This is a genomic window from Prosthecobacter sp., assembly GCF_046154365.1.
GTDB lineage: Bacteria > Verrucomicrobiota > Verrucomicrobiia > Verrucomicrobiales > Verrucomicrobiaceae > Prosthecobacter.
The window spans coordinates 1-46,944 of the sequence record NZ_JBJXFV010000188.1; the positions used below are offsets into that span (position 1 = coordinate 1).

Annotated in this window: 42 protein-coding genes; 21 read left to right on the top strand and 21 right to left on the bottom strand. The window is 61.7% G+C overall.

Annotated elements, in window-relative coordinates; genetic code table 11:
- The coding region (locus ACKVY0_RS24350) for an IS1634 family transposase (protein ID WP_409217461.1) at positions 1 to 879 on the top strand (879 nt) is incomplete at its 5' end.
- An 80-nt stretch (positions 880 to 959) separates the two neighbouring features.
- Here ACKVY0_RS24350 and ACKVY0_RS24355 read toward each other — a convergent pair.
- From ACKVY0_RS24355 to ACKVY0_RS24370, 4 genes are all read right to left on the bottom strand, one after another.
- The gene (locus tag ACKVY0_RS24355) at positions 960 to 1,247 is read right to left on the bottom strand and encodes a hypothetical protein (RefSeq protein WP_409217462.1); all 288 of its coding nucleotides are present in this window, start codon (positions 1,245 to 1,247) and stop codon (positions 960 to 962) included.
- Between the two features lie 155 nt (positions 1,248 to 1,402).
- Positions 1,403 to 2,623 carry a PQQ-binding-like beta-propeller repeat protein gene (locus tag ACKVY0_RS24360; RefSeq protein ID WP_409217463.1) on the bottom strand — a complete coding sequence of 407 codons (1,221 nt, stop codon included), beginning with the start codon at positions 2,621 to 2,623 and terminating at the stop codon, positions 1,403 to 1,405.
- Positions 2,624 to 2,652: 29 nt separating this feature from the next.
- The gene (locus ACKVY0_RS24365; protein ID WP_409217464.1) at positions 2,653 to 3,054 is read right to left on the bottom strand and encodes an HNH endonuclease; all 402 of its coding nucleotides are present in this window, start codon (positions 3,052 to 3,054) and stop codon (positions 2,653 to 2,655) included.
- 11 nt (positions 3,055 to 3,065) lie between these two features.
- A complete protein-coding gene (locus tag ACKVY0_RS24370; protein ID WP_409217465.1) occupies positions 3,066 to 3,293 on the bottom strand; it encodes a hypothetical protein in 228 nt (75 codons plus the stop codon).
- A gap of 167 nt (positions 3,294 to 3,460) precedes the next feature.
- Here ACKVY0_RS24370 and ACKVY0_RS24375 point away from each other — a divergent pair, with 167 nt between their 5' ends.
- Positions 3,461 to 5,830 (top strand): Tex family protein, encoded by a 2,370-nt coding sequence (locus tag ACKVY0_RS24375; RefSeq protein ID WP_409217466.1) that lies wholly within the window; start codon positions 3,461 to 3,463, stop codon positions 5,828 to 5,830.
- 40 nt (positions 5,831 to 5,870) lie between these two features.
- Here ACKVY0_RS24375 and ACKVY0_RS24380 read toward each other — a convergent pair whose 3' ends face one another.
- Positions 5,871 to 7,031, bottom strand: coding sequence for a KamA family radical SAM protein (locus tag ACKVY0_RS24380; RefSeq protein WP_409217467.1), 1,161 nt, complete (start codon positions 7,029 to 7,031; stop codon positions 5,871 to 5,873).
- A gap of 109 nt (positions 7,032 to 7,140) precedes the next feature.
- Positions 7,141 to 8,223 carry a hypothetical protein gene (locus ACKVY0_RS24385; protein ID WP_409217468.1) on the bottom strand — a complete coding sequence of 361 codons (1,083 nt, stop codon included), beginning with the start codon at positions 8,221 to 8,223 and terminating at the stop codon, positions 7,141 to 7,143.
- Positions 8,224 to 8,664: 441 nt separating this feature from the next.
- On the opposite strand from ACKVY0_RS24385, the gene ACKVY0_RS24390 reads away from it, so the two are divergent.
- Positions 8,665 to 9,198 carry a hypothetical protein gene (locus ACKVY0_RS24390; RefSeq protein ID WP_409217469.1) on the top strand — a complete coding sequence of 178 codons (534 nt, stop codon included), beginning with the start codon at positions 8,665 to 8,667 and terminating at the stop codon, positions 9,196 to 9,198.
- Positions 9,199 to 9,510: 312 nt separating this feature from the next.
- Positions 9,511 to 10,107, top strand: coding sequence for a PEP-CTERM sorting domain-containing protein (locus ACKVY0_RS24395; RefSeq protein WP_409217470.1), 597 nt, complete (start codon positions 9,511 to 9,513; stop codon positions 10,105 to 10,107).
- A 139-nt stretch (positions 10,108 to 10,246) separates the two neighbouring features.
- On the opposite strand, the gene ACKVY0_RS24400 is transcribed toward ACKVY0_RS24395, so the two are convergent.
- Both ACKVY0_RS24400 and ACKVY0_RS24405 read right to left on the bottom strand, forming a co-directional pair.
- Positions 10,247 to 10,672, bottom strand: a complete 426-nt coding sequence (locus tag ACKVY0_RS24400) for a putative toxin-antitoxin system toxin component, PIN family (RefSeq protein WP_409217471.1) — start codon at positions 10,670 to 10,672, stop codon at positions 10,247 to 10,249.
- Positions 10,669 to 10,908: a hypothetical protein gene (locus tag ACKVY0_RS24405; RefSeq protein ID WP_409217472.1), complete on the bottom strand. Its 240-nt coding sequence runs from the start codon at positions 10,906 to 10,908 to the stop codon at positions 10,669 to 10,671. Before ACKVY0_RS24405 ends, ACKVY0_RS24400 begins: the two co-directional genes overlap by 4 nt.
- A gap of 47 nt (positions 10,909 to 10,955) precedes the next feature.
- Here ACKVY0_RS24405 and ACKVY0_RS24410 point away from each other — a divergent pair, with 47 nt between their 5' ends.
- From ACKVY0_RS24410 to ACKVY0_RS24430, 5 genes are all read left to right on the top strand, one after another.
- Complete coding sequence (locus ACKVY0_RS24410; RefSeq protein ID WP_409217473.1) at positions 10,956 to 13,667, top strand: alkaline phosphatase family protein; 2,712 nt, start codon at positions 10,956 to 10,958, stop codon at positions 13,665 to 13,667.
- On the top strand, positions 13,664 to 14,182 hold the full coding sequence (gene cysC, locus ACKVY0_RS24415) for an adenylyl-sulfate kinase (protein ID WP_409217474.1): 519 nt from the start codon (positions 13,664 to 13,666) through the stop codon (positions 14,180 to 14,182). Before ACKVY0_RS24410 ends, cysC begins: the two co-directional genes overlap by 4 nt.
- A gap of 4 nt (positions 14,183 to 14,186) precedes the next feature.
- Positions 14,187 to 14,834: a helix-turn-helix transcriptional regulator gene (locus ACKVY0_RS24420; RefSeq protein ID WP_409217475.1), complete on the top strand. Its 648-nt coding sequence runs from the start codon at positions 14,187 to 14,189 to the stop codon at positions 14,832 to 14,834.
- A gap of 38 nt (positions 14,835 to 14,872) precedes the next feature.
- Positions 14,873 to 15,571: a hypothetical protein gene (locus tag ACKVY0_RS24425; RefSeq protein ID WP_409217476.1), complete on the top strand. Its 699-nt coding sequence runs from the start codon at positions 14,873 to 14,875 to the stop codon at positions 15,569 to 15,571.
- Positions 15,572 to 15,719: 148 nt separating this feature from the next.
- Positions 15,720 to 18,419, top strand: coding sequence for a hypothetical protein (locus tag ACKVY0_RS24430; RefSeq protein WP_409217477.1), 2,700 nt, complete (start codon positions 15,720 to 15,722; stop codon positions 18,417 to 18,419).
- Positions 18,420 to 18,566: 147 nt separating this feature from the next.
- Here ACKVY0_RS24430 and ACKVY0_RS24435 read toward each other — a convergent pair whose 3' ends face one another.
- Both ACKVY0_RS24435 and ACKVY0_RS24440 read right to left on the bottom strand, forming a co-directional pair.
- The gene (locus tag ACKVY0_RS24435) at positions 18,567 to 18,809 is read right to left on the bottom strand and encodes a hypothetical protein (protein ID WP_409217478.1); all 243 of its coding nucleotides are present in this window, start codon (positions 18,807 to 18,809) and stop codon (positions 18,567 to 18,569) included.
- Positions 18,810 to 18,888: 79 nt separating this feature from the next.
- Positions 18,889 to 19,845: a D-2-hydroxyacid dehydrogenase gene (locus ACKVY0_RS24440; protein WP_409217479.1), complete on the bottom strand. Its 957-nt coding sequence runs from the start codon at positions 19,843 to 19,845 to the stop codon at positions 18,889 to 18,891.
- A 75-nt stretch (positions 19,846 to 19,920) separates the two neighbouring features.
- Between ACKVY0_RS24440 and ACKVY0_RS24445 the strand changes: the two genes are divergently transcribed.
- A complete protein-coding gene (locus ACKVY0_RS24445) occupies positions 19,921 to 20,718 on the top strand; it encodes a ThuA domain-containing protein (protein WP_409217480.1) in 798 nt (265 codons plus the stop codon).
- Positions 20,719 to 20,720: 2 nt separating this feature from the next.
- On the opposite strand, the gene ACKVY0_RS24450 is transcribed toward ACKVY0_RS24445, so the two are convergent.
- The 6 genes from ACKVY0_RS24450 to araD form a co-directional block, all read right to left on the bottom strand.
- The gene (locus tag ACKVY0_RS24450; protein ID WP_409217481.1) at positions 20,721 to 22,295 is read right to left on the bottom strand and encodes a flavin monoamine oxidase family protein; all 1,575 of its coding nucleotides are present in this window, start codon (positions 22,293 to 22,295) and stop codon (positions 20,721 to 20,723) included.
- Positions 22,296 to 22,618: 323 nt separating this feature from the next.
- Positions 22,619 to 22,870, bottom strand: a complete 252-nt coding sequence (locus ACKVY0_RS24455; RefSeq protein WP_409217482.1) for a hypothetical protein — start codon at positions 22,868 to 22,870, stop codon at positions 22,619 to 22,621.
- A gap of 214 nt (positions 22,871 to 23,084) precedes the next feature.
- The gene (locus tag ACKVY0_RS24460) at positions 23,085 to 25,784 is read right to left on the bottom strand and encodes a response regulator (RefSeq protein WP_409217483.1); all 2,700 of its coding nucleotides are present in this window, start codon (positions 25,782 to 25,784) and stop codon (positions 23,085 to 23,087) included.
- 77 nt (positions 25,785 to 25,861) lie between these two features.
- Positions 25,862 to 26,491: a response regulator gene (locus ACKVY0_RS24465; protein ID WP_409217484.1), complete on the bottom strand. Its 630-nt coding sequence runs from the start codon at positions 26,489 to 26,491 to the stop codon at positions 25,862 to 25,864.
- A complete protein-coding gene (locus tag ACKVY0_RS24470; RefSeq protein WP_409217485.1) occupies positions 26,488 to 29,316 on the bottom strand; it encodes a PAS domain S-box protein in 2,829 nt (942 codons plus the stop codon). Before ACKVY0_RS24470 ends, ACKVY0_RS24465 begins: the two co-directional genes overlap by 4 nt.
- Positions 29,317 to 29,476: 160 nt before the next feature.
- A complete protein-coding gene (gene araD / locus ACKVY0_RS24475; protein WP_409217486.1) occupies positions 29,477 to 30,178 on the bottom strand; it encodes an L-ribulose-5-phosphate 4-epimerase AraD in 702 nt (233 codons plus the stop codon).
- Positions 30,179 to 30,302: 124 nt separating this feature from the next.
- Between araD and ACKVY0_RS24480 the strand changes: the two genes are divergently transcribed.
- The 7 genes from ACKVY0_RS24480 to ACKVY0_RS24510 are packed head-to-tail and all read left to right on the top strand — an operon-like array spanning position 30,303 to position 38,773.
- Positions 30,303 to 31,304 carry an AAA family ATPase gene (locus tag ACKVY0_RS24480; RefSeq protein ID WP_409217487.1) on the top strand — a complete coding sequence of 334 codons (1,002 nt, stop codon included), beginning with the start codon at positions 30,303 to 30,305 and terminating at the stop codon, positions 31,302 to 31,304.
- Between the two features lie 20 nt (positions 31,305 to 31,324).
- Positions 31,325 to 31,567 carry a hypothetical protein gene (locus ACKVY0_RS24485; RefSeq protein WP_409217488.1) on the top strand — a complete coding sequence of 81 codons (243 nt, stop codon included), beginning with the start codon at positions 31,325 to 31,327 and terminating at the stop codon, positions 31,565 to 31,567.
- Between the two features lie 16 nt (positions 31,568 to 31,583).
- Entirely contained in the window at positions 31,584 to 32,501 is a 918-nt protein-coding gene (locus ACKVY0_RS24490) for a DUF58 domain-containing protein (protein WP_409217489.1), read from the top strand.
- Positions 32,502 to 32,506: 5 nt separating this feature from the next.
- Positions 32,507 to 33,040: a hypothetical protein gene (locus ACKVY0_RS24495; RefSeq protein WP_409217490.1), complete on the top strand. Its 534-nt coding sequence runs from the start codon at positions 32,507 to 32,509 to the stop codon at positions 33,038 to 33,040.
- Complete coding sequence (locus ACKVY0_RS24500) at positions 33,037 to 34,065, top strand: VWA domain-containing protein (protein WP_409217491.1); 1,029 nt, start codon at positions 33,037 to 33,039, stop codon at positions 34,063 to 34,065. The genes ACKVY0_RS24495 and ACKVY0_RS24500 overlap by 4 nt, the downstream gene beginning before the upstream one ends.
- A gap of 5 nt (positions 34,066 to 34,070) precedes the next feature.
- Complete coding sequence (locus tag ACKVY0_RS24505; RefSeq protein WP_409217492.1) at positions 34,071 to 36,083, top strand: VWA domain-containing protein; 2,013 nt, start codon at positions 34,071 to 34,073, stop codon at positions 36,081 to 36,083.
- A gap of 44 nt (positions 36,084 to 36,127) precedes the next feature.
- A complete protein-coding gene (locus ACKVY0_RS24510; RefSeq protein ID WP_409217493.1) occupies positions 36,128 to 38,773 on the top strand; it encodes a hypothetical protein in 2,646 nt (881 codons plus the stop codon).
- Here the strand turns inward: ACKVY0_RS24510 and ACKVY0_RS24515 are convergent.
- From ACKVY0_RS24515 to ACKVY0_RS24525, 3 genes are read right to left on the bottom strand one after another with little or no spacing between them, the layout of a single operon-like run.
- Entirely contained in the window at positions 38,731 to 39,336 is a 606-nt protein-coding gene (locus tag ACKVY0_RS24515) for a DUF6036 family nucleotidyltransferase (protein ID WP_409217494.1), read from the bottom strand. The two genes, ACKVY0_RS24510 and ACKVY0_RS24515, sit on opposite strands and share 43 nt — an antisense overlap.
- A complete protein-coding gene (locus ACKVY0_RS24520; protein ID WP_409217495.1) occupies positions 39,333 to 39,905 on the bottom strand; it encodes a hypothetical protein in 573 nt (190 codons plus the stop codon). The genes ACKVY0_RS24515 and ACKVY0_RS24520 overlap by 4 nt, the downstream gene beginning before the upstream one ends.
- A gap of 45 nt (positions 39,906 to 39,950) precedes the next feature.
- Positions 39,951 to 40,493 carry a ferritin gene (locus ACKVY0_RS24525; RefSeq protein ID WP_409217496.1) on the bottom strand — a complete coding sequence of 181 codons (543 nt, stop codon included), beginning with the start codon at positions 40,491 to 40,493 and terminating at the stop codon, positions 39,951 to 39,953.
- 162 nt (positions 40,494 to 40,655) lie between these two features.
- Between ACKVY0_RS24525 and ACKVY0_RS24530 the strand changes: the two genes are divergently transcribed.
- Positions 40,656 to 41,924, top strand: a complete 1,269-nt coding sequence (locus ACKVY0_RS24530) for an MFS transporter (protein ID WP_409217497.1) — start codon at positions 40,656 to 40,658, stop codon at positions 41,922 to 41,924.
- Between the two features lie 102 nt (positions 41,925 to 42,026).
- On the opposite strand, the gene ACKVY0_RS24535 is transcribed toward ACKVY0_RS24530, so the two are convergent.
- The gene (locus tag ACKVY0_RS24535; RefSeq protein WP_409217498.1) at positions 42,027 to 42,398 is read right to left on the bottom strand and encodes an ATP-dependent Clp protease adaptor ClpS; all 372 of its coding nucleotides are present in this window, start codon (positions 42,396 to 42,398) and stop codon (positions 42,027 to 42,029) included.
- 139 nt (positions 42,399 to 42,537) lie between these two features.
- On the opposite strand from ACKVY0_RS24535, the gene ACKVY0_RS24540 reads away from it, so the two are divergent.
- Positions 42,538 to 42,804, top strand: coding sequence for a hypothetical protein (locus ACKVY0_RS24540; protein ID WP_409217499.1), 267 nt, complete (start codon positions 42,538 to 42,540; stop codon positions 42,802 to 42,804).
- Between the two features lie 3 nt (positions 42,805 to 42,807).
- Here ACKVY0_RS24540 and ACKVY0_RS24545 read toward each other — a convergent pair whose 3' ends face one another.
- The gene (locus ACKVY0_RS24545) at positions 42,808 to 43,353 is read right to left on the bottom strand and encodes a hypothetical protein (RefSeq protein ID WP_409217500.1); all 546 of its coding nucleotides are present in this window, start codon (positions 43,351 to 43,353) and stop codon (positions 42,808 to 42,810) included.
- Positions 43,354 to 43,481: 128 nt separating this feature from the next.
- Between ACKVY0_RS24545 and ACKVY0_RS24550 the strand changes: the two genes are divergently transcribed.
- Positions 43,482 to 45,041: a PA14 domain-containing protein gene (locus ACKVY0_RS24550; protein WP_409217501.1), complete on the top strand. Its 1,560-nt coding sequence runs from the start codon at positions 43,482 to 43,484 to the stop codon at positions 45,039 to 45,041.
- Between the two features lie 64 nt (positions 45,042 to 45,105).
- Complete coding sequence (locus tag ACKVY0_RS24555; protein WP_409217502.1) at positions 45,106 to 46,599, top strand: hypothetical protein; 1,494 nt, start codon at positions 45,106 to 45,108, stop codon at positions 46,597 to 46,599.
- Positions 46,600 to 46,944 lie beyond the last annotated feature (345 nt).

Consider the following 46,944-nt stretch of genomic DNA (forward strand, 5'->3'; position numbering starts at 1 on the left):
ATCGATCCAGGGGCGGAATGGCGGCTGCATCGGCATTGGTTTGATCACACGGCCATCGCTGATTTGCTCGGTGGTGATTTTTCGTTGGCTGAGATCCACCGGCTTTACTCATGCCACGACAAGCTCCTCGCGCACAAGCGGGCGCTCTTTGATCATCTCACCGAGCGTTGGCGCGATCTCTTCGCGGCGAAGTATGAGGTGCTGCTTTATGATCTGACGAGCACCTACTTTGAAAGTGATCCTCCGGATGATCCCAAGGACAAACGCCGCTTCGGTTACAGCCGCGATAAGCGCGGTGATTGCGTGCAGGTGGTCATCGCGCTGATCGTCACGCCGGAGGGTTTTCCTTTGGCTTACGAAGTGCTCGCCGGGAACACGACGGATAAGACCACGCTCAAAGACTTCCTCGCTAAAATCGAAGCGCAGTATGGCAAAGCACAGCGCACCTGGGTGATGGATCGCGGCATTCCCACCGAGGAAACACTCGAACTCATGCGCAAGAGCAATCCACCTGTGAACTACCTCGTGGGCACGCCCAAAGGCAAACTCAGCAGCCTGGAGAGTGCCTTGGCGAAGCGCGAGTGGAAGCAGGCACGGCCCAACGTACGCGTGAAGCTGCTGGTGCAAGATTGCGAGACCTACATCCTCGCGCAGAGTCAGGACCGCATCGCCAAAGAACGCTCCAAGCGGCGGCGGCGACTGCGTGCTTACATCGACCGACTCGCCGATCTGAAGACCCGCAAACGCCCGCTCAAACGTGACGCCATGCACCAGTCCATCGGTGCCGCGAAGAGCCGCCGAAAATCACCGCACCACCAAGTAGTGGCCCGAGCCAACCGAGTGCGTGAATTTGCAAGCCATGTAGTGCAGACCTTTTGACCTCGATGTCGCAAAATCAAGGCTTCCAGCTTCGGCGGCTTGTCGAGTTCGCTAAGTCGGGTTAGTGAGGTGTGGTGAAATCACTCCACCACTTTCCGCAACGCCATCACGGTGCCTACTATGTGCTCCTCGGTCTTGTCGCTCCAGCGGGTCGGATGCGTGCCGTAGATCATCGCGCCGCCGCCTTCGTAGCCGCCTTCCTGCCAGATGCGCAGGCTGGGGATGTAGGCCATGACGTCGTTGGTGTAACCGCTGACCCACACAATGGGGTCTTTGACGTCCTGTTTGAGGCGGAGTGAATAATCCACGACGACTTCACCACCGAGCGTGACCCAGGTCAGGTCGTTGCCGATGCGCAGCACCTGCACGGGATACGGATAAGTCGCAGGCTCGAAAAACTGCGTGTGGCGAAGTGAGTGGCGAGCTGCTGATTGGTCTTCGCTGTAGCCACGCTCGCCAGAGCGTGGGCTGAGTTCGTTCGCGTCTCCCGCTCCGCGTTCTGGCGAACGCGGCTACACACCAATCACCACAGCCGCCACGCGACGAGTTCTTTGTCATTCCGCGCAAATACCCGGCTTCCAGCAAAGGCGGGATGTGCCCAGGTTTTGCCGATGATCTGCCAGCGGGCCAGCTCTTCGCGCTTTTCGGGGTTGAGCGTCACATAGACCAGTTCACCGCTCGCGTTGAGCAGCGCGGCGAGGTTTTTCGCTTCATCCATCCACACGAGACTCATCTGTGGGTTGCTGTCCTTCGGCGTGAGCGTGTTGTCATCGCTCCAGAGGATTTTGCCGGTATTCAACTCGAAGGCTTGCAGACCACGCTTCTTGTCGAGCATATAAACGATGCCGTCTTTGAACAGCGGCGCCGACATGAGGCCGCAAATCTCGGTTTCATTTTCCCAAAGAAGTTCAACGCCCGTTCCAAGCCGAAACGCCTTCGCCCCATGCCAATAACCGGAGACGAGCAGCACGCCGCCATGGTAAAGCGGCTGCGCGATGCTGACGCCATACGTGATCTTGTACGGATAGGTCCAGTTCACCGCCCCGCTGTCAGAATTGAGGCTCTGCACATGTTCCGGCCCCCAGGCGATGAGCTGACGTGTCCCAGAATGCGTGAGGATCTCCGGCGTGCAGTAGCCCGCCGGATCAGGGCCGCCGCGCCACAGTTCCTTGCCGCTGTTTTTGTCCAACGCAATGACGGAGCCGTCCTTCGCGCCGACGTGCAGCAAAACGCGCTCTCCGTCGATCACCGGAGACGCCGCAAAGCCCCAGGTCGGAATCTTTGCGCCGCAGGTTTCGACTGTATCGACCTGCCAGAGTACCTTGCCCGTCTTCGCGTCCAGACACGATGCCACGCCCGTCGCGCCCAGCGCATACGCCTTGTGATCCGTGATGTTCACCGAAGCACGCGGCCCGGTTCCGTAATCCATGCCACCATAACTCACGTCCCAGTTCTGCTGCCACACCTCCTTGCCACTCTCTGCATCGAAACACAGCACGCGCTCGATCTCCTTCGGAGTTTTGAGCCGGTCCATGACATAAACCAGCCCGCCACTGACAGTCACCCCACCGAATCCGGCACCAATCTCCTGTTTCCAAAGGCGTTCAGGCTCCTTCTTCGCGAAATCCGCCGGAATGCCTGTGGGATTCCATCGCCCATCGGCATTCACGCCACGCCAGCGCGGCCAGTCTTGGCCGTGGGCGAGGCCATTGAGCAGCAGGATGAACAAACAGAGGTGCTTCATGTGCATAGATCGCGGGTTAACGCGGTTTTTCAATCGAGTGGCGGCGGATGCCTGCCGAGCATGGATTCTTCCGCGCGAATGGCCTGGAGAACCAGACGGTTCATCTTGAGAACATTCAGCGTGGCCCTGCCAACGGGCGTCAAGCCGACGGCACGAACGCCGTCGTATTTGAAATGGTCCTGCCATATTTGCAGGCGCGGGTGAAACAGCCGTACCAGTGTGCCGGTGACAGGATCGTTCGCCACTTGTCTGGCTCCTTTTCGAAGTGAGCAGGACACGCAGGCAAGAGCGAGGTTGTCTAGCGTGGTCGCTCCGCCATCCATTTCTGGGATGATGTGATCGATGTGGAAGATGGCTTCCTGGCCGGCTTGGGACAGCTTGCAGTATTCGCAACGGCTCTTGGCTCGCTGCGTCACTTGTCTGCGAAGCATCGCCGAGACACTCATGCCGCCGCAGCATGCTGCAGCCGCCGCGCTCGTAGTTTGAGCAGCGAGAGCCACTCGGCCATTTCGACGAGACCCTCGGCTTCGCGACGTTCTTTGGCGGTGAGCTTGATGCCCTGGTCCTGTCGATCCAGCAGTTCGTCCAAGCGTCCTTGAACTGCTGCTGGCAGCTTAAGCTGGCCGAGTTCGCCAGTGGAGGGCATCGGCAGATGGATGGTTTTTGGCATGAGGACATTTTGACTTCACCCCAGTTGAAAGTCGAGGGCGAATTCCCCTGTCAAGCCATGCCTCGGACAAAAGTTTTTCACTTCGTGTGCTCATCAGTTGCCGCATGGAGTGGACTCGCTAACTCCACCATTCCCAACCGAGTTTAACTCTTTCCAATTTCCCAACCATGTCTGCTGCCAACGAACTCAACATCAATGTCGCTCACGTCGAGCGTGTCGCCAAGGAACTGGGCCTGCGGGCCATTCAGGTCGGCGCGACGGCGAAACTCTTTGCCGACGGTGCCACGGTGCCGTTCATCGCCCGATATCGAAAGGAAGCGACGGGATCGATGGATGAGGTGCAGATTCTGAATGTGAAGGAGCGCATGGAGCAGCTTGTGGCGCTGGATGACCGGCGTGGAGCCATCGTGAAGTCGCTCGAAGAGCGCAAGCTGATGACGGACATCCTGCGTGCGAAGATCGACAAAGCGGAGACGGTCAATGCGCTGGAGGACATCTTTGCGCCGTTCCGGCCAAAACGCCGCACACGGGCCACCATCGCCAAGGAAAAGGGCCTGGAGCCGCTGGCGGACTTCATTGAGGCCAATTTGCTGACGCAGAGCGTCGATCTGAGCGCTGAGGCGGCGAAGTTTGTGAACACGACTCACGAAACAGAAGAGCTGCGTGTCAAAGATGCGGCGGATGCACTTAGCGGTGCGCGCGACATCATCGCGGAACGCATCAGCGATCATGCGGAAGCGCGTGCGACGCTGAGAAAATTCTTCGCGGAGCAGTCCACGGTGATTTCCAAGGTCATGTTTGGCAAGGAGACTGACGAGGAGGCGCAGAAGTTTCGCGATTACTTCGACTGGAGCGAACCGCTGAAGTCGATCCCGTCTCACCGCATGCTGGCGATCCGCCGTGGCGAAAAAGAAGGCTTTCTGCTCATGCGCATCACGCCAGCGGAGGACACGGCGGTCAAGATGCTCGAAACCATCTTCGTCAAAGGCGGCAATGCGTGCTCCGATCAGGTGAAGCTGGCCTGCGCGGACAGTTACAAGCGCCTGATGAGTTCCAGCATGGAAACCGAGACTCGCCTGGAATCCAAGAAGAAGGCTGACACTGAATCCGTGCGCGTGTTTGCCGACAATCTGCGTGAATTGCTGCTGGCGGCTCCGCTGGGCCAGAAGCGCGTGCTGGGCATCGATCCGGGCTTCCGCACGGGCTGCAAAGTCGTGGTGCTCGATGCGCAGGGGCAGCTTTTGTTCAACGATGTCATTTACCTGCTCGGCGAAGGCAACGGTCTGATGCATGCGAAGACGTTGCTGACGAATTTGGTCGAGCGCTTCAAGATTCAAGCCATTGCTATCGGCAATGGCACCGCCAGCCGTGAAACGGAGATGTTCGTGAACAAGATCGGCCTGCCGAAGGCGATTCCGGTGATCATGGTGAATGAAAGCGGTGCTTCAATTTACAGCGCCAGTGAAGTGGCGCGCGAGGAGTTCCCAACGCAGGACATCACCGTGCGCGGCTCGGTTTCCATCGCCCGGCGTCTCATGGACCCGCTGGCGGAGCTGGTGAAGCTTGATCCAAAGTCGATCGGCGTGGGGCAGTATCAGCATGATGTCGATCAGAACCTGCTCAAGAGCAGTCTCGACAACGTGGTGATCAGCGCGGTGAACGGCGTCGGTGTGGAGCTGAACACGGCCAGCAAGCAGCTCCTCAGCTATGTCTCCGGCCTGAACTCCAGCCATGCGGCCAACATCGTGGCCTTCCGCAACGAGAACGGTCCGTTCAAGACGCGCAAAGACCTGCTCAAGGTGCCACGGCTTGGCGACAAGGCCTTTGAGCAAGCCGCAGGCTTCCTGCGCATCCGCGATGCGGCGCATCCACTGGACTCAAGTGCCGTGCATCCTGAGCGCTACCCGCTCGTCGAAAAAATGGCCGCTGAAATCGGCTGCACGGTATCGGATCTGATGCAGCGCGCGGATTTGCGCCAGAAGATCGATTTGAAGAAGTATGTCAGCGCGGATGTCGGCCTGCCGACGCTGCAAGACATCATGAACGAGCTGGCGAAGCCCGGCCGCGATCCGCGCAAGCAGTTCGAGGTCTTCAACTTTGCCGAAGGCGTCAGCGAGATGAAACATCTCACCGTTGGCATGAAACTGCCGGGCATTGTGACGAACGTGACGGCCTTCGGCGCCTTCGTGGACATCGGCGTGCATCAGGACGGGCTCGTGCATGTGAGTCAGCTCAGTGACACGTTTGTGCGCGATGCGGCGGAAGTCGTGAAAGTGGCCCAGCGTGTGCAGGTGACGGTGACGGAGGTGGATATTCCGCGGAAGCGCATCGCGCTGAGCATGAAGTCGAAGCCGGACTTTGAGAAGAAAGTCGGCAGCGGTGGTCCACGGCCTGCGGGTGCCGCTCCAGGCGGTCAGCGCAGCTTTTCGAGCAGTGGTGGCGGTAATCGCAGCTCTGGCGGCGGCATGGGCAATCCCTTTGGTGGCGGTGGCGGCGGTGACTGGTTCACGGCGGCGGCGCAGAAGGGGAAGAAGTGACTTCCACGCGCCGCGCTGGCTGAACGAGGAGACGTCGAGATCACCGCTGCACCAGCGCCGGTTCGGGATACTCGAAGGTTTTGCCCTCGTAGTTACGGATGACGACGCGTTGCTCGTCACGCACGAGCACGTAGTCGGGATTCAGCGGCACTTTGCCGCCGCCACCCGGAGCGTCGATGACGAACTGCGGCACGGCGTAGCCGGTGGTGTGGCCGCGCAGTTGCTCGATAATGTCGATGCCGTCGGCCACGCTGGTGCGCAGATGCGAGGAGCCCTGGATCAAATCGCACTGGTAGAGATAGTACGGTCGCACGCGGCACATGAGCAGCTTGTGGACGAGGCTTTTCATCACATCGGCGTTGTCGTTCACGCCACGCAGCAGCACGCTTTGATTGCCGAGCGGCACGCCGTGATTGGCGAGGAGGGCGAGGCCATCGCGCACCTCGGTGGTGAGTTCGCGCGGATGATTAGTGTGAATGCTGAGCCAGAGCGGATGATGCTTCTGCAGCATGCGGCACAGCTCGGGCGTGATGCGCTGCGGCAGGAAGATCGGTACGCGACTGCCGATGCGGATGAACTCGATGTGCTTGATCGCCCGCAGGCGCGTGAGCAGTGCGTCGAGTTTGGCATCGGAAAAGAGCAGCGGATCACCGCCGGAGAGCAGCACATCGCGGATTTCCGTGTGGCGTTCGAGGTAGCGGAACGCGGCTTCGAACTCGATGTGCAGTTCCTGCTCGCCCACACCGGAAACAACGCGACTGCGGGTGCAGTAGCGGCAGTAGCTGGCGCAGCGGTCCGTCACCAGGAACAGGACGCGATCTGGATAGCGATGTACGAGCCCCGGCACCGGCATATGGCTGTCTTCGCCGCAGGGATCGCTCATTTCATCGGGATCTTCCCAGGTCTCCTCAATGCGCGGGATGACCTGGCGGCGAATGGGGCAGCCGGGATCTTCGGCATCCATCAGGTTGAAATAGTGCGGCGTGATTGCCATCGCCAGCTTGTTGCCGGAGAGCAAAACGCCAGCGCGTTCTTCTTCAGAGAGCGTGAGATGCTCCTCAAGCTGCTTGAGCGTGGTGATCCGGTTCTTGAGCTGCCAGGTGGAGCTGTTCCAGTCGGCGGGGGAGATGTGTTTGTCTGACCAAAAGCCAGGAGCGTGGGAGCGGAACTCCTTCTCAGGCAGCGTGGGGGTGTCGTGCATGTGCTGCGGGTCGGTGGGGGCGAAGGTTAGGCGCGGGGAAGTTCCCCTGTCAATGAAGGGGGAGCAGTTCCGGCACAAAATTACGCCACCCGGTCCTGCACAGACGCCTTCACTTCCCTTCCCCCGGAAACAGCAGCCAGCGGTCCGCGAGGATCTCTGTGATGTTCACGCAGTGGTCCGACTGCGCCTTGGCGGGAAACGCCAGCCGTACGGTCACCAATGCCTTCGATCCTGGCAGCTTCAGCGCAGGCATCGGCGTCCCATCCGGCAGTTTGTGTGGCAGGGGCACGCCGATGAGGTTGGCCAGGGCGATGCCGAGCACGGTGTTGCGCTCGATGTAGCCGGTCACGTTGTGCAGGCCATCGGGGCTGCGCAGTTTCACCGCCAGCCAGCGCCAGCCCTCGCTGAACTCGTAGTTGTAGTAGCTGCTCTCGCTGGCGACGGCACGCATGACGACGGACAGCTGCGAATGCTCCTGTTTGAATTCGGGCCACGTCTTCTCGGTCCAGGCCACCCACGATTCCCAGTCGAGCATCAGCTTGCCGTTGCGGTTGCGGTGGAAATTGGCGCGCATCCCGGCATCGGGCCGGGTGGCACAGGCGAACTGGAGATTGAGCACCGTGGAAGTGCCCGCCGTGATGATGCCCGCAGCGAGCAGACCACCATGTTCGGGATCTTTTTGACCACGCTTCTCGTACTGCTCCTGCATCAGCGCTTCGATGCGTTCCGGCGCGAAGACGAAGGGCAGCCGCTCACGCCAGGTCGCGGCTTGCGCATACTTCGTCAGCACCGCCTGCGCCTCGGCCACTTGCGGGGACTCCAGCGGGAGGGATTCATACGCCAGCGCCGCATTGCTGCTGCGCGGATCGTACAGCGGCCCGGCGGGCTTGTTTTGCTTAGCGGCTTCGACTTGGCCGATGCGGCTGAGCGTGGTCTGCGGCTGGGCGGGTGCTTTGGACGCAGGTGTCGCTAAAATGGTGCTCCCGGTGGGTGATTTCGACTGCTGGGGCCGGGAATCGGCTGTTGGCACTGGCTTCACCACTGGGCCACTCAGCAGCCGCAAGGCGTAGTAACCCGTGGCGGCTAGTGCGGCGGCAAAGGCCAGCGAAACGGCGACCAGCTTGAGCTGTGATGTGCGCTGCCGGGCGTTGCCAGTTCGCGGTGTTGGTCTTTGGAGACGAGGCGTGCTCATGCAGAAAATTCGCTTGTTTGTACCCGTCTGCATTCAGGCGCAAGTGCTTGGCCGCAGTGCCCGCACCTTTTTTGTGGAGCGCTCGGGATGGCTTGCTCATAAGTGCAGAAATGGAAGAACTGAGAATGGCGGAACTGAAAATGAAGGAATGGACAGAGCCAAGCCCGCAGCGTCATGCTCATGCCATTTTCAGTTCCTCCATTCCACCCTTCTCAGTTCTTCCATTCAGATTTGCCCGACGTTACCCAGCACATCTCCATGCCCACAGTGTCTTCCGCTCACTCTAAAATTCCTAGGCGCAAAAGAAAACTTGAACTTCCAGCCCATTCCAACGACCCTCACCAGCATGGCAACGCGCCGCTACAAAATCAACCCGGAGACCAAGACGCTGGCAGAGATCGCTCCGCCGACGCCGCAAGAATCCGCCAGGCTGTCGAAGGCGTGCTCCGCCGCGTTCTCCCCGGATTATACGTCGAGAGCGCTCGTGAAGGCTCTGCAACGGCAACAGGCATCGAAAGCCAGATCACGGCGGCAAGTCTCGGCCAAAAGCCGCTCTACTTCGACCCGTGGGGCGCGGAAGCGCAAGCCGCTGCAAGTGGCCTGAAGCCGCATCTGCCCGCTGGCACGAGTGTCCGCGCGAAAAACGGCATTCTCTATGTTTGGCGCGGGGAAGCCGTGAAGCCCATACTGGACGCCGATCGTGCTTTCTACCGGCCCAATAACGAGACGGATTTCGAAGCCATCGTCCGGGTCTCCGAGACGGGCATAAATGGTGAGTTGCTCGGCTACGGTGCCAGACACATCCTCCACCGCCCCGGCGTGCGGGTCATCATTTTCGCGCCTGACCATGTGCCCGTCGTTGGCTTTGTCACCACGCCTGAAGACATGATGAGCAAAGTCACAGCGCGGCTGGCTGATCTGGTGCAGGCCACAGGTCGTGAAGACTGGGAAATCGAAATCGAAGACCTGCCCTGAATGCATGTGCAATCAAACTTCTCATTACCATCTTCCCCATGCCTGACTTCACACACCCCAAACCCATGATCCTCCGCGTCGGCTGGGACAACGCGGACGGGAAGATCAGCCAGCCGCTGGCTGTTGCGGGAGTGTGGTGACTGGGTTCGGCGCGGCAGGTTCTGCGGCAGAAATTGAGGAAATTGTCGCTTGCCCCCCCCCCCCCCGCAAGTGCCAAAGGGGTCGAGTTAATCATCCGTCCAACACATGAAAACACGCGCACACACCACACGTTGTCCGGCTCGTCCGGGATTCACCTTTCATCGGCCTCAGATGGCCGCTTACCTCGCCGGAGCCGCTGGCACCGCCGCCCTGCTGGGCGCGCCGCAGGCGGAGGCTGCGGTCACCGCGGTCAGCTTTGGGTTCGGGACCGAACTCTCTAACCCGCCTGATGTCTTTAATATTGGTAACACAGTCGGACCCGGTTTCGGAACTCTGTTCAGCAATGCAAATCCGACGGTAGTTCAACTTGGAGCCAAAACTTCCTATGGCTGGGGTTCTGTCTACAGTGCGGGGACTGTAAACGGCTATCAAGGGCTTCCCACATTCTTCGCTAGCGGCACGACCATCGGCAATAATTCCAACGGGGTGTTAGGCTCGGCCTTTTTTCAGCATGTAGCCCCCGCTGATTTCACCAGCGACCAGCTCAACAAGAACATCGCATTCAAGACAAGCACCAACAATTGGGGTTGGGCCAATGTGAGCTGGACGGAAGCCAACAAAACGCTCACCATTAACTCTGCCTTTGTGGAGACCGTGGCGAACACGCCCATCACCATCACCGCTGTACCCGAGCCCAGCCGTGCGCTTCTGGCCCTGGCCGGTCTAGGCGGTCTGGCCCTGCGCCGCAGGCGGAAACAGGCGGCGTGAGCCTCCGCTCCGCAGCATCACCTCAACCATCACAAGGGTGCGGGCAGCATTGCCCGCATTTTTTGATCCCATGAGCCAGAAGAAACGTCTCCTACTCGTCGGCTGGGACAGCGCGGACTGGAAGATCATCCAGCCAGCGTCACGGCTGCTTCAAAAGCAACCGCTCTATGAACGCCTCCGGCGTGATCGGCTGGGGGCGGTAGCCGCTGCCGATGAGGGGGCGGAAGTGTGCGTCACTCGTCACGATGAAGTCGGCGTTCACCGTGATGGCGCAGTCGACGAATTTGTCGTCATCACGGTCGGCGGAGATGGTGCGGAAGAAAAAGGACGGCGAAACCTGACGCACATTCTCCGCGTAGGTGGCGGCGAGATCGAGCAGGCGCTCCAACATCTGCCAGCGTGCCAGGCCGGACTCACGGATGATGACTTCTTGATACTCCAGCAGGATGTCGGTGGAGACGGCCCAGGTGAACTGGCCCGCGTGCCAGGAGTTCAGGATCACCGCGAACGGATGCCGCTGGTTGAGCGCCTGCAGCACCACATTTGTATCCAGCACCACGATCATGCCGCGCGCTGCTTCAGGTCAGCACGCACTTCGCGGATGACTTCGTCTAGGCGTGCATATTTGCCCGCCGCCCAGTCTGCGGTGAATCCTTCGCGGACATCCTTCCACAGACGGTCCATCTCCAAACGCGCCAGCACACGCTCGACGAGATCGAGTTCTTCAACGGGCAGTTCGTCGATCAGCTTGTGCAGCACAGGACGCTTCTGCTCTGGAGGTGCGGCGATTGGGGCGTTCATGGCTTGAAGCTATCATTACGCGCCGCAGCTTCCAATCTCAATTTCCCATGACATCACCCGCCGCTCCCAACCCCAAACTCCTCCTCGTCGGCTGGGACAGCGCGGATTGGAAAATCATCCAACCGCTGGTCGATGCCGGGCAGATGCCCGCAATGCAACGCCTGCTGGAACAAGGCACCTCGGGCAATCTGACCACGCTAGACCCACAGCTCTCGCCGATGCTGTGGACGAGCATCGCCACGGGGAAGCATGCCTATCACCATGGCGTGCCGGGATTCACCGAAGTGAATGAAGCAGGACAGGTTGTGCCGGTTTCCGCCGCCACGCGGCGCTGCAAGACGGTGTGGGAGATGCTGGGGGAGCGCGGGCTCAAATCCCATGTGGTGAGCTGGTTCGCCACGCAGGGGGAGCAGCATCCGCAGGGCTGCATCGTCTCGAACCTCTACAACAGCTTCAAGCACCGCGAGGAAGACGCGCCGGAAGACTGGCCGAAGCCCGCGCCGGGCACCTACTGGCCGGAAGACCTCGCCGCGCATCTCAACGAGCGCCGTGTGAGCCCCTGGGACATCGACCCGGATGAAGTGCTGCGGTTGTTCGTGCCCGATGCGCCGACGATTGATCAAACGAAGGACAAACGGTTGTGGTCACTGGCACAACGACTCGCTGAAGCATCGAGTGTACACTCCGCCGCGTGCTGGCTGATGGAAAACCGGCCCGACTGGGACTTCACGGCCATCTACTACCGCGCCATCGACGAGATCTGCCACGAGTTCATGCCCTACCACCCACCGCAGATGCAAGGCGCGCCGGAGGCCGACTTCGCGCTCTACAAAGACGTGGTGAACAGCACCTACCGCTTCCACGACCTGCTGCTGGCCCGCCTGATGCAGATCGCCGGTCCCGACACCGCGATCATGCTGGTGAGCGACCACGGCTTCCACAGCGATCACCTGCGCCCCACCTTCACACCGCGTGTTCCCGCAGGCATCACCGTGTGGCATCGCCCCCAGGGCATCTTTGCCGCCGCCGGTCCCGGCTTCAAACAGGACGCGCTGATCTACGGTGCGCGTCTGCTCGATGTGACGCCGACGATCCTGACCTACTTCGATCTCCCCGTCGGCCAGGACATGGAGGGCCGCGTGCTGCGTGAGGCTTTTGAAGATGCCCCGGACGTGAAGACCATCCCGACTTGGGAAAGTGAATCGAAGCCCCGTCCTTCCCAAACTTCTCAGCTCACTGAGGCCGACAACAAGGCGCTGCTGCAGCAGTTCGTCGATCTCGGTTACATCAACGAGATCTCCGACGATCCCGGCGAGGCCGCCGAGGAGACGAACCGCGAGAACACCTGGAACATGGCCCGCGCCTGCATGGACACCGGCCGCCACGAGCAGGCTCTGCCGATGCTGGAGGACATTTATCATCGTTACCCGGAGCGCCTCGACTACGCCCAGGTGCTGGCCCGTTGCTACCTGCGCCTCGGCCTGCTCAATGAGGCGGAGAAGACCGTCGCGACCATTCTCGAAGGCTTTGGCGACAAAACCGGCGCGCACATGATCCAGGCAAACATCGCCATCGAGCGCAAGCAGCCCGCGAAGGCGCTGGAGCACCTCGCCATCGTCGCCGAGCAGCGTCCGCGAGATCTCGCCTACCTGAGCCTGCGCATTGAGGCGCTGCTCAAACTGCACCGCTGGGAAGACTGCCAGCAGACCTGCCACACCACGCTGGAGGTCGATCCACACAACGCGCTCGCGCACATCGGTCTCGCGCGTTCCGCGCTGCATCTCGATCAGCCGGAAGACGCGGTCGATTACGCGCTCGCCGCCACCGGCTTCCAATACGGCAATCCACGCGGCCATTTCCTCCTCGGTGTCGCCCTGGTCACGCTCAAGCAGTGGGACGCCGCCGCGCAGGCCCTCAGCCTCGCCACGCAGCTCGCACCGCATTTTTATCCCGCATGGCATTATCTCGCCGCCGCGTTACGCGGACAGGGCAACACCGAAGCCGCCGACGGTGCGCTCTTGAAGCTCAAACTGCTCCGCAGCGAACATCGCAAGGCCGAGATGGAGCGCACCGAGCGCGTTCGCCAGGAAAGCGCCGCCCGCGTCCCTGCCCTGGCCGCCGAAGGCCAGCGCCGACTCGAAGAAAAGCGCGAACGTGAAGCCGCCAGCAAAAGCGACATGCCTGCGGATCAGGAATTCGTGCTCGTCAGCGGCCTGCCCCGCAGCGGCACCAGCCTCATGATGCAGATGCTGCGTGCCGGTGGCATGGAACTCATGCACGATGGCAAACGCGCGGCCGACATCGACAATCCCGAAGGCTATTGGGAGTGGGAAGACATCAAGAACCTGCCCAAGCGCCCGCTGCTCATCGAGCAGGCCCATGGCAAGGCCACCAAGGTCATCAGCGCCTTGCTGCCAGCCCTGCCGCCGAAGCACAAGTTCAAGATCATCTTCATGACCCGGCCCGTGCAGGAGGTCGTGGCCAGCCAGTGGCAGATGCTGGAACACAAGGGCACGAACCCGAAGACCGAACGCAAGCATCTTGAAACGGCACAGCAAAAACACGCGCTCGAAATCCTCACCGTGCTGCGCCAGCACCAGCGCGTAAGCTTGCTGGAGGTCGATTACCCCGGACTCGTCCGCGATCCGCAGGCCGGAGCCAGCCGCATCGCTGATTTCCTCGGTGATGAACGTGTCCCGCAACGGCAGTCGATGCACACGGTCGTCAAACCCCAGCTTCACCGCCAGCGCAGCGCATGAAACCGGTGCTCTGGCTTTTCGGCCTGCCATCCTCCGGCAAGACGACGCTCTCGCGGGCCTTGCGTGATCATCTGCAAGCCGCAGGCACGCCGGTCGTGCTCCTCGACGGTGATGACCTCCGCTCCGGCCTCTGCGCCGATCTTGGCTTCAGCGATGCCGACCGCAGCGAAAACCTGCGCCGTGCCGCGCACCTCGCCCAATTGCTCGCCGCCCAAGGAAACACGGTCATCTGCGCGTTCGTGACACCCAAAGAGCACCATCGCGCTCTCGTACGGCAGATTCTTGGCGAGCATGTGCGCCTCATTCACATCGACTGCCCGCTGGAAGTCTGCATTGCGCGCGATGTGAAAGGTCTCTACGCCAAAGCCGCCGCCCAGCAGATGACGGGCATGACGGGCACGCAGGATGGCTTTGAACCACCCGCCCGGACCGATGCGGTGATCCAGACCCATGCCGTGTCGGTGGCGGATGCGCTCAGCGCCACGTTGCACGCGGCACTCAGCGCGCTAGCCTGAGGGCATGCTTCCTCTGCTCCGAGAAATGCTGCACTCGCCGGTGCTGGACATCGTCCAGCGGCTGAAGGGTTCGCTGGGCATGTCGGTCAATGAACTGAGTGCAGCGATGAAGATGAGCTACATGGGCGTGAAACAGCATTGTGTGGAATTGGAGAAGGCAGGCTTTCTTGATACGTGGCGCAGGCCGAAAGGGGCGGGACGTCCTGAAAAACTGTACCGCCTCACGTCGAAGGCGGATGCGCTGTTTCTCTGCTCCGGCCCGGCGCTGACGCTGGATCTGCTGACGACGGCCGAGCGCGTGTATGGCGAAACCGCACCGCCGAAGCTGCTGTACACCTATTTTCAGGCCAAGGCCGAGGCCTGGACGCCCAAACTGGCCAAGGCGTCCACGGTGGAGGAGCGGGCGAAGCTGCTGGCGAAGCTCCGCTCGGCCGAAGGCTGCCTGAGCGCCTGTGAAACGGATGCGCACGGCCATCTTGTCTTGGTGGAGCACCACCGCCCGCTGCGGGCGCTGGCGGCACGGTATGACATGGTCGATGAACTCGAATGCGAGATGATCGAGCGCCTGCTCGGCTGCGAGGTGCGGCGTTCGGTGGAAGAAGTGTCCGGCCTGGTGCGTGTTACCTTTCAAATCAAGACAACCGCGCAGTGAGAATGACAACCGGGAACGCAGGCAGGACATACGCATGGATGAGAGCAGCGGTGGCGGCGGGCATGGGCCTGCTGGCCGCATGCAGTGTGAGCAGGCTCAAACCGGCCTGGCAGCAGGATCCGAACCTCTACCAGCACGGCGTGCCTGCGCGGCCATCGCAAACCGCCACGACACCGCATCTTGTCGCGCGTGTCATTTATGCCGCGCCGGATCAAATCGTCCGTCTGGTAGAACGCCAAGGCGATGTGCCGGACACGCAGCGTGGCTTTGCCCGCATGGGCGATGGCACCCTGGAGCTGGCCTTGCAGGATGTGGCGACGGGGAAATGGCTCGAATCCCATCTCTGCGGCGGCATTCTGTTTGTCGCCGGCCTGCCGCATCAAGCCTACCGCATCGTGCTGAAAAACCGCACGCCGATGCCGCTGGAGCTTGGCCTGAGTGTGGATGGCAAAGATGCTCAAACCGGTGCCGCAGCTTCCCTGCGACGTGGTGGTCTGCGGTTGGAGCCGCATGGCACGCTCATGTTGGAGCAAGCCTCATACGGGCCGCTGCTGTTCAAGGCCGTGAGTGGTGATGCCGCGCTGTTTGACACCCGTCCGCGGGGTCGCACCGGCGTGATTCAGATCGCGGTGTTTCTCGCCGCTGATGCGCCGAGCATTGGTCCTGAGAAGTTGAAAGCCAATCAGATCGCGCCGCTGGGCTTCTTCCCGCTCGGTGCGCCGGAGCGCTATCGCTGAAGCGTTGATGGTCTGGCGTTGATGGTCTGGCGTTGATGGAAGGATTAGCTGCTGTCGAAACTCAGCTTCTGGCTATCAACCATCCACCTTCAACGATCAACTTGATTGCTTGTGGGAGCGGATGCGGCGGTTAAACTTGGCCGCGTTCATGTTTCGTTTCCTGCGCCGACTCCTGCTGTTTGTGATTGCCAGCTCCGTGCTGGCGGTCGGCGTGTACCTAAACACGACCGCGTTTCGCGAGCGCTGGCATGGCTTCGTCACGGGCGAACTGGCGAGACACGGCGTGTATCTCGAATTCGAGCAACTGACGGTGAATCCCTTCGGCGGGCTGGTGGCGCGCGGCGTGCAGGTGTTCAATGATGCCAGCAAACAGCATCTCATCGCGGCGGTGGACCGGCTGGACCTGGACGTGAATTTCGGCAGCCTGATCGAAGGCAGGGTCAAGATTGACGGGCTGGAGCTGCTGCACGCGAGCGTGGCGCTGCCGGTGGATCCGGAGCGGCCGGAACTGACCGTCATTGAGCTAAAGGATCTCAACGCACGCGCCTTCCTGGAGGAAAACCAGCTCGACATCCGGCATGCGGAGGGTCTGCTCTCAGGCGGGCTGCACATCTCGATCAGTGGCGTGCTGGAACTGCCAAAACCGGACCTGGCACTGCCGCCACGGCCCAGTCGTAGTGCCATGGAACGGCTGAGCGCGATGCGGGAGCACCGCGCGCAGATTCAGCACGGGCTGGACTGGCTGGCGCGGTTTCGCGCACCGCATGCGCCGAGTCTGCGCGTGAAGGTGTCCGGTGCGCTGGACCGGCCGCAGGAGCTGCGGGCGGAGCTGCTGTTCCAGGCGGAGGGGCTGACTTTTGAAGACTACGTCTGGCAGGAACTCGTCGCGGAAGCGGAGTATGACGGCGGGTTCATTGATTTGAAGCGGCTACATCTGCGCGACCACCTTGGCACTCTCGATGCCACGGCCACCTGGCGCATGGGCGCGGAGAAACTGCGCTTCCGGCTGACCTCGAGCGCCGATCTGCCGGGCTTGGCGCGGGCCTTCTTTAGCAGCGAGCACCTGCGCGAGGTCGTGTTCTATGAAGCGCCGCAACTGGCGCTGGAAGGCAGCCTGTTCCTGGGCAAAGCACAGCCGGAGGATTTTGTGCCCGCCGAAGTCACCGGCCGGCTCGACTGCGGCCGCTTCGGCAGCCGGGGGGAAATTTTCAACGCGCTCAGCCTCAACCTTGGTGCCACGCGGGAGGGCATGATCGTGCGTGATGCACTGCTCAAGCACAAGACCGGCTCCCTGGCCCTCAACGTGATGAAGCATCGTGAGCAGGGCTTCAAATACGACCTCGTGCTGCGCATGGACCCCAATGTGTTTCTGCCCTTTGTGCTGCTGCCCAAGACGCGCGAAATCATCCAGCGCTTCGGCTTCGACGACACCTCCCACATCGACGTCCATATGGCCTGCGCCGGACCGACGACGAATCTGCGTGAATGCCCTACCTCAGGCCACGGCGTGCTGCGCAACTTCCGTTACAAGGAGGTGCCGTTTGAATCCGTCGAGCTGGATCTGGCGCTGCTCGGTGACATCCAGAACTACAGTAACATCCGTGCCCGGCGCACCGACGGCCCGGCGGCGGCGGAGTTCGTCTTCGTGAACGATCATGATGACGCCAAGTGGCTGCGGCTGGTCAATGTGCAGACCGAGGCCGACGCCGCAGGCATCGTGCGCGCCTTCGCGCCCAAGGCGGCGGACCAGATCGACCGCTACCGCTTCTCCGCCGGCACGGAGGTGACGTTCAACGGCACGATCGGCTACAAGAGCAATCCGCAGTTCAACAACTACCACGTCACCTTTAAAAATCCGGTGGGCGGCGCGCATTACGTGCTGTGGAACGAGGACTATCCCATCACCGCTCCCTATGGTGACGTGAACATCCTCGGCGACGTGCTGAGCTTCGACATCAAAGGGCGGCTGTTTGGCGACACCCTGCATGCCAAGGGTGCCGTGAACCTGGCCGCGAACGTGAAAAGCTATGATGTGGACGTGAAAGCAGGCCGGTTCCCGTACGAGGTGTTTGGCAAAAAACTGCCGTTCCAGAATGTGAACGCGGAGGTTCACAACCGCGACGGCAGCATCCGTTTCGATGTTGCCGCGGACGTGCTCGGCGGCGGCATGACCTTGAAGGGCACCTTGAACGAAAACCGCGAGCCCAACCCCTACGACGGCGAACTGCGCATGAACGCCATCAGCTACCAGCGCTTCGCGCAGGTGTACTCCCCCGGCAACGAAAGCGTGGGCGACATCACCGGTCATTTCAAATTCACCGGTCGCATGAACGACTGGAAGGCGCTCAAGGGCGGCGGCGCGCTCAGCATTCTTAATGGCAACCTCATGGCGCTGCCCGTGCTCGGGCCATTGACGCCCGTCATCGGCGCCATGCTGCCCCCGCTGATCAAGGGCTACAACGTCGCCAAGAGGGCCGACTGTACCTTCGAGGTGTCAGACGGCTTCATCGTCACCCAGAACATCGAGGCCGAGTCCAGTTCCTACCGCATCTTCAGCCGTGGCAACATCGACTTCATCCGTGACGACATCGACTTCAACGCCGAGGTGCGCCTGCGCGGCCTCGGCGTACTGCTGTTTCCCGTCACGCAACTGATGGCCTACAAAGGCTCCGGCACCGTCGGCGACGCGAAATGGCACCCGCGCATCTTCGGCGGCGGCAACAAGGACGAGCGCAAGCCCCCCACCGACGCCGAACTCAAGGCCGCGCAAAAAATCGGCGGCAATCCTTCCAAACCGGCCAGCGAAACCGCCGCCCCGCCGAAACGGAAGCCGCTGTTCGGAAATTGAGGCCGGACATGGCTTTGATCTGCTGAGACACCTCCCTCAAACCGACGCCCAGCACCACGCACGGCGGTGATGATCTTCGGCTCTGCGACCGTCCAGCCGCTGCGGTTCAATCCAACTTAACCGCAGAGGCTAGACGGTCGCAGAGGCTCATTGACATTCCTTGTCACGATGAAGAATCACGACTCCTGCTGCGGGGGCTTTGCCTTCACCATCCATCTGCCGGGAAATCAGGTGGTTCGTGCCACAAGGCCACACTTGCCCAACTGCTCCACCACCCAGCATTGATCCGCCTCCGGCAGCGCAGGCTCCAGCGGTTCCTGGTAATTGAGCTTCCAGTAGCGCCCGTTCCATGAACGGATTCATGCCTGGAAATGGATTCAGGTGTTCCATGGTGCGGATCATGCACCGTGCCCTGCATCCGCGCAACTCCGCCGCAGATGCGAAGCCAGTCTCGTTCCGGCATTACTCCTCAAGGATTCACCACATTCACCGGCGTCCCCGCCAGGAACGCACGCACGTTCGCGGCAGTGATGTCGATCAAACGTGCGCGTGATTCACGGCTCGCCCAGGCGATGTGCGGGGTGATGAGGCAGTTCTTCGCTCCGAGCAACGGATTGTCGGCTTTTGCTGGCTCCATCGACAGCACGTCGAGTCCGGCACCCGCAATGCGGCCTTCATTCAGTGCTTTCGCCAAAGCGGCTTCATCGACGAGCGGTCCGCGACCCGTGTTGATCACAACGGCCTCACGCTTCATCAAACCGAGCGTGCGTTCGCCGATGAGATGCTTCGTGGCATCGGTCAGCGGGCAGTGCAGGCTGATCACATCGCAGCGGCGGAAAATGTCGTCGATTTCGGCGGCGGCGACGCCTGCGGGCGGCGGTTCCTTCCAGGTGCGCTTGGAAGCGAGCACCTGCATGCCGAAGGCGACACCGATCCGCGCCACGGCGCTGCCGATTTCGCCATAACCGATGATGCCGAGCGTGCGGCCAGCCAGTTCGATGATCGGATGATCCCAGTAGCAGAAATCCGGGCATTTCACCCATCCGCCTTGCTCCACGCTCTTCGCTGCATGGCCGACATGGTTCGTCAGCTCCAGCATCAGCGCGATCACATGCTGCGCTACCGCAGGCGTGCTGTAACCCGGCACGTTCGTCACCACGATGCCGCGCTCCTTCGCTGCCACGACATCGACGACATTGAAGCCCGTGGCCGTGACACCGATGTATTTCAAATCCGGCAGCGCGGCGATGATTTCACGCGTCAGCGGTGACTTGTTGGTGATCACCATCTCCGCCCCGGCACAGCGGGCCACGGTTTGATCCAACGGCGTGCGCGAATGCACTTCGCAGGGAGCGATGGCTGCGAGCGGCTGCCAGGACAAGTCGCCAGGGTTCGCGGTATGGGCGTCGAGAAGAACGATTTTCATGTGAGGGCGGCACGCTTAGCCGAAAAAACAGAATTTTGGGAGAAAAAGTCATCGCATGACGATAATGCTCCCGCCATGCGCCCAACCTTGCTCTCTCTTCTCTCGTTCATCTGTCTGTTTGCCTCCAGTGTCCACGCCGAGGACGTGAAACCGCTCAAAGTTCTCATGGTCTGCGGCGGTTGCTGCCACGATTACGAGAACCAGAAGCTGATCCTCAGCGAGGGCATCAGCGCACGGGCGAATGTGGAGTTCACCATCGTGCATGAGGAGGCGCGGGTGAAGGATGACCGCACGCACCAGATCAGCATCTACAAGGAGGCAGGCTGGGCGAAAAAGTATGACGTGGTCGTTCACAACGAATGCTTCGGCGCCGTGACGGACGTGCCGTTCGTCGAGGGCATCGCCACAGCGCACTGGGAAGGTGTTCCCGCCGTGATGCTGCACTGCTCCACCCACAGCTATCGTGCCGCTCAGACTGATGCATGGCGCAAATGCGTGGGCCAGACCTCGATGAGCCACGAGAAGAACCGCGATCTCAAAGTGCGCAACGTGGCCGAGGCGCACCCGATCATGAAAGGTTTCCCGAAAGAGTGGCTCAACCCGAAGGACGAACTCTACAAGAATGAAAAGCTGTGGGAGAACTTCATCCCCCTGGCCACCGCCTACGGCGAGGACACCAAGAAGGACCACCATGTCATCTGGACGAACCAGTATGGAGACGGCCGCGTCTTCGGCACCACCTTAGGTCATGGCAATGCCACGATGCAGGATCCGGTTTACCTCGATCTCGTCACCCGTGGCCTGCTCTGGGCCTGCGGCAAGCTCGGCGAAGACGGCAAGCCGCTGCCGGGCTACGAAGCGAAGCAGAAGTAAGTTCAGCCCTGCGCGACCAGCACTTCCTTCACCACCCGCAGCGCGGATTCCAGCGCACCCTGCATCCAGGTGTGCGCAAGCGAGGCGTGCTCGCCGGCAAAGTGGATGCGGCCTTCGGTTGCGAGCAGATGACGATGCAACGCACCATGCTGGCCGGGATTGAACCACGCGAAGGCACCGCCGCTCCACGGATGACGATCCCAGCTCCAGCCGACGGTGCGCGTGACCATGCCCGGCTCGGCAAGCTGCGGATGCACCTTGCTCAAATGCGTGAGCACCACGTCTCGCTGCGCGGCGGGATCGAGCACACCGAGACGCCGGGCCTGCTGCCCCCATGAGTAGGAGGCGAGAAAAACGGATGGCTGAGCGGAAACGGCGGGATCTTTGGCCTGCGCGTTGTCCGCCGGGTAGTAAGTCGTCGCGGTCGGCAGGTCGGTGAAGGTGCCGCCGCCGTAGATGCCATCGTCCGTCTCCCAGAAGCGGCGTTTCGTCACCGCGAGCACCTTGGTGGACGAGTCGTAGATAAGCTGGCGGAGGCTGCGCAGTTTCGCGCCAGAAAAGCCAGGCGTTTCGATGCGACCGAGCACGGGGCACGGCAGTGTGCAGATGAGGAAATCGCCTTCTTCACGTTCTTCCGCACCGTTGTTCGCGCGATTACGGAAAACAGCGGCGGCACGCTTTCCATCCGCGCTTTGCTCCAGGCGGATGATCTCACAACCCGTGCGTGGCTTCGATTTGAGCTGCGCCACGAAGGCGGTGGCGAAACGGTCGGTGCCGCCCACGATTTCGTCGAAGCTGAGATTCCACACGTTCTCCATCTCTTCGCGCAGGTGCTCGGTAGCGGCGCTGTCGAGCAGGGCTTCTTGGCCCCAGACCACCCCCGCCAGTTCGATGGCTTCGTCGGAAAATCCATCCGCTTCGAGCAACTGGCGCAACGAGAGCCGGTCGAGTGCCTGGCATGCGGGCGTGGTCATGCGGGCGGCCAGCAGGTCGGATTTCTCGGCGGCGGAGAGTTTTTCCAGCCGACTCACCACCGCTGCCTTCCACAGGTCCGCCGGTGACATCTTCCGCTCACGTTCAGTGAGCGCGAAGTGCGGCTTGAGCGTGTCCAAGTCCTTGAGACGAGCGCGATGGCCGCGCAGGTGGCACCAGGCGTTGTCGTTGGTGGAAACGAAGGGCCGCAGCGCCACGCCCAACTCTTTGAGGTAGTGCCGCGTGATCTGGTGCGACTCCGGCACGCGCATGGCCCCGGCTTCGCCGTAAAGACCGTCCTGCAGGCGCAACGTACGCACACGCCCGCCAATGTGACTGCCATCGGCTTCGAGGATCACACACTGATGGCCGCGTTTCTCCAATTCATACGCGGCGCACAAACCGGCGAGCCCGGCCCCGGCGATGATGATCTTGAGCGGCTTCCCGGGCTTCACCGCCGCATCCACCTGGGCCAGCAACGGCGCAGCGGTGAGCGGTGCCGCCGAAGCGAGCGTCAGCAAGCGCAGGAACTCACGCCGCGAAGCCGTGGGTGGAGACGCCGCAGGCACAGAATCCCAAGTTGGCGCATGTGCTGCGTTTGGCATGGGCGAATTCTCTCACAGCCGCCTCCCACCACAATGAACTTTTCGCATCACCCGATTTTACTTCTGTCCGCAATGCGCCCCCGGCCCGTGTTTGCGGAGGTGCAGGCATCCTGAGCTCGGGCGCTGCTTGAACCGTGACCAGGAATGTCCATGAGCCTCTGCGACCGTCCAGCCTCTGCGGTTAATTTGGATGGAACCGCAGAGGCTGGACGGTCGCAGAGCAGAACTGAATGTTTTGTGAAGATGTAAGCCGGATGCAGCGAGGCCGAACCGAGGGCCGTGTGGGCCGGTGACGCAGAGAAGCAGGCGGTTCGTGGTTCGCGCTATCGAGCGATCTCCAGTCCCATGGCATCCGCGGACGGCGTCGGAGACACGGCGGGCTGGATGCCGCGCTGGTAATTGCTGCCATTGAAGACGGCGCTGTGGGAATGTTTGTAGCCCACCGGGTCCAGGGTTCTCCAGATCTTGTGATACCGTTCACTCTTGCACCCTGGCAGCAAGGTCAGGATCAGCACCCAAGCCAGCGAAAGCGGGCGCAGGTGACGTATGGCGGGGCAGCGGCGGCGGTGTTTCAAAGGTGTGGGTGGTTGAGCTTACTTCTGCCTGTAATACGCTCCTGGACCGTGTTTGCGAAGATGATGTTGTTCCAAAATGTGGGCTGGCATCGAATTCAGCGCCGGATTCAGCGAAAACGAGCCGCAGGCCATGTGCGCGCACATTTCGCGGGCGCTGGCGAGTCCAGCGCGGTTTTGCCGCAGGTAAAAGGTGCGTGGTGAAGCGTGGGCTACGTCACAGCACTGCCTGGAGCGCGATCAGCAGGGTTTCGGCGGTGTAGGGCTTGGGAAGGAAGTGTTTGACGCCGGCGTTGACGGCATTGGCTTCTATGCCGTTGGCATTCAGGCCGGTGGCGGCGATGATGCGCACCTCTGGATTGATGCGCATGAGCGTCTGGATGGTGGACGGCCCGTCCATGACGGGCATCATCATGTCCGTGAGCACTGCGGCGATGTCCTGCTTGCGTACGCTGTAGAGGGCGGTGGCCTCGGCACCATCACAGGCCAGCAGCACGCGGTAGCCGAAGGCCTCCAGCGTCTGCCGGGTGATCTCACGCACAGCGCTTTCGTCATCGACGACGAGCACGAGTTCGCCGTGGCCGTGTGGCAGCTCACGGTGAACGGGTGCGGCGGCGTCTGCCGCAACCGCTGCCTGCGCTGGCAGATAGATGCGGAACAGGGTGCCCTGCCCCACCTCGCTGTTAACCCGCAGAAAGCCGCCGTGGCTCTTGATGATGCCCAGCGTGGTGGACAGGCCCAGACCGGTGCCTTTGCCCAGCTCCTTGGTAGTGTAAAAGGGTTCAAAGATGCGCTCGATCACTGCTGGCGGCATGCCGGTGCCGGTGTCCGCCACCTGAATAAGGAGGTGCGGGCCAGGCTTACCCTCGCCGTTAAGGCCGACGTAGTGCTCATCGAGCATCAGATTGCGGGCGGCGAGCTTCAGCGTGCCGCCGCCGGGCATGGCATCACGCGCATTGACACAGAGATTGAGCAGCACCTGGTGGAGCTGGGTGGGATCACCCTGCACGGTCCACAAGTCCCGCGGGATGTCACTGCGCACCTGGATGGTCTTGAGAAAGGTCTCATTGGCGAATTTTTCGATCTCCTTGAGCAGATGGCCGACCTGCACCACCAACCGCTTCCCTTCAACCCCGCGGGCAAAGGACAGCAACTGCCGGACCATGTCGGCGCCGTGTTTGGCGCTGCCTTCGATGGTCGCCAGCATGCTCATGCGCTGCGGATTCTGCTCCCGCAGTTTCAGCAGCTCGATGGACATCATGATGGGGGCCAGGGCGTTGTTAAGGTCATGGGCGATGCCGCCGGCCAGGGTGCCGATGCTGTCCATGCGCTGGGCGCGGAGGAACTGCTGCTGGAGCTGGTTCTTTTCGGTGATGTCGGTGTTGATCGCGAGGATGCCGTGCGGCCGGCCGGCGGCGTCACGCAGCAGGGTCCAGCGGCCCTCGACCAGCACCGGGGTGCCCGCTTTGTTGACCTCCCGCAGTTCACCATGCCATTCACCGAGCCTGACGACGGCGGCACAGGCCTGCTCAAATGGCGCCGCATCGCGATAATGCAGCTCCGAAAAACTGCGACCGATGACTTCTTCGCTGGTCCAGCCGTAGATCTGCTCCGCGCCTTTGTTCCAGTAGGTGATGCGGTGCGCGAGGTCGCGCGTCACGATGGCGTCGCTGGTTTTGTCGAGCAGGGCGGCCTGATCGCGAAAGCGCTGCTCCAGCCTGCTGCGCTCCGTCATTTCATGCCGCAGGCTTTCACATGACTGCCGATCCTTTTCGCGGCTTTGCACGGCCTCCTCCATCAAGCTGATGGCATCAAGCCGGGCCGCCTCCAGCTCCTGCGTGCGCAACTGCACGGAGGCTTCGAGATTGTGCAGCAGCGTGCTCGATTCATGCTGTAGCCGCCACTTTTCTGTCAGCGTGTAGGCGAGTTGCAGCACCTCAGCGGCGTCGAAGGGTTTTTTGAGAATGAGCAGGCGGTCGCGTGGTTTTATCTGCTCCTGCAAGTCGGCCCAGGGGAAGTCGGGGTAGGCGGTGCAGATGACGATCTGCATCGCGGGGCAGATGTGCCAGAGCCGCCGGGCCGTTTCGATGCCGTCCCAGCCTGGCGGCATGTGGATATCGACGAAAGCGACGGCGTAAGGACGGCCGGCGGCCACCGCCTGCTGCACCAAGGCCAGAGCTTCTGCGCCTTGCGTGGCAACGTCGATGGCAAAGTTCGCCGGCTGCAAAACACTGCCAGCCGCAGCGACAGAACCGAGGATTTGGCGAAAAACGTCGTGGATGGCAATGTTGTCATCAATGACCAGGATGCGCGGTTGGTACGCGTGTGATGGCAAGTTCATCAAATTTTCCGGGACCGGCGCCAGGTCAGCACGCTGCGGCAACGTGGCTTCCGGTGATGGCGGACATGCCACGCCTCTGAGCGCGTGCGCTGCCGCAGCATGAGCGCGGTCGATCACTGGTGTTGGGACCGGCTTGAACGCATCGTAACACACCAGCTCTGCCAGCACCTCCGGCACGCGCTCAAACTCGCTGGATTTGTGGAAGAAATGGTCCGCACCAAGCCAAACGCACTGCCCCCGGCTTTCCGGGATGTCGAAATTGGTCAGCACCACCACGACACACGCGGGGTGGCTGCGTTTGATCGTCGCAAGCACCTGCACGCCGTCTCCTTCCGCAAGATTCAAGTCCAGCACCACCGCGTGCGGCTGGTGTACCTGAAACAACGCCAGTGCAGTACTCGCCGAGCCGGTCTCGCCAACGATTTCCACCGGGCAGGATTCTTCGATCAGGCTGCGAATGCGCTGGCGCACCGGCACGGAATCTTCGACGAGCAGTACGCGCAGCACTGCGGGTTTGCCCGCGCTCTTGTGGGTGTTGACGGTGTTCATCGTCCACCAAGCTAGGCCGGGCGTCATCACCGTGATAGGTGTGGAAGGCTGAAGTGCGTGTCGGTAGAATTACTGACAACGCGAGGGGCTGGGCGGTGCGCAGTCTAATCCACCAAGTGGTGCTGCAGGGCGTAACGCGCCAGCTCCACGTTCGTGGACAGGCCAAGCTTCACGGCGATGCGCATGCGGTAGGTGGCGATGGTTTTTTCGCTCAATGAAAATCCCGCCGCGATCTCTTTGATGGTTTTGCCCGTGGCCACCAGGCGCAGCACCTCGAGTTCGCGAGATGACAGCGTCTCGTGCAGTGCTTGCTGCTGTGGATTGCCGAGCGCTATGGCGAGTTTTTCGGCCAGCGCCACGCTCACGTATTTGCCGCCGGTGAGCACTTTGTTCACCGCGGCCAGCATTTCATCGGCCACGCTTGATTTGGTCAGATAGCCTGCGGCGCCGAGTTTGAAGGCACGCACCGCGAACTCCTCCTCGGGATAGGAACTGAGCATCAGCACCGCCGCCTGGGGCCGCAGCAGGCGTACCTCGACGAGCAGGTCCAGGCCGCTGCCGCCGGGCAGGTTGATGTCCAGTAGCACCAGTTGCCACTCCTGCTGCATGATCAGCTCACGCGCCTGCGGCACCCGGCTGGCCTCGCCGAACACTGCCTGCGGAAACGCCTCAAGCAGAAGCTGCTTCAAGCCCCGCCGCACAATTTCATGATCATCCACCAACAAGGTTTTCATAGGATCTGCCGCGTCATTGGCCGTTCGTCATTCGCCAGCGGCACCCGCACCGCCACCCGCGTCCCCTGCGGCACATTGCGGGTGAAGGTGATCGTGCCGCCACACTGCGCCGCACGCTCGCGCATGCCGAGCAGCCCGAGCGAGTGCGGTGCGTTCAGCTCCGCTCCGGCCATCCCCACGCCGTCGTCGCGCAGTTCGAGGAGCATGTCGCCGCCGTCGGTCTTCAAGCCGATGACCACACTCGTGGCCTGGGCATGCCGCGCCACGTTGGTCAGCGCTTCCTGGCAGATGTAGTACAGCTCACCGGCGGTCTCCGGCGGCAGCGCCGGCAATGACTCCGCAATGACCACCACGCAGCGGACGCCGCTGCGCTCCCGAAACCGGCGTGCCTCCTGGTTGAGCGCGGCCTCCAGGCCCAGATGGTCGAGCGTGCCGGGCCGCAGCTCGGCGGCGATTTTTTGCACCGTGGCGATGGTGGCATCCGCTAGTTCGGAAGCCGCCACGGCGCGGTCCAGCAGCGGGTTGAGCGCAGGCGGCAGGCCGGGGTCTGAGAGCTTCCGCTCGATCCAGCGCACATCCATCTTCAGGCCGGTGAGCAACTGCCCCAGCTCATCATGAATCTCGCGCGAGACGCGGATGCGCTCTTCCTCCCGCGCCCGCTGCAGCCGGGCGAGCAACGCGCGCAACTGCGCGCCGGACTCCGCCAACCGGTGCTCCGCTTGCTTGCGCTCGGTGATGTCGCGCACCACGCCGATGATGGCGGGCTGGCCACCGAGATCCATCAACTCCCCGGAGATCAGGCAGGTGCGCAACGCGCCGGCTCGGGTGCAGAACGTCGCTTCCATCTCGTTCATCCGTCCGTGATCGCACAGGCCCGCCAGGAAGCGCTGGCGGTCCGCAAGATCCGCCCAGAAGCCCAGCCCCAACGTCGTGCGGCTGCGGACTTCGTCGATCTCGAAGCCAGTCAGCCGTGTGAATCCAGCATTGGCATCAAGGATGTGGCCGTCGAGCGTGGTCAGCAGCACGGCGTCAGGGCTGTTGCGGAACACCTTGCTGAACTTCGCCTCGCTCTCGCGCAGCGCTTCTTCCGCTCGCTTCCGTTCGGTGATGCGTTCCGAAAAAATGATCACCCCGCCAATGGCTCCATGACTCGTGTGCCAGGGCCGCATCTCCCAGCGCAGCCAGTCGGTCGAGCCGTCCGCGTGAGGGAACTCATCGGCGGCACTCTTTTCGACCGCGCCGCCGAGGCAGCGCCGGTGGATGACCTTCCAGCGCTCCGGGATGTCTGGAAAAAGATCGTAATGACTGCGGCCGATGACGTCCTGCTCGCACAGCCGGAAGTCGGTCAGCCACCGATGGCTCGCCACGAGGTAGCGCATATCGCAGTCGAGCATCGCGATGGCCGCCGGACTGTGCTCGACGAACAGTCGGAACAGTTGCGCGATCTCGCGCAACGCGTCTTCCGCCTGCTTGCGCTCGGTGATGTCGCGGACGAAGGCAAAATTGAATTCCTGCCCGCTGGCTTGGACGTAGTTGGCATTGACCTCGATGGGAAACACGCGGCCGTCCTTGCTGCGATGGCGCGTTTCAAAGGTCAGCGTGCCGCAGCGCTTCAGCTCCGCCCAATGCGCGGGCCAGATGCCGGGCTGGTAATCCGGGTCGAGGTCGAAGATCGTCATGCCGAGCAGTTCCTCGCGGGAATAGCCGCGTCCCGCGCAGGCGGAGTCGTTCGCATACAGGATGCGCCCCTCGGGGCTGACCCAGAACACCGCGTCACCCGCGTGATCCACGCTGAAGCGCATCATCTGCAGCGCCGCCTCGGCGCGTTTGCGACTGATGGCGACGGCTGCCAGGCCCGTGGCCAGATCCACGCACCGCAGGTCCAGCACCGTGGGTCGGCCCGGCTGACGATAGTAAATCGCGAAGGTGCCCAGCACGCACTGCTGCGCGTCGAAAATGGGCGTGGACCAGCAGGCGCGCAGCCCGTGCGCCAAGGCCAGTTCGCGATAATCCGCCCACAGCGGATCGGTGGCGATGTCCTCGACGGTTACCTGCTCGCGCCGAAACGCCGCCGTGCCGCATGAGCCGACGCACGGGCCAATGCGTAAGCCGTCAATGGCGCGGTTGTATGCGTCCGGCAGACTCGGCGCGGCACCATGGCGCAGGTGCTGGCCGTCACCGTCGAGCAACAGAACAGAACAGAGCATCGTCGGCACCATGGCCTCGATGTGCTCAAGCATGGCGGCGAGCGTCTCGGCCAGCGGCACATCCTTGGCGATCAGTTCGAGCACCTGCGTCTGACTGGCGGTGATCGCCTCCGCCTGCTTGCGCTGCGTGATGTCGCGCGTGATGCCGAGCATGGCGGTGATCGCGCCGGACGCGTCGCGCAGAGGAGTGGCGTGCGTCTCCAGCCAGCGGCGGCCGCCTCTCAACCCGATGATCTGAAACTCGAGCGAGCCTGATTCGCCGAGAAAGACCCGCTCCGTGAGTTCACGAAAGGCCGTGCGATGCTCCGCGACGACGAGCAGATAAACGCAGTGGTTCTCGAGCTGTTGGAATGAATCGGCTTCCAGCATCCGCAAGCCAGCCGGATTCATCTCGATCAGCGAGCCATCGGCGGCCAGCAGCTTCACGCACTCAGGCTCGGTGTCGAAGATGGCGCGCAGGCGGGCTTCGCTGCGCTGCAGCGCAGCCTCCGTCTCCTTGTGCGCACGGTGGTCCTCCAGCAGTTCCTGATGCGTCGTTGTCAAGGCACTGAGCTGCTGCTCCAACTGGCGGATGCGCGCCTCCTTGCCGGGGTCGTCCATGCTGGGGAGGTGGTTCATCGTGATGACCCGGCGCTCCATCCGGGTGGCTGAGGGTGTCGCGCTGCAAATAAGTATGCCGCAGTCCTGATCATTGGTGGATGAGCCTACCCCGGCAGATCACGTTAGCGAGCATTTGCTTCCCTTATCCGGGGACATGCAGAGGCGGTAGCTGGAGACGCTACTTTTTCTGCCCGTAATACGCCCCCGGCCCATGTTTGCGCAGGTGATGCTTTTCCAGAATGTGTTCGGGAATCGAATTCATCGCCGGATTCAACGAGATCGAGCCAAGCGCCATGTGGGCACACATTTCGAGGGCGATGCTGTTATGGAGCGAGTCCATCGCGGTTTTGCCGAAGGTGAAGGGCGCGTGGTGGAGCTGCAGCACGGCGGGCATTTCGAGCGGATTGAGGTTCAATTCACGCAGACGCTCGACAATAGCGACGCCGGTGAAGTGTTCGTAATCATCCGCCACTTCCGCCGGCGTGAGCGCACGCACGATGGGCACCGTGCCGTGGAAATGATCGGCGTGCGTGGTGCCGAAGCACGGCAGCTCACGCCCGGCCTGCGCGAACATCGTCGCATGCAGGCTATGCGTGTGCGTGATGCCGCCGATGGCGGAGAATTCGCGGTAGAGCACCAGATGTGTCTTCGTGTCGGACGAAGGGCGCAGTTTGCCCTCCACCACGTTGCCTTCGAGGTCGAGCACCACGATGTCGGCGGGGGTGAGAGCCGAATAATCGACGCCGCTGGGCTTGATGGCCCACAAACCCGAGGCGCGGTCGATGCCGCTGACGTTGCCCCAGGTCAGGCGGACGAGGCCGCTGGGTTCGAGGGCACGATTGGCGGCACAAACTTGCTCGCGGAGGTCTTGGAGTGTCATCGGCGGCATCAAAGCTCAAACCTCTTACAATTCCACCAACATAAACTGACGCATGCAGCGTTAATACGCTGATCCTTGAGAGTTGACGGGAGAAGCCGCCCCGTTGACCAGTACCCACCTTCACATGCCTGCCACCGCCGCCCCCCCCGCCGTTCCTGACCAGGAAGCCATCATCCAAGCCGCCTCCTGGGTGGTACCGCTCCGCACCGAAATCGCCCGCGTTCTCGTGGGTCAGACGATGCTCGTGGACCGCCTGCTGGTGGCGCTGCTGACCAACGGCCACGTGCTGCTCGAAGGCGTGCCCGGCATCGCCAAAACACTCGCCGTGCGCACCCTCGCGGGCACTTTGAAGGCGAAGTTTCAGCGCATCCAGTTCACGCCCGACCTGCTGCCGGCGGATGTCGTCGGCACGATGGTGTATCATCCGAAGGACGGCACCTTCACCCCACGCCTCGGCCCCATTTTTGCCAATCTGGTGCTGGCGGACGAAATCAACCGCGCTCCGGCCAAGGTGCAGAGCGCCCTGCTCGAAGCGATGCAGGAGCGCCAGGTCACGCTCGGCGAAAACACCCACAAGCTACCCGATCCCTTCATGGTGCTGGCGACGCAGAACCCGATCGACCAGGAAGGCACGTACACCCTGCCCGAAGCCCAGCTTGACCGCTTCCTGCTCAAAGTGCGCGTCACCTACCCGACGCCGGTGGAAGAACGCCAGATTCTCGATGCCATGGCCACCTCGGCACCGATGGTAGATGTGAACCAGGTCACCGATGTCGCCACCATCAGCGCCAGCCGCGTCGTGGTGAACCAGCTGTTCATGGATGAGAAGATTCGCGATTACATCGTCGCGATCATCAACGCCACGCGGCATCCCGAAACGCTGGCCCCGCATTTGAAGCTGCTCATCCGCTGCGGTGCTTCGCCACGCGGCACGATCAATCTCGCCCTCGCCGCCAAGGCACTGGCCTTCCTCAACGGCCGCAACTACGTCGTCCCGCAAGACGTGAAGGATCTCGCCCCGGACATCCTGCGCCACCGCATTTTGCTTTCGTATGAAGCCGAAGCCGAAGGCGTGACCACCGAAGACGTGGTCAAGACGCTGCTGGACAAGCTGCCGGTGCCGTGAGGGCTGGCCTTCCATTTGTCATGACCACAAAAGTCACATGGACGAACCCAAACCTGACAGAAGATCAGGCCGTGGCACTTGCTGCGAGCATTGAGCGTTACGAGAAAATTTGGGATGAACAGTTCAAGGGCAAAACTTGCTCGCCAAAATCGGACAAGTTTGGCACGCGCTGGGAACTCATGGCCAGAATCGCGTTTTCAAAAGCGGCGCTAAATCCCGACACCACGTTCACCCCCAGCGATTTGTTTGATGACGCTGACTGAGTCTTATTGATCCTTCATGCCCACTGCCACCCCCACCGACAACGACGCCAGGCTCACGCGCATCCTCAAGCGCGTGCGGCGCATTGAGTTGCTCACGCGTGGGATGGTGAAGGAGATGCTCGGTGGGCAGTATCATTCGCGCTTCAAGGGCCAGGGCATCGAGTTTGACGACTTTCGCGAGTATCAACCCGGTGACGATGTGCGATTCATCGACTGGAACGTCACTGCGCGCATGAACGATCCGTTTGTGCGCAAATATGTCGAAGAGCGTGAGCTGACAGTGATGCTGTGCGTCGATGTGAGCGGTTCGGGCGACTACGGCAGCCAGGAGGACTCCAAACGCGAGCGTGCGGCGGAGATCGCCGCCGTGTTCGCCTTCAGTGCGGTGCAAAATCAGGACAAAGTGGGCCTCATGCTATTTTCCAACGGCATTGAGCAGTACCTGCCCGCACGCAAAGGCGCACCGCATGCGCTGCGCATCCTGCGGGACATTTTGAACAACGAGCCGAAGCAGCACGGCACTGACATCAAGCCTGCGCTCGATCTCGCACTCGAACGCATCGCGCATCGGGCGCTGGTGATCCTGGTGTCGGATTTCATCACGCCGGATCATGCCTGGGAAAAAAGTTTGCGTGCCGTGGCTGCCAAACATGACGTGGTGGCGGCGCAGATCATGGACCCGCGTGAACTCACGCTGCCGGATGCAGGCCGTGTCTGCCTCGAAGATCCCGAAACCGGCGAGCAAATCCTCGTCAACACCTCCCATCCCGCTGTGCGTGCGCATTATGAAGAACGCGTGGCCAAACGGCAGGATGAACTGGTGCATCTGCTGCGCCGCAGCGGCGTGGAGCGCATCACCGTGCGCACGGATGAAGATTATGTGCCCGCCTTGAAGGCGTATTTCCGCTCACGCAAAAGGAGGAAACGCGGATGACCGGCATGCTGCTGGCACAATTTCCCGGCCCGGAGCCGCTGCCGTATCCGCAACTGCCGAATCCGGCGGAAGTGAGCCTGCCGCCGCCATGGTGGCTGCCTTGGATCGTGGTGGTGCTGCTTGCGTTGTTGATCGCGCTCATTGTGTGGCTGCTGGTCAGGCCAAAGACGCTGCCAGTGGCACCGCTGCGGCAGCCATGGACTTCCGCGTTTCGTGCGCTGAATGATCTGCGTGCGCGCATTCAGACCATCCCGCCGCAGGACGTAAGCCACCGTGTGTCGCTGATCCTGCGGCGTTATCTGCTGGAACGCTACGCGGTGCCCGCGCCTGCACGCACCACGCATGAAATTTTCGACGGCAGGCCGGACCGTGTCCCCGGCGTACCCATTCCACGCGCGCAGGGCTTGTGGCGCGAGCGTTTTGAACCCGTCGCCCATCTTTGCGATGACATTTCCTTCATGCCCGCGCCACGCACGCAGGAGGAATCGACCGCGCTCATCGACCAGGCCATCAACAGCATGCAGGAGGAGAAACCATGACGATCCCCGGCATCCCCAATTTTCAGATCCTGCATCCGCTGTGGCTGCTGCTGCTGCCCCTGGTGCCGTTGTTCGCCATGCTGCGCGGTTCACGCGGCAAGCGTGCGGCGATCAAATTTCCCACCACCGCGCTGCTGCGCGATCTCGGCCGTCCGGCCCGCAACGGCTTCGGCGGCTTCATCTTCGGCCTGATTTTGCTCAGCCTCACCTTTGGCATCGCCGCGCTGTCACGGCCGCAGAAGGTGCTGTCGTTTGATGAGGAAAAGGCGGAAGGCATCGCGATCATGCTCACGTTTGACGTCTCGCTGTCGATGCTGATCGAGGACATGTACATCGGCGGCCAGCCGGTGAACCGTCTCACGGCGGCAAAGCGGGTGGTGGCGGACTTCATCAAAGGCCGCAAAAGCGACCGCATCGGCATCGTGGCCTTCGCCGGTGAAACCTATCTCCCCTGCCCGCTCACGTTGGACCGTGACTGGCTCATCAACAATCTCGACCGCGTGCAAACCCAGCGCGTGGGCGACGGCACCGCCATCGGCTCCGGCATCGCCTCCGCCGCCAACCGGCTGCGCAAGGAAACCAATCCCAGCAAAGTCATCGTGCTGCTAACCGATGGCGCGAACAATTCCGGCCGCCTGAGTCCGCAGGACGCCGCCAAGCTGGCCGCCACGCTCGGCATCAAGATCTACGCCATCGCCTTTGGCACGCCGGGCGTTCACAGCATCCCGGACCCAAAACGCGGCACCTTCACTCCTGTCGGTCAGCAGTTGTTCGACGAAAAGACACTCGAAGAAGTGGCGCAGATCGGCAACGGCCAGTTCTACATGGCCCAAAGCATGAACTCGCTGCAGGAGATCTTTGCCACCATCAACCAGCTCGAAAAAACCAAGATCGAGCGCCGCAAAATCACCGAAACCGATGAGTTATTCCCCTGGCCGCTCGCCGTGTCGGCCATCGCCTTGTTTCTTGCCCTACTGCTGTCACTGACCGTCCTGCATTCGGCTCCCGAGCCGGTCGCCACCTGATTTTCATGACTTTTGCCCACGATCATCTGCTCTGGTTCCTGCTGATCATTCCCGCGCTCGTGGGATTGAAGCTGTGGGTGGATGCGCATGGCTCGACGGCGGAGCGCCTGTTCACCGCCGCACGTTTGCGGCCCGATCTCGTCACTGGCAGGTCGCTGTGGCGCTCGTGGTTGATCTACACGCTCTATGCGCTGGCGATGGCCTGCATCATCGTCGCCACCGCCCAGCCGCGCTGGGGCGAGGAAAAGCTCGAAATCCCCGACAAGGGCCGCAACATCTTCATCGCCATCGATACCTCGCGCTCCATGCTCGCCCGCGACGTGCCGCCAGACCGGCTCACCCGCGCACGTTTGGCCGCGCATGACCTCGTGGTCGAACTGGCAGGCGAACGCGTCGGTTTACTAGCGTTTGCCGGTCGGGCCTACCTGCAAGCGCCACTGACCACCGATCACGACGCCATCATCGAATCCTTGCAGGCCTTTGATCACACCATCATCGAGTGGGGTGGCAGCAACATCGGCGATCTGCTGGATGTGACACTACGAGCGATCAAAACCCTGCCCAAGAGCAATTACGCGCTGGTGATTTTCAGCGACGGTGGTGATGCCGATGCGAACCTCGTGCCCTTCATCCAGCGCCTCACCGCGGCTGGAGTTGTCATCGTCACGGTCGGTGTCGGCACGGAAGGCGGCACCTTGATTCCGAATCCTGAGATCGACGGCGACTACATCCGCGATGAAGCAGGCAATGTGGTGCGTTCACGCCTCGAAAGCGGCGTGCTGCAGCAGCTTGCCTCCGCCACCGGCGGACGTTTCCTCAAGCTCGGCGCCCAGCCACTGAACCGCAACAGCATCCAGCCTGTGCTCGACCGCCTGACCGAGCAGCAGTCCGCCAACCGCCAGACCTCCCGGCCGATTGAGCGCTTTGCCTGGCCGCTCAGTCTGGGTATAGTCCTCCTCATGCTCGCCTGGATCATCAGCGCCCTGCCACGGCCCTCCGCACGCCCGCTCGTGCTGGCGCTGGCCGTCATTGCCTTCGCTCCCGCACCTTCCGCGCAGGCGGCGAATGTGCCTGAAACCATCGCTGCCATCTTCCAACCGAAAGGCCCGGCGCCCGAGGATGCGCGTGAGGCGCTCGAACAACACGATTTCGCCAAAGCGCGGGATCTGTATGAAAAACTGCTCAAAGAAAAGAGCTACGGCGCTGCCGCACGCGACGAGATGCTCTATGGACTCGCCGCCACCGAGCACGCGCTCACGAACTACGACAGCAGCGTGAAGGAGTTCAGCGAGGTGCTGCACACGGAGGACAAGTCATTGCGCGCCCGTGCTCACCGCGGCATCGGCCACACCTTGTATGATCAAGGCGCACGCGGCCTGCAGCAGCAGCCGAAGATCACCATTCAGCGCTGGACCGACGCGCTGCGTCATCTCGACGCCGCGCTCGAACTTGAGCCTGAGAACGCCGAGGTGCGGGCGAATCGCGACCACGTTGCCAAAATGCTCGACGATCTGCGCAAGGTCATGGATGAGCTGAAAAAACAGCAGGAACAGCAAAACGGCAAAGGCCAGAAGGGTGAAAAAGGACAAAAGGGCCAGAAAGGCGAGCAGGGCGAAGGCCAGGAAGGCGATCAAGAAGGCGCTGGCAAAGAAGGCAGCGACCCCAATGGTGAGGCCAAGAAAAAAGAGTCCGAAGGCAAAGGCGAAAAAAAGGAAGGCGACGACGGCATCGGCGGCAAAGACGCCAAGGAACTGCCCGAAGGCCGTCTGCAAGCCGCTGGTGACAAAGAAGGCGAGAAAGACGGTGAACAGGGCAAGGACGGGCAAAAACCCGGCGATGGCGAAGGCGGCGACCAGAAGAAAAAGACCGCTGGCAAACCCACGGATGAAGCCCGCAACCCACGCACCGGTTTCACTCCCGGCGAAGCCCAAGGCCTGCTGCGGCAGTACATGGATGAAATCACCGGCCCGATCATCAACCGCTACCACACCCCGCCCCCGAACAAAAAAGATTGGTGAACCGCGTGTCGCGGCAATGACGAATGACGAATCCAGAATGACGAATGAAATCCCAAGCCCGAATGATTCAAAGCCCCCGACAGCAAGCTGAAATGGACCGGCCTTTCGCCAAGAAAGTTTTTTCGGGCATTCGTCATTGGAGCTTCATTCGTCATTCGTCCTTCTGGTTTCGTCATTCTGCCGTCCTTCTTTTCTTCGCGTTGCTGCATGCCACCGCGTCCGCCGCCACCGTACGTGCCTACATCCAGCCGGACCGTGCGCAAACCGGCCAGGTGGTCAGTTATGTCATCACCGTGCAGAACGGCACGGTGCAAAGCGTGCCGCAGTTGCGCCTTCCAGTACAGGTCGGCATGAGCTCCGGCATCACCACCGCGCAGAACATCGAAATTCGCGGCAACCAGCGCATCTTCTCCACCCAGCTCTCCTGGGGCGTCGCTGGCACGGAACCCGGCGAGTTCGTCATTCCACCCCAAGAGGTGCTGGTGAATGGCGCAATCCTCAAGACCAATGAAGTCCGCCTCATCGTCAGCGAAGCACCCGCCACCCCCGCCCCCCCTGACGGCACCGATGATGCAAACATCCCGCTGTTTCAGATCGAAGTCGGCAAAACGGAGGTCTATCAGGGCGAGGTCGTGCCCATCAGCGCGAAGCTTTTTGTCCCGCGCAGCGTGATGCTGCGCCGTGTTGGCCTCATTGAGGTGAACAAGAGCGACTTCGCCATCGCCCGTTTCCCGCAGCAGGCGGATCAAAGCGAAGAAGTCATCAACGGCATCGGCTACATCGTCATCACCTACCGCAGCACGCTCTCCGCGCTGCATGCGGGCGATTTGAAAGTCGGCCCCGCCGGCTGCGAACTGTTGTTCGAGGTGTATGACGAAAACTCTTCGCGCCAGATGCGCCGTGGTCTGCCGTTTGGCATGATCATGGGCGGTGCCGAGCCGCGCAAACAGGTCGTCAAAAGCCAGGACGTGAAGGTCAAGGTGCTGCCGCTCCCCACCGCCGGAAAACCCGCGCACTTCAGCGGTGCCGTCGGCGATTTCAGCATCAGCGCCACCGCCACGCCGAACGAACTCGCCGTGGGTGATCCACTGGCCGTGGACATCACGATCGACGGCTCGGGCAACTTCGATGCGCTCAATCCGCCGTCGTTGATGCCACCCGATGGCTGGAAAGCCTATCCGCCGCGGCGCTACAATGTCGATGGCCCCGTCGATCCCAATCTCACACCCACCGCACAGCGCCGCATCGGCTACTCGATGGTGTTCGTGCCGGAAAAAGTGCATGCCGAGCTGCCGCCGTTTGAACTGAGCTTCTTCAGCCCCACCGAGAAAAAATACGTCGCCGCGCGCACCGCGCCGATCTCGTTGCGCATCAAGCCCGGTGTCGTGATCGCCACCGCCAATGCAGAAAGCACCGGCGGCAATGTTGAGCCACCGAAGCCGCCGCCCGTGCAGCAGCCAAAGCCGCAGATCAGCGACATCCTCATGACCGTGCCAGCGCAGTCGCATTGGCTGAACTTGGCCGCTAACAGCGCCCCGCTGACCAACAGCACCCGCTTTTGGGCCGTGCAGTCAATCCCGGCGGCGCTCGTGATCCTCGCCGCGCTTTTGGCATGGTTCCGGCGTCATCGCGAACAAACCGCAGGCGGTTTGCGCGGCGAGTTGCAGCAGTTGTGGCGCGGCTTGGAGCAGCGTGATCTTGATGATCGTGATTTCCTTCAGCGTGCCGCCCATTTCATCCAGCGCAGCCATCCTGATGAAATCAAAGACGAGGAACTGCGACAGATTCTGCACCGTTACGAAACGCAGAGCTTCACGGTGGCTCCGACGGCGGCACAAACGCTCGACACCGGCGAACGCAGCCGCATTTTGACCACACTGGCACCACTGCTGAAACGCGCGGCCTTGTTCATCGCCGCCTTTGCGACGCTCACCCTCAACGCCGTTGCGCAGGATGAATCTCCCGACACTCTTTACCGCCAGGCACGCGAAGCGTTGGAGAAGGGCAAGTTCACGCAGGCGCAGTACCTCGGTGAATCGCTCACCCGGCAGAATCCGCCCGCCTTGAGCGCTGCCGTTTTCACGCTCATCGCTCACGCCCGTTACCGTCAGGATGATTTTGGCCGCGCTGCGATGTGGTATCAGCGCGCACAACTCTTGGAGCCGGTGAATCCCGAAGTGCGGCAGAACCTGCGGCATCTCGATGAGAAACTGCGCTTCTTCCGCTTCAGCGCAGACTCCCCGCTCGCTGAATGGAGCCTGCGGCTCAGTAAGAACACCTGGATCATCATCGCCTCGGCAGGCGTGTGGCTCGTCCTGCTGGCCGTCATGGGCTGCATCCTCGCCGCCACGCGCAAAGCCTCCGGCGGCACCTGTGGACTCGTGTTGAGCATCCTCGGTGTCTTGATCTTCATCCCTTCCGCCGCCTTCGCCTCCATCCGTCCCGAGCCCGGCCAGCGGGTGAAGGACATCATGGTCGTCACCACCCGCGAAGTCAGCGCCTACACCGCCGCCACCCTCACCTCCGGCAGCGTCATCGACCTCCCGCCCGGCAGCCAGGTGCGCCTGCTCGAAAAGCGCGGCGCCTGGAGCTACATCGAAATCCCCAGCGGCGACCTCCCCGTACGCGGCTGGGTCGAAGCCGCCACCTATACGCCGCTGTGGCCGTGGGACATGGCACTGGTGCCTTGAGCCAGCAGTTTGCGCACCACCGGCAGCGCCCGGTCAAAGGCATCACGCAATTCCTGAATATCCGGCATCCGCACCGTGGCAAAAGCCGGCTCCATCTGCTCTGACGTGATGTGATCATGCCCGATGAGAAACGCCACGTCCTGCATGTCCTGCTCATCACTCCCACGCATCATCTTGGTGAGGATAAGATCAATCGTGGCCGGACGAAACAGCTTCAACCAGCGCGTGGGCGGACGCAGCACCGGCACGATGTGCTCGTCCCATTCAGGCCGCAGGAAGACCTGATCTTCTTGAAACAAGTGAGTGATGTAAAGGCCCTTCGGCTCCAGCGTTCGATTCGTCACATCGACCGCATCCCAGAATTTTTCGTCATTCACCAGCTCGTCGAGCTGCTGCACCCGGATGATCCCATCGACATCCTGCGTGGTCAGAAATTCAGCGCGTGGATGCTCAAAGCCCAGGCATAAAGCACCACGCCCGTAGATCACCAAGGACACGGCGTGATCCAGCGCCGCATCCAGCGTCTGAATCACCTCGGTGGGATTGTCGATCATGGTGCTCATGCGGCGGCGCTCCGTGTGGGCCGGATCCATTGCATGATCGTCTCCCGACCGCGCCGGGTGAAGCCGGTCATGGCAACGAAGCGGGTGAGGTGCGGCAGAACATCCACGTCCGGCAACGCAACATCTGGCAGCAGGCGGATCAATTCGGTCCAGAAGGCATTCTCCGGCTCTACTTGGCGGCCACACAGCGCGATGTGACGCACCACGGTCTCACAGCGTTCATGGCGGGCCAGTTGCGCGAGCTTGGAGGCTGAATTGCCTTCGGCCGCGAGCATCGCCGCGCCAATCCTCAGCCGGTGCTGCGAATGTGGCAGACCCATGGAGAGCAACGCCACCGCCAGCTCGTTGTTGGAAAGCAACGTTGCCTCATTCACCGCTGCCACCGCCGCGTGAGATTCCTCCCGCACCACCATGGAGTCACCGGCTCCATCGTAATAGCGGCACCCGCGCTGCACCGCCAGCCGCTCCAAATCTCCCGGCACACGCAGCCCCAGCCGCCGCGCTTTCATCAGCAGCGGGGAAACATGGGTCGTGGTGCCGAGACGGCGTGCCAGCGTGTCTGGTTGCATGGCGCGGAACATAACCAACCGCCACCGCGTTGCAATTCGTGATCTTTATGCGCCCGCGCCGCGACCCGCACCGCCACCGGGCTTGCCACCACCGGCACTCGGACGGCTGCCGGCTTCGCGATCGAGGACGAGGAGGCTGGCGGTGTCGTTGTCGGCGAGTTTGAGGCGGTCGAGCATGTCGCCGACACTTTTTTCCTCCTCCATCTGCTCGTTGAGGAACCAGAGCAGCAGATTCTTCGAGGCATGATCCTTCACCTGCTCGGCGACTTCATACAGGTCGTTGATCTGCTGCGTCACCTTCTGCTCCTGCTTGAGACTGTGCTGGAAGACATCAATCGGCGATTTGAAGTCCATCTTCGGCTTGTCAATCGGCTGCAGTTCGACCTTGGCGTCACGGTCCACGAGGTACTGATAAAACTTCAGCGCGTGCATGGTTTCCTCACGGCTCTGGGCGAACATCCACTGCGCGAAACCCACATAGGGGGTCTGCTCAAACCAAGCGGCCATGGCCAGGTAGGCGTAGGAGGAGGACATTTCGTTGTTGATCTGCTCGTTGAAGTGTTTCTGGAGTTTGGGGGAGAGTGTCATGGTGCGGTTGGGTTGAGGTGTAGGGAGATTGAACCAGCTACGACAACGCGGCGCAAGCGAGCACGGACGCTATTTTGGCGGTGCGAGTGAATGCTAGGCCGCCAGTGCGGGACGTATTACTTTCCTTTGAGCCAGCCTGCGCCACGATGGACGGCTTCCGCGATGGCTCCCGACACCGCATCCTCCCAAACTCAGCATCATCCCCAGGTCGTGCGGCGGAATTTCATCTGCCACTGCCTGGAAGGCGGACTGTACATGGGCGGTGTGGCCTTTTTGCAGCCGGAAACGGTGATGCCGAAGATGGTGGAGCAGCTCGGCGGGCGCGCGGCCATCATCGCCATCATGCCGGTACTCCTGCCGGCGGCCTTTGCCATGGCGGGGCTGTTTGTGTCGCCGCGGGTGGAACGCCTGACCCACTTCAAGCCATGGGTGATGACCTTCGGCCTGCTGCAACGGCTGCCGTATCTCATCACCGGCCTGCTGCTGTGGTTCGTGCCGGACGCCGGGCCATGGCTGCTGCCGGTGGTGGTGCTGACGCCGGTCATTTCCGGTCTCATCGGCGGCGTGGGCGTGGTGGCGTGGATGGAAATGGTCACACGCATGGTGCCGGAGCGTGTGCGTGCCGCCGGCTGGGCCGCACGCTACATCACACAGGCCTGCATCGGCATGGGGGCAGGAGCGGTGATCCATCAGACGCTCACGCATCTGCCGGGACAGCGTGGTTATGCGCTGCTGCATCTGATCGCCTTCGGTTTCTTGCTCCTGTCCTGGCTCGCGCAGCTTTTCATGCGGGAACTGCCGGTCGCGCATCACTATCATCCGCATACGGGAAGCTACTGGAGCTATCTGCGCAGCCTGCCGGGCCTGCTGGTGGCGCAGCCACGACTGCTCCGGCTGATCGCCGCGCGTTTCACCGGCATGGGCTATCTGATGGTCGTCTCTTTTCTCACGCTGCATGCACTGCACACCACGGGCCGGCCAGAAGCGGATGAAGGCCACTTCGTTTCCTTTCAGAACATCGGCACGATCCTCGGCAGCCTGCTCGCCGCCTGGCTGGGCTATCACTGCGGCGGCAAAGTGCTGCTCATTCTCTCACGCCTCGTCTGTGTGGCGCTATGTGTCTGGGCCTGCCTGACGCATTCGTTCAGCGGCTTCACCGCCGCCTATTTCATCCTCGGATTCGGCCTGTTTCTCGACCGTGTCGGCGATCTCACGCTCACCGCCGAACTCTGCCCGCCGGAACGTCGCTCCACGCTCCAGGCCGTGCTCGGCTTCTGCAATGTGTGGTCGCTGCTGCTCGCGACGAGTCTCGGTGGCGTGATTTATTCACTCAGCGGTTCGTTTTACCTCGTCGCCATGCTCGCGGCAATTTTATCGCTCATTTCCATCCTGATCCTGCGCGGCATTCCCGAGCCGCGTGATCAAAAGTAGGTAGAACGGGTGTGGCGAAAGCCCGCCCGTTTGCTTGCGGCACCGACAAGGCCACCCCACGCCCAATGTGCCGGGCGGGCTGTCGCCACACCCAGCCTACGCTCACTCCGAGCACTCGATCGTCGCACGCATGGAGACCTGGCACTCCGGCACGCGTTTGTCTGGGCCATACTCCTCGATCTGCTGCTGGCGCAGTTCGGCGAGTTCTTTGTGAACCGTCGCGACGATGACACGGCCCGCGGCATTCACCTCACGCGCCATGCGCAGTGCCAGCTCCGGTGAATGACCAAAAATCGCGCCGAGCATTTCAATGACGTACTCATGCGTATGCACCTCATCATCCAGCAGGATGACATGCCAGGGTGGCTCCAGCGCGGGCGGTGCCATCTGCGGCTTCACACGCGGCTGCTGCGGCGCAACGCGTGGTCGCTTCGGCGGAGCCGTGGCGCAGTGGATTTCAGCGGAGAGAATCATTCTGCACCCACTATGCCTCAGCCTCGCCAGCTCTCAAGCGCCCTCACCACGCGCCTGCGAATGCGATTTGATCCGCCTGATTTGCGCTGGAAGCGGTCCATGCTTGCCGGAGGGAGTAGAGGCATGGCAGTCTTGACCCATGAATCCTTCCATCTGCCGCACTCTCAGCACGATTTGTTTCCAGGCGGGCATGCTCTCCATCCTGCTCTCCATCTGGATCTGGTGGTTCCTCAACGGTGCCGGAAGCTCCTCACCAGAAGAACAGGCGCATGCGGAGCGCTTCGGCATTTTCGTCGGTCTATGGGCACCCACACTACTGATCCTCTCGAACCGCTTCGACCGCTATGCCGACAAGGCAAAGTCGTTGCCAGGACTTGAGCTTGAAGACAAGGACGAAGCGCCCTGATTCTCACATCGGCTCACGCCCAGTCGCTTCGACGAACTGCTGCCGCAGGCCGTTGTAAGCCTGCTGCCATTCATCCACCACGCGCTGCAGCTCCATCACCTGCTTCTCCAGCGTGGTGATGCGCCGCTGGAACTGGTTGCCGGAGGGATCGCGGACATCTTCCGGTTTTTGTGTGCCGAGCAGGGTCGTGGCGGCGCTCCGCGCCTGATGTGGGCTGGCCTGGAACCATCCCAGATCGGACAACCGCGCCTCCGTGTTATCCAGGCAGTTGATGATCGTCACGTTTTCGTCGATCTCGCCGGTGGCCAGGAATTCCTGGATCGTCGCCACGTTCGTCGGTCCATACAGATAGTTGTCCGGCATCTGCACCAGATGATCCATCTGCAGTTCCGCGATCATCGGCGCGCGCTGCCAGCTCATGCGCGCATCATTGGAGATCTTGTCGAGCGGTGAAATCTTCGCATCCGCCGCCCAGCCGCGCAGGGTTTCGAGGTCTTTGGCCTCATAGATGTCCTTGTCCGAGGCTTTGAGCAGATGCCAGATGTTCATGGGCTGAGATTAACCAAAGCCCGGGCCGCTAGCCAAGCGCAAACTGCGGCGGAAATCATGCGGGTGTAGAATTGACGCTGTGACTTCCCTGCAAGAGAACTGCCGCCCTCTTCGTAAAACCGCGCCCCATGATCCGCCCCCTGCTTGCCCTTCTCCTCACCGCCACGAGCCTGCCTGCCGCCGAGACCGCCGTCTTCAGCCTCAAAACGATGACGGCGCAGATGAAATACGACATCGCCGAGCTGCTCGTGCAGCCCGGCCAGCCGGTGCAGCTCACCTTTGAAAACGGCGACGACCTCCCGCACAACCTCGTCTTCTGCCAGCCGGGCACCGATACCGCCGCCATGGCGCTGAAGCAGATGGAAAACGCCGAAGCCGCGCTCAAACGTAACTGGCTGCCCGACGATCCGCGCATCTGGGCACACTCGAAAATGCTCAATCCGCACGAAAAAGAGGTGCTGAACTTCACCGCGCCCGAAAAACCCGGCACCTACCCCTACGTCTGCACCTTTCCCGGCCACGCACTCACCATGCGCGGTGAACTGAAGGTGATGAAAGCCGGCGAAGGCCTCAAAGATCTCCATTTTGCCCTCTACCTCGGCAATTGGAAGGAATTACCCGACTTCTCCAAGCTCAAGCCGCACCGCGAAGGCAAGGTCGATGACAACCTCATTCAGGTGAAGCTCGACGACTACAAGAACGAGTTCGGCGTCGTCTTCACCGGCAAACTCAATGCGCCGAAGAAGGGTTCGTATCGTTTCTTCATCTCCAGCGACGATGGCTCACGCCTCCTCATCGACGGCAAAGAAGTCGTCGCCTATGACGGCATCCATCCCGCCGGTGACATCAAAGAGAAAGGCGTCCAGCTTGAGCAAGGCGAGCACGAGTTCCGCCTCGAATACTTCCAGGGCGGGGGCAACATCGATCTCTACGCTGCGTGGAAAGGCGCGGACTTCCAGATCACGCCGCTGTCGAAATGGCTGCATCCAAACTGGCAAGGCGGTGCCAAAAAGCAGAAAGAATTCGATCCCATCCCGCTCATCGCCACCACCGAGCCAGTGATCTACCGCAACTTCATCCAGGGCGCCGGCAACCGCGGCATCGGCGTCGGCTATCCCGGCGGCATCAACCTCGCCTGGAGCGCCGAGAGCATGAACCTCGCCCTCCTCTGGCGCGGCGCCTTCATCGACGCCGCCAAACACTGGAACTCACGCGGCGGCGGCCACCAGCCACCGCTCGGCTACGATGTGCTGCAACCCACCGGCGAAGTCACGCCCGCCTTCTTCATCACCGACAAACCCGACGCCGCATGGCCGAAGTGGGACAAAACCAAACGCTACGACGGCCTTGCGTGGAAAGGCTACGCGCTCGACGCCAAACGCAGCCCCACCTTCCGCTACACCTGGCACGACGCCGAAATCGAAGAGAGCTTCACCGTCGAAGGCAACGGCAACCAGCCCGACGGCAACGCCAAAGTCATCCGCACTCTGAAAGTCAGCGGCAAACTGCCCGCCAACGCATGGTATCGCATCGCCAGTGGTCAGTTTGAACCCAAAGACGACAGCTTCCTAATCAAAGGCGTGAAGCCTTTCCTCATCACCACCGCATCAGCCCAAATCGCCGGCTCCAATCTCGTCATCCCCGCCAAACCCGGCACCATGACCATCACCTACCAGTGGGTTCAGTAATCTCTCATCACACACTGCTATGAAACGCTTCTCTTTGCTCTTAGCCCTCTGCCCTTCGCTCCTCTTGCCCTCCGTAGCCTTGGCGAAGGATGGGGCTGCTGATCCGCAAGAATCCGACTTCTACAAGATCACCACCTTTGAAACGCCGAAGGAAACTGCCCTCGAAGTCGGCTCCATCGACCTCCTGCCCGATGGCAAACTCATCATGGGCACGCGGCGTGGTGAAATCTGGATCGTCAGCGGCGCTGGCAGCAGCGATGCCTCGAACGTGAGCTACCAGCTCTTCGCCAGCGGTCTGCACGAAGTCCTCGGCATCGCCTACAACCCCAAGGACAAAAACATCTACGCCACCACACGCTACGAGATCACACGTCTCAAAGATGTCGATGGCGACGGTCGTGCTGACGTGTTCGACAATGTGAACGACAGTTGGGGCGTCAGTGGCGACTACCACGAATACGCCATCGGCTCACGCTTCGACCAGGCGGGCGATCTCTGGGTCACGCTCTGCCTCACCGGCTCGTTCAATAGCAATGCCGAGTTCCGCGGCTGGGCGCTGCGCATCAAACCGGATGGCACCATGGTGCCCACTTGCTCCGGCATCCGCAGCCCGGCGGGCATCGGCTTCGATGCCGCCGGCGAAGCCTACTACTGCGACAATCAAGGGCCGTGGCATGGCTCATGCACGCTGCAACATCTCGTGCCCGGCAGCTTCCAGGGCCATCCCGGCGGCAACATCTGGTATGACAAAGCTCCGAACATGGGACCACGCCCGATCGATCCCATCCCCGCTGCCTTTCAAAACGGCCGCAAGCGCGGCGACAAAACCCCGCACGTCGATCCCGGCCGCATGGTGACGGAACGCGAGCGCATCAAGCAGCTCCTGCCACCCGCCGTCTATCTCGTGCATGGCAAGATCGGCAACTCCGCCAGCGCCATCATCTGCGATCTCAGCAGCGGTAAATTCGGCCCGTTTTCAAAACAACTCTTCGTCGCCGATCAAAGTCACAGCAATCTCAGCCGCGTCTTCCTCGAAACCATCAACGGCATCAAGCAGGGCGTCGTCTTCCCCTTCCGTTCCGGCTTCAAGAGCGGCCTCATCGGTGGCCGCATGGATGAAGAAGGCCGCGTCTTCACCGGCGGCAGTGATCGCGGCTGGGGCGCACGCGGTGGGAAGCCCTTCTGCTTCGAAAAATGCGAATGGACCGGCCAAACACCCTTCGAAGTGCATGAAATGCGCGCGCAGGCCGACGGCTTCGAACTCACCTTCACCCAGCCCGTTGATCCAGCCGCCGCAGGTGATCTCAAGAGCTACTCCATGCGCGAGTTCACCTACGCCTACCGCGAAGAATACGGCGGCAGTGAGATCGACGAGATCCTCCCCAAAATCACCGCCGCCAAAGTCGCCGCAGACGGCAAATCCGTCCACCTCACGATTTCACCGCTCACCAAAGGCCACATCCACGAACTCCACCTCGACGGCGTTCGCAGCGCCGAAAAACTCCCGCTGCTACACACCGTCGGCTACTACACGCTCAACGAGATTCCAGCCAAGTAGCGCTCAAGCGTGCGCCAGTGGCCCCTTGACCACGTCCACCTGCCCTCGCGGGGCATGAAGTGCTCAGTTCTCAGTGCTCAGTGCTCAGTCAAACTCACCAGGGCAAATTCAAACTGAACACTGAGCACTGAGCACTGAGCACTCAATGTCATTAAGTTAAGGCACTTCTCATGATGTGTTCCCGCAGATTCAGATAACCCGCAGATTTTTTTCCGGAGCCCAATCTGCGGGTTTTCTGAATCTGCGGGAACTCCTTCTTAACTTAATGACATTGGTTAAGCAATAATGACGCCCCTATTCCCAGGTGCAAATCTGGCCCCTCACCCCGACCCTCTCCCCGGAAAG

Excerpts from the sequence above, each read along its gene's own strand:
- ACKVY0_RS24360 (WP_409217463.1), bottom strand. The coding sequence starts at position 2,623 with ATGAAGCACCTCTGTTTGTTCATCCTGCTGCTCAATGGCCTCGCCCAC.
- ACKVY0_RS24365 (WP_409217464.1), bottom strand. The coding sequence starts at position 3,054 with ATGCTTCGCAGACAAGTGACGCAGCGAGCCAAGAGCCGTTGCGAATAC.
- ACKVY0_RS24370 (WP_409217465.1), bottom strand. The coding sequence starts at position 3,293 with ATGCCAAAAACCATCCATCTGCCGATGCCCTCCACTGGCGAACTCGGC.
- ACKVY0_RS24375 (WP_409217466.1), top strand. The coding sequence starts at position 3,461 with ATGTCTGCTGCCAACGAACTCAACATCAATGTCGCTCACGTCGAGCGT.
- ACKVY0_RS24380 (WP_409217467.1), bottom strand. The coding sequence starts at position 7,031 with ATGCACGACACCCCCACGCTGCCTGAGAAGGAGTTCCGCTCCCACGCT.
- ACKVY0_RS24385 (WP_409217468.1), bottom strand. The coding sequence starts at position 8,223 with ATGAGCACGCCTCGTCTCCAAAGACCAACACCGCGAACTGGCAACGCC.
- ACKVY0_RS24395 (WP_409217470.1), top strand. The coding sequence starts at position 9,511 with ATGGCCGCTTACCTCGCCGGAGCCGCTGGCACCGCCGCCCTGCTGGGC.
- ACKVY0_RS24400 (WP_409217471.1), bottom strand. The coding sequence starts at position 10,672 with ATGATCGTGGTGCTGGATACAAATGTGGTGCTGCAGGCGCTCAACCAG.
- ACKVY0_RS24405 (WP_409217472.1), bottom strand. The coding sequence starts at position 10,908 with ATGAACGCCCCAATCGCCGCACCTCCAGAGCAGAAGCGTCCTGTGCTG.
- ACKVY0_RS24410 (WP_409217473.1), top strand. The coding sequence starts at position 10,956 with ATGACATCACCCGCCGCTCCCAACCCCAAACTCCTCCTCGTCGGCTGG.
- cysC (WP_409217474.1), top strand. The coding sequence starts at position 13,664 with ATGAAACCGGTGCTCTGGCTTTTCGGCCTGCCATCCTCCGGCAAGACG.
- ACKVY0_RS24420 (WP_409217475.1), top strand. The coding sequence starts at position 14,187 with ATGCTTCCTCTGCTCCGAGAAATGCTGCACTCGCCGGTGCTGGACATC.
- ACKVY0_RS24425 (WP_409217476.1), top strand. The coding sequence starts at position 14,873 with ATGAGAGCAGCGGTGGCGGCGGGCATGGGCCTGCTGGCCGCATGCAGT.
- ACKVY0_RS24430 (WP_409217477.1), top strand. The coding sequence starts at position 15,720 with ATGTTTCGTTTCCTGCGCCGACTCCTGCTGTTTGTGATTGCCAGCTCC.
- ACKVY0_RS24435 (WP_409217478.1), bottom strand. The coding sequence starts at position 18,809 with ATGGAACACCTGAATCCATTTCCAGGCATGAATCCGTTCATGGAACGG.
- ACKVY0_RS24440 (WP_409217479.1), bottom strand. The coding sequence starts at position 19,845 with ATGAAAATCGTTCTTCTCGACGCCCATACCGCGAACCCTGGCGACTTG.
- ACKVY0_RS24445 (WP_409217480.1), top strand. The coding sequence starts at position 19,921 with ATGCGCCCAACCTTGCTCTCTCTTCTCTCGTTCATCTGTCTGTTTGCC.
- ACKVY0_RS24450 (WP_409217481.1), bottom strand. The coding sequence starts at position 22,295 with ATGCCAAACGCAGCACATGCGCCAACTTGGGATTCTGTGCCTGCGGCG.
- ACKVY0_RS24460 (WP_409217483.1), bottom strand. The coding sequence starts at position 25,784 with ATGACGCCCGGCCTAGCTTGGTGGACGATGAACACCGTCAACACCCAC.
- ACKVY0_RS24465 (WP_409217484.1), bottom strand. The coding sequence starts at position 26,491 with ATGAAAACCTTGTTGGTGGATGATCATGAAATTGTGCGGCGGGGCTTG.
- ACKVY0_RS24470 (WP_409217485.1), bottom strand. The coding sequence starts at position 29,316 with ATGAACCACCTCCCCAGCATGGACGACCCCGGCAAGGAGGCGCGCATC.
- araD (WP_409217486.1), bottom strand. The coding sequence starts at position 30,178 with ATGACACTCCAAGACCTCCGCGAGCAAGTTTGTGCCGCCAATCGTGCC.
- ACKVY0_RS24480 (WP_409217487.1), top strand. The coding sequence starts at position 30,303 with ATGCCTGCCACCGCCGCCCCCCCCGCCGTTCCTGACCAGGAAGCCATC.
- ACKVY0_RS24485 (WP_409217488.1), top strand. The coding sequence starts at position 31,325 with ATGACCACAAAAGTCACATGGACGAACCCAAACCTGACAGAAGATCAG.
- ACKVY0_RS24490 (WP_409217489.1), top strand. The coding sequence starts at position 31,584 with ATGCCCACTGCCACCCCCACCGACAACGACGCCAGGCTCACGCGCATC.
- ACKVY0_RS24495 (WP_409217490.1), top strand. The coding sequence starts at position 32,507 with ATGCTGCTGGCACAATTTCCCGGCCCGGAGCCGCTGCCGTATCCGCAA.
- ACKVY0_RS24500 (WP_409217491.1), top strand. The coding sequence starts at position 33,037 with ATGACGATCCCCGGCATCCCCAATTTTCAGATCCTGCATCCGCTGTGG.
- ACKVY0_RS24505 (WP_409217492.1), top strand. The coding sequence starts at position 34,071 with ATGACTTTTGCCCACGATCATCTGCTCTGGTTCCTGCTGATCATTCCC.
- ACKVY0_RS24510 (WP_409217493.1), top strand. The coding sequence starts at position 36,128 with ATGAAATCCCAAGCCCGAATGATTCAAAGCCCCCGACAGCAAGCTGAA.
- ACKVY0_RS24515 (WP_409217494.1), bottom strand. The coding sequence starts at position 39,336 with ATGAGCACCATGATCGACAATCCCACCGAGGTGATTCAGACGCTGGAT.
- ACKVY0_RS24520 (WP_409217495.1), bottom strand. The coding sequence starts at position 39,905 with ATGCAACCAGACACGCTGGCACGCCGTCTCGGCACCACGACCCATGTT.
- ACKVY0_RS24525 (WP_409217496.1), bottom strand. The coding sequence starts at position 40,493 with ATGACACTCTCCCCCAAACTCCAGAAACACTTCAACGAGCAGATCAAC.
- ACKVY0_RS24530 (WP_409217497.1), top strand. The coding sequence starts at position 40,656 with ATGGCTCCCGACACCGCATCCTCCCAAACTCAGCATCATCCCCAGGTC.
- ACKVY0_RS24535 (WP_409217498.1), bottom strand. The coding sequence starts at position 42,398 with ATGATTCTCTCCGCTGAAATCCACTGCGCCACGGCTCCGCCGAAGCGA.
- ACKVY0_RS24540 (WP_409217499.1), top strand. The coding sequence starts at position 42,538 with ATGAATCCTTCCATCTGCCGCACTCTCAGCACGATTTGTTTCCAGGCG.
- ACKVY0_RS24545 (WP_409217500.1), bottom strand. The coding sequence starts at position 43,353 with ATGAACATCTGGCATCTGCTCAAAGCCTCGGACAAGGACATCTATGAG.
- ACKVY0_RS24550 (WP_409217501.1), top strand. The coding sequence starts at position 43,482 with ATGATCCGCCCCCTGCTTGCCCTTCTCCTCACCGCCACGAGCCTGCCT.